Source organism: Nonomuraea candida (genome assembly GCF_000725485.1).
Classification (GTDB): Bacteria; Actinomycetota; Actinomycetes; order Streptosporangiales; family Streptosporangiaceae; genus Nonomuraea; species Nonomuraea candida.
In genome coordinates this window covers 56,490-111,980 of sequence record NZ_KL647033.1, presented here as the reverse complement: position 1 = coordinate 111,980, position 55,491 = coordinate 56,490, and the positions used below count along the sequence as shown (strand labels likewise).

The following is a 55,491-nucleotide window of genomic DNA, read 5'->3' as shown; positions in this document are numbered from 1 at the left end:
CGAGGAAGCTCTCGTGCCGTCCGGCCGCCGACTCCTGGGCGGTGTCCTCGTTCGCCGCCGACGATCTCACCGCCACGGGCGGGTCGCCGAGGGCGGCGAGCGCGCGTTCCAGCTCGTCCACGAGGGTGGCGTGGAGCGGGCGGCCCTCGATCGCCCGCCGCGCCGCCGCCGGCCCGCCCCCGGTCCGCCCGAGATCGAGGTCGCGGACGGCGGCCAGGTAGGCGGCGTACGGGACGACGAAACCATCAGGAATCGGCAGGCCCGCGCGGAGCAGCGCCCCGAGCGCGCCGGCCTTGCCCCCGCAGGTGCCGGCGGCGGCCTGCATGAGAGGTACGAGCATCCATCCCCATCTCTTCAACAAGAGATTGACAACTTTTTGTTGATTCTGGATCATGGAGGGCATGGAACGCAAGCACGACGCCGCTCACCAAGCGTCCCCCGCTCCCCCGCAGCCCGGCCCCACCCAAGCCGACCCCGCACAGGCCGACGCCGCACAGGCCGGACACGCCCAAGCCGATCGCGCTCAGGATGACCATGCGCAGGCCGGCCGTGAGCGGGCCGCGCGGGAGCGGCTCCTGCGCCTGGGCGCGGACCAGATCGAGGCCCGCCCGTGGCGCCCCGCGCCCGCCCCCCTGTCGGCGGTCGACCTCGCGCAGTTCGCCGTCTGGCGCTGGGCCGACCTGGGCCCGGAGGACATCCTGAGCGCGCTCACCCTGCTGCCCGCCGCCCGCGCCGAGGTCGAAGGGCTCGAAGCCGCCCTGCTGTTCACGGCCAGGAGCGCGGGGCTGACCTGGGCGCAGATGGCGGAGGCGATGGGCTTCAACTCCCCCCAGGCGTGCCAGCAGCGCTACACCCGCCTGACCGCACGTCAGGACTCCGGCTCATGACCCACGCCTCCCCGCACTCCCCGCCCGACCTGCTGGCCCTGCACGCCGTACGCATCCGCGGGTTCGCCGGCACGTCCGAACTTGCGCACCGCTACGGGCTCGACCCGGCCGAGACGAAGGAGCTTCTGCACGACGCCGAGGCGTACGGCTGGGTGCAGCACACCGCCTTCGCCGACACCGAGGGCTGGTCGCTGACCGAGCGGGGCCGCGCCGAGAACGAACGCCGGCTCGCGGCCGAACTGGCCGGCGTCGGCGGGGCCGAGGAGGTCCGCGCCGTCTATCGCGAGTTCCTGCCGCTGAACGCCCTCCTGCTGCGAGCCTGCACCGACTGGCAGCTCCGCCCCACGGCCGGCGACCGGCTCGCCACCAACGACCACTCCGACCCCGCCTGGGACGCCCGGATCCTCGCCGACCTCACCGGCCTCGCTCACGCCCTCACGCCGCTGACGGACCGGCTCGGCCGCGTCCTCACCCGGTTCCGCGGCTACGACACCCGTTTCGGCGCAGCTCTGACCCGGGCCCGGGACGGGGAGGGCGGCTGGGTGGACCGTACGGACGTGGATTCGTGCCATCGGGTCTGGTTCGAGCTCCACGAAGACCTCATCGCCACCCTCGGCCTCGCCCGCCACGCAGAACCCTGATCCACACCCAGCCGGGAGCATCTCGCACCACACGGAGCCGCCCACCACCCGCGACCCCCTGGCACCACGTTGGCGACCGGTTCGGAGCCGCCTGCCACCCGGAGCCGGAGACGCCTCGCATCAGGTAGACAGACGGCCCAGAGGCGACCAGCCCAGAAGCGACCGGCCCAGAGGCGATGGCGCTTTGTCCACAACCTTTCCCGCCTGCCCGCCACTATCCCCAGAACGTCGCTCGGTGCCGCCCCAACACCCACCCGGGCCGTACCTTCGCTGCCGTGCGAACCCCCGATCCCACGGCAGAGCGCGCCATAGCCGAGTCCCGGCTACGGTCCATCACCGCCCCTGCCCGCCGCCCTCGCCGTGTCCCCGGTCGCCCACGCTGGGGCACGCCCAGAACGGCCGGCTCTCGGGAAGCCCACCCCACCCTCTCCCAACCCTCATCCCACCCCGCCCCGCCCCACCACGCCACCCCGCCAGCTCATCCCCGCCTCGCATCGCCACACGAAGACCCCTCACCGGCTCATCACAACGTCTCACCGGACCACCACGACGCTGCACCGGCCTATCTCGACGTTTCGCCGGGCCACCGCGACGCTGCACCGGCCTATCACGACGTTTCAGTGGATCATCGCGATGACGCCCGTCACGATGGTCCATCGGGCCACGGCGGCACCGCACGGGTCCACCGCGATGGCACAGCGGGCCACCACGACATCCCACTCGCAGTCCATGACGCCCCGGCACCACCAGTGGCACCACCAGCGGCACCACCGGTGGCGCCACCGCTGGCGCCGATCCCGGGAGGGGCGGCCCTCCTGCCACCCTCTCTTCAGAGGCTCCGCAAGGTCATCTCCTCCGAGAGCCCGGCGGCGGCGACCCTGGACCCCGGGAAGCCCGGCCTGCGAGTCCTGCTCGCCATCGCCGTACTCGCCACCGCCGTGGCGATCTTCTTCGTCTGGCGATCGCAGCCCGCACCGGAGCCTCTTCCGGCGTCCGCCCCCATGTCCCCGCTGACCCCCACACCGTCATCGGCCACCGCCAAGGTGACCGTCCACGTCGCCGGCAAGATCCGCAAACCAGGCGTCTACCGGCTTCCCGCGGGCGCTCGGGTGACGGATGCGGTAGCGGCAGCGGGAGGAGTGTCGCGCGGCGCCTCCACGGACTCGCTCAACCTGGCCAGACGCGTCATAGACGGCGAGCAGATAGTCGTCGGCGCCCCCTCTGGCCAGGCCCTTCCCGGCTACCCAGCGGCAGACCCGGCCGCCGCCGTCCTGGACCTGAACTCCGCCACCCCCGACCAACTGGAGCAGCTCCCCGGTGTGGGGGAGGTCCTGGCGGCACGCATCGCCGAGTTCCGCACCAGCCGTGGCGGCTTCACCACCGTGGAACAGCTCCGCGAAGTCAGCGGCATCGGCCCGAGGAAGTTCGAGGAGATCAAGCCAAAGGTCCGGGTGTGACATGTCGTACCCACATCCCGAGAACACCCGCGCCGCCGCCCACCCCGCCCCCGATGCCGCCCTCGACACCGACGCGAACACCGACGCGAACACCGACGCCAGTGGCGATGGTGATGGCGACGCATATGGCGGCGGCGACGCATATGGCGGCGGCGACGCGGGCGATGGCGACGCGGGCGATGGCGACGCGGGCGATGGCGACGCGGGTGGCGATCAGAGCAGCGAAGCGGAGAAAGCCGCTGAGGCCGGAGCGGATCAAGACCTCCACAAGCGTGAACACGCCTGGCCCCTCGCCCTCCCCGCCGTAGCGGCCTGGGCCACCGCCCTGGTCCTCCTCGCCTGCTCACCCCTCACCGGCATGCTGACCGCCGCATTCGCAGCCCTCGGCGCTGTGGCGACGACCTGGCTCACCCGCCGAGGCCCGAAAGAGGTCGGCAGGCAGGCCGACGGGGGCACCCGTACCGGGTGGCGGAACGTCGTGATAGCCACGCTCATCTGTACGGCGGCGGCTGCCGCCTCCGTCGCCTTGCGCATCCACGCCCTCACGACCGGCCCAGCAGCGGAACTGGCCGGCAAGAACGCGTTCGTCACCGCCGAGATCGCCCTGACCGACGACCCGAAACGCCGGCCCAGAACCAGCGGACGCTTCCCTCAGGAGAGCTACGTCGTGGCCGCCGACCTCAAGATCGTCGAGTCCTCCGGAGCCAGGCAGGCCGTTGACGTCCCCATCACGGTCTTCGCGACAGGCCAGGTCTGGAGCACACTCCTCCCGAGCCGGCACGTCCAGGTCACCGGCCGGTTGGCCAAGCCGACCCCCGGCACCCTGGACGCGGCCATCCTGCTGGTCCGCGGCCCGCCCCGGATCCTGACGCCCGCGTCCGGCATCCAGACGGCGGCAGGCGCCCTCAGGTCCGGGCTCCGGTCCGCGGCCGACGTCCTTCCGCCTGACCAGCGCGGCCTCCTCCCCGGCCTGGTCGTCGGGGATGTCTCGCGCATGGACCCGCAGGTGACCGCCGACCTGAGGGAAGCCGGCCTGAGCCACCTCAACGCCGTCTCCGGCGCCAACCTCGCCATCGTGGCCGGTGCCGCGCTCGCGCTCTCCCGCCTGGTCGGCCTCCCGCTTCCCGCGAGGGCGATCTTCGCCGCTGTCGCGATGATCGCGTTCGCCGTGGTCGCCCGGCCTTCCCCGAGCGTGCTCCGCGCCCTCCTGATGGGCCTGGCAGCGGCCGTCGCGATGGGCACGGGCCGCTCGAAGGACGGCCTCGCCGCCCTCTCGGCGACGGTCCTCTTCCTGGTGCTGTTCGCCCCTGAGCTCGCCCGTTCGTACGGCTTCGCCCTCTCGGTCACCGCCACCGCCGGCATCCTCATCTTCGCCCCACGCTGGCGGGACAAACTCTCGGGAACGGAGCAGGAACCCGACCCGTCCGAAGCAACCGCAGCGCAAGACCAGGGTCCGCATGGATGCCAGGCGCAGGGCCGCCAAGGTCCCGAAGCACAGGGTCCCGAAGCACAGGGTCCCGAAGCACAGGGTCCCGAAGCGCAGGGTCCCGAAGCACAGGGTCCCGAAGCACAGGGTTCGCGGGACCTCAAGGGACAAGGTCTTCAGGGGCTCACGAAACAGGGCATCCAGCGACATGAGGAACAGGTTTCCCGGGCTGAGGGGCAGGCTTGCGGAACGGGGGAACGGCAGGGGCGCGCCCGACCTCCAGGGGCGCCGGGAGAAGCTCCCGCGTCGCCGTACCGGCTGCCGCGTTGGGTGGCTGAGGCCGTGGCCGTGCCGGCGGCCGCGCAGGTGGCCGTGACGCCTGTGCTGATCTTGATGTCGGGGCAGCTGACGCCCGTCGCGGTGGTCGCCAACCTGCTCGTGGCGCCGGCCGTGGCCCCCGCGACCCTCCTCGGCTTCGGCGCCGCGCTGGTGGCCCCCGTCTGGCCTGACGGGGCGCGGCTGCTGGTGATCCCGGCCGGGTACGCGGTCGGCTGGATCATCACCGTCGCCCGATGGGCGGTGAGCCTGCCGTTCGCCACCGTGCCGTGGCCGGCGGGTCTCGCCGGGGTCGGCCTGCTCCTGCTCGCGGTGGCCGTGGCGATCCCGATCCTGCGCCGCCGGGCCTGGCGGGTGATGGCGCTGACGGCGGCCGTCGCCGTCCTCGTCGTGGTGCTGCTGATCCGCCCCATCGCCAGTCCATGGCCGCCGAAGGGCTGGCTGATGGTGATGTGCGACGTGGGCCAGGGCGACGGTCTGGTCATCTCGGCCGGCGCGGGCCGGGGCGTCGTGGTGGACACGGGCCCGGACCCGGTCATCATGGACCGCTGCCTGCGCAGGCTCGGTATTGAGGACGTGCCGCTGCTCGTCCTCACCCACCCGCACGCCGACCACGTGGACGGCCTGCCCGGCGTACTCAGGAACCGCCGCGTCGGAGCGGCGCTCGTCAGCCCGCAGCGCCCCGGCGAACGGGCCGGCACGCGCATCTCGGCCACCCTGGCCCAGCGCCGGATCCCCGAATGGACGGCTCCGCCGGGCACCCGCTGGCGCTTCGGGCCGTCCGAGCTGACGGTGCTGTCCCCCGACCCCGCCCGGGGCGAGATGAACGGACAGGGGGAGGGCAGCGTGATCAACAACTCGAGCGTGGTCCTCCACGTACGCTGGCGGTCCGGCTCGATCCTGCTCAGCGGTGACCTGGAGACGGAGGCGCAGGAGGAGCTGCTGCACCGGTTCCCCGTACGCGCGGACATCCTCAAAACCCCGCACCACGGCTCGAACCGGCAGTCCCCGGACTTCCTGGCGTCCCTCGGCGCACGCGCCGCGCTGATCAGCGTCGGGGCGGACAACGACTACGGCCACCCCGCCACGCACACCCTCGGCCTGCTGAGACGGCTCGGGCTCACGGTCTACCGAACGGACCGGTCGGGAGACGTCGCCGTGGTCGAACACGAAGGGGGAGGGATGGCGATCGTGCCACGCGGCCCTTGACCAGCTTTACGGGCTCGGGCGGCACCCTTGACCAGATTCACGGGCTCGGGCGGCTCTTGACCAAGTCCGCGGGGCCGGGCGGTCCTTGATCAGGCGCTCGGGGGCCCGGGGCGGTTTCTTGGCCGGCTTCCGGGTTCGGCAGATGGGGAGAAGTGGCGTCGAGTACCGGGTTGTCCGTGGCGCATGGCATGCTGCCTGACATGGCGGGAACCGATCCAGCACCTGTGACCTTGGTTGTCGGCGACGAGGAGTTGCTGGCCGAGCGGGCCGTGAGCGGTGTCGTGGCGGCGGCGCGGGCCGCCGACCCCACTGCCGAGGTGCACGACCTGGTGGGCGGCAAGGTCACGACCGGTGAGCTGGCGCAGCTCACCTCGCCGTCGCTCTTCGGGGATCGTTCCGTGGTGGTGATCCGTTCGGCGCAGGACCTGGCGAAGGAGGTCATCGCCGAGATCGTGGCCTACACCAAGCAGCCCTCCGAGGACACGGTGATCGTCCTGGCGCACCCGGGCGGGGTGAAGGGCAAGGCGCTGGTCGACGGGGTGAAGAAGGCCGGGGCCAAGACGATCACGATCAGCAAGGTCACCAAGGCCGGGGAACGGATGGAGTTCATCAAGGGGGAGTTCAAGCGGGCCGGGCGCAACATCTCAGGCGACGCGGCCCAGGCGCTGCTAGACGCCGTGGGCAACGACCTGCGAGAGCTGGCCGCCGCGTGCAGTCAGCTGATGTTCGACACCGAGGACAAGACGATCAGCGCGGCGGCGGTGGCCCGCTACCACAAGGGGCGGGCCGAGGTCACCGGGTTCAACGTCGCCGACTCGGCCATCGAGGGGCGGCTGGCGGAGGCCCTGGAGCAGTTGCGGTGGGCGCTCGGCACCGGGGTCGCGCCCGTGCTGCTGGTGAGCGCGCTGGCCGGCGGCCTGCGGTCGCTGGCCAAGGTCGGCAGCGCCCCGCGCAACCTCCGGGGCGGGCAACTGGCCGGCCATCTCGGCATGCCGCCGTGGAAGGTGGACCGCGTGAAGCGGCAGCTCAACGGGTGGGGGCCGGAAGGGCTGTCGAGGGCGATCCAGGCTGTGGCCGCCGCCGACGAGCAGGTCAAGGGCGGGGGAGCGGACCCGGCCTACGCCCTGGAGCACACGGTGCAGGTCATCGTCGCCAGCCGCACCGGCCGGTAGCCGGCTGACAGCCCGGTAGCCGACCCGGCAACCATGTAGCCGACCGGCAACCCTGTAGCCGACCGGCAACCTTGTAGCCGACCGGCAACCCTGTAACCAGCTGACAGCCTGAGGCTGGCTGACGACCTCTTAGCCGGTCGATGGCGCGGTCGTCGGTCGACGGCTCTGGGAGTGCCCCGAGCGACTCCGAGCCGGTCTCCTGCAGGCCGAGGTACAGGGGAAAGTCCTCGATGTTGCGGTTTCGGTGGAACTCCGCAGGTCGGGGCATCGGCAGGGTCTCCGGGGTCGGTGCTGGCAGGGCGCGGAGGTTGGTGTTGACAAGATCCCAGATTGGGCGTTGCTACAAGCTGGTTCGCTGCCGCAGCGTGTCTGTGTGCTGTCCAACGTCCAGTCCTTTTCCGGCGGCCCACCCGTCGTCGTGGTAGGTCGCCAGATGCCGGTCGGCCGCGTCGCCGATCAGGGACACCACCGTGCCGGTCTCGCCCTTGGCCCGCATGCGCTCGACCAGCTCCAGCGCCGCCCACAACGCGGTACCCGACGAGGCACCGACCGGCAGCCCGGTGACCTCGCGGATCCGCCGGGCCGCCGCGACACCGGCTGCGTCGGGCACGGGGATGATCAGGTCCACGAGGTGGGGCCGGAAGGCCGGCTCGATGCGCGGGCGGCCGATGCCCTCGATCCGCGAGGGCATCCCGGTGCTGTAGTCGGGCACATCCAGGGTCCAACCCGGGAAATAGGCTGAATTCTCGGGATCTGCCACCGCGACCCGGCACCTCTCATCGCGGGCCCGGATCCACTGGCCGAGGGTGGCCGAGGTCGCTCCCGTGCTCGCGCCCGTCACCACCCAGTCCGGCCGCACCTGCCCGAACAGCTCCTCTGCCAGGTCGTGGGGCGCGGCCCGCCCGAACTGGTCCAGGAAGTGCCCGTCGATCTGCCGTGCGGCGTTGTAGATCGCCAGCGGCGGCGTCACGAATCGGCACTCCCCGCCCAGTTCCTCCACCGGCCGCGCCCGCGCCTGGCTGCGTTCGCCCGGCATGACGACGATGTACGGCAGCCCGAGCCGCCGCGCGAACCACGCCTGGGACACGGCCGCGTTGCCGCCGGTCGCCTCTACCACGGTCATGCCCTCGGCGATCGCCCCATCGAGCACGGCCTGGCGGAACAGCGCCCTGGCGTGCCGGTGCCGTAGGCTCCCGGTCGGCTGAGCGGACTCGTCCTTCAGCAGCAGCCTGATCCCGGGCGCCGCCACCGGGAAGTCGATCAGCGCGGTCGGCTCGCCCGCCATCAGCACGTCGAGCGCTCGCGTGTTCCAGTTCACCGTCCCACCATGTCAGGCGCGGCTCCAAGGACCGCGCCTGTTCGCCATGAGCGAGCCGGGAGAAGAACCCGCCCGGGCTCTTTCCCGAGATGTCCGTCGCGGTCGCCGGATCGCGCCAGGTGCAGACGCGTACGGGGGTGAGAAGGGTGTTGAGGAGGGCGTTCGTGACGGATGACTCCTCGACGCCCTTCGTCGTTCCCGCTTCCCGAGCGAATCGGGCTCACCCCTCCATGAAGGGTCGTCGAGGTGACACCGGGGACGCCGTACTGATGACCGGGAGGGGAAGCGGCTGGGGTCAGTTCTCGGAGGTTTCCTGCCATGACGGGTCGTCGACCAGGGTGCACGGCGCGACCGGGCCGGTGATCAGCTGGCCGGTCAGCCGCCACAGCAGCCGGCGGTTCTTCGTGTCGGCCGTCTCCTGGCCGTCTCCGGCGAACTCCAGCACGAGAGTCTGGTCCTCGCCGATCTGCCGGGGGTCGATGTCCACTCCGCCGTCGCTCATCCAGGCGGCCCCGCCGCCTGGCCCGCCCGCCAGCGCCTGGCCGCCCGCCTGTCCTCTGCCCACCTTGCACTGCTTGCCGACCGGGACGTAGCTGATGTCGGCCCGTACGCCTGCTTCGACCAGGTCACGTTCGAGCTGGTCGGCGTCCTTGAATTCGTTGATCTCCACCCTGACCGTGCCGTCGGCCTTCTTGCTCACGGCGTACGCGGGTTCGTCCGTTCCCGTGAGCAGGGGAACGGCGATCGCGGCCGTCGCGGCGACGAGAGCCACCGCGCCTCCCGTCCACAGCCGGCGGGTGACGCGGCGGCGCCGCTCGACACGATCGGTGATCTCAGCCTTGAGTTCCATCAGGAGTTGCTCCTTGTAGTTCACTTTGGTGCTCCATCCATGACGAAGGGCAGGTTGCGAAGCTTCTGCCGGGCGCGGTGCAGGCGTACCTTGGCGGCGCCCTGCCGGATGCCGAGGGCGAGTGCGGCCTCCGTGACCGTGAGCTGATCGATGACGACCAGCTCCAGTACCGCGCGCTCCCCCTCCGGCAGCCCGGCCATGGCCGTGAACGCCTGCCTGGCCTGCCGCTCCGCGTCCACGCGTTCCACCAGCTCGGCGATGTCGTCGCCGTCCAGCGTGCGCCGCCCGCTCACCCGGCCCGTCAACTGGTACTGCTTGTACGCCCTGCGCCGCTCGGCCGAGAGCGTCTTACGGGCCACGCCGTACAGCCAGGCGATCTCGGAGCCCTGTTCGGCCCGGTAGGTGTGCGCCGAGTCGAGCACCGCCACGAACACCTCGGCCACCACGTCGGCCACGGTGTGCGGGTCGTCGATCCGGCGGGCGAGGAAACGGGTGACCGCATCGATATGCCGCCGGTAGAAGGCCTCGAAGGCCACAGGATCTGTGGCGATCTTCGCCTGTTTGCGACGCACCGGTCATGCTCCCTTCGTCGATTCGCCCTCTCTTGGTGTGAATCGGCAAAAGGGTTACGTCAGCGGATGGACCACACTCTTCGTGGCGGGGTGGCGGGGTGGCGGGGCGCCGGTCTTCGCCCTGGCGCTGATCGCCGTTAGCGGGTGGATTCCGCTCTCAGGAGGAGTCGTTTGAGGAGGGTGTCGAGGAGGGTCTGATCGGCGGGGGTCAGGGCGCCGATGATGGAGGCCTCCGCCTCCGCGTGGACGGTCATCGCCGCCATCCACAGGTCCTGCCCCTTGGTGGTGAGCTCGACGTCCACCCGGCGGCGATCCTGCGTGCTGCGTACGCGCCGGACGAGCTCCGCGCGCTCCAGCGTGTCCAGCCGGCCGGTCATCCCGGCGGGGGAGAGCAGCAGGTCCGCCGCCAGCTCGGACGGCGTCGCCGTCCCGCCGCGCGCCACCAGCCGGTGCAGCGTCTCGAACTCGTAGTCCTGCGCCCCCACCTCCGCCAGCGCCGTCTCCTTCGTGTGGGCCAGGTGCTTCACGAGGAACCGCATGCGCGTCACGATCGCCTCCACCCGCTCGTCGAAGGGAGCCTTGCCGCGCCAGCGGGCCAGGTGTCGATCGACCGAGTCCTCCATGCCAGCGATCATATGCAGGCCGGTACGGCCCGACCCGCCGGCGACCGCACGAACCCCGACCCGCCGGCGACCGCACGAACCCCGACCCGCCGGCGACCGCACGAACCCCGACCCGCCGGCGAGAGGGTGGGGGTGCGCGCGTGTCAGGTGAGGGCGGACTCGTGGACGGCGCCGTCGCTGATCTCCAGGACCCGGTCCGCCAGCGTGATCAGGCTCGGATCGTGGGTGGCCACCAGCGCCGTGACCCCTTCACTGCGTACGAGCGCCCGCAACAACTCCATGATCTGCCGCCCCGTCTGCGAGTCCAGCTGCCCCGTCGGCTCGTCCGCCACCAGCAGCCGGGGCCGGTTGGCCAGGGACCTGGCGATCGCCACCCGCTGCCGCTGCCCGCCGGACAGCTCGTACGGCCGCTGGTTGACGTGCTGTTCCAGCCCCACCAGGGACAGCAGCATGCGTACGCGCGCCTCCCGCTCCGCCGACGGCATCCGCACCAGCCGCATGGGCACCCCCACGTTCTCGGCCGCCGACAGCACGGGGATCAGCCCGAAGGACTGGAAGACGAAGCCCACCACGTCACGCCGTACGGCCAGCAGCTCGTCCTCGGACATGGCGGTGATCTCGTGCCCGTCCACCACCACCCGCCCGGCGTCCGGTTTGTCCAGGCCGCCGATCTGGTTGAGCAGGGTGGTCTTGCCCGAGCCCGACCGTCCCCGGACCGCGACCAGCTCCCCGGGGTACACGGAGAACGACACGTCCCGCAGCGCCTCGACCTCCTTGGGGCCGGTGCGGTAGACCTTGCGCAGCCCCTCCACCACGACCAGGGGTGAGTCAGTCATCTGAGGGCTCCTCTCGGGCGGGCCACACGCCGATGTGGTCGGATTCGAGCTCAAGACGTACGCGCCGCTCCATCTCGAGGGCGTTCATGAAGTCGCGGGGCAGCTGCAGCCGTCCGACCCGGTCGAGGACGGCGTACTCCTCGGCGATGATCTGGCCCTCCGCGCCCTCGCGCCGCAGCGTCTCGCTGCTGGTGCGCCCGTCGCGGATGCCCACCGTGCGGTCCACCTGCTCGGAGACCAGCGGGTCGTGCGTCACGATGACCACGGACACGCCCAGCTCCCTGTTGGCCTTGCGCAGCGCGTCGAAGACCTGCTCCGACGTCTCGCTGTCCAGCTCGCCGGTGGGCTCGTCGGCCAGGATGAGCTGCGGGGAGTTGGCCAGGGCGACCGCGATGGCCACCCGCTGCTGCTGGCCGCCCGACATCTCGGGAGTCTTGCGGTCGGCGCAGGATGCGACGCCGAGGAGCTCCAGCAGCTCCTCCGCCCGCTCCCGCCGCCCCCGGCGGCTCCCGGCCAGCTTCATGGGCAGCTCGACGTTCTCCCGGGCCGTCAGGTACGGCAGCAGGTTCCGGGCCGTCTGCTGCCAGATGAACCCGACCACCGACCGCCGGTACCGCAGCCGGTCCTTGGCGTTCATCGACAGCAGGTCCATCCCCGCCACCCTGGCCACCCCGGCGGTCGGCACGTCCAGCCCCGACAGCACGTTGAGCAGGGTCGACTTGCCCGACCCGGACGCGCCGACGATGGCCACCAGCTCGCCCTTGTCGATCACCAGGTCGAGCCCCTGCAACGCCACGACCTCGACGCCCTCGGTCTTGTAGATGCGCACGAGGTTGTCGCACACGATGTGCGCGTCGCCGCCGAACGCGGCCTTCTCCCGCGTGGCGTCGGCTTCCAGCTCGGACAGGGTCGGGTTCATACGAGGTCCCCCACTCGAAGGACGGCGCCGAGACTGCGGCGCCGGCTGATGGCGGTGTGCGCGTACGCGCCGAGCACGGCCACCACGGCCAGCCCGGCCGCCAGCGCGCTCGGCAGGAACAGGTCGGGAGAGTAGTCGCCCACGGGCAGGTCGCCGGCGTAGGACGACAGGTCCACGGCGGGGCCGAGCGCGGCCGGCAGGCCCAGGCCGAGGCCCAGCCCGACCAGCGCGGTGACGAGGATCATGGGCAGGATCTCCAGCACGGTCAGCCGCTGCGCCTGCCGCTCGGACAGGCCCAGCGTGCGCAGGAACGACACCGCCCGGCCCCGCTCCGCGGCCCCGATCACCAGCGACAGGACGACGGCGAGCAGCGCGTACACCGCCAGGGCCACCGTCACCACCACCAGCGCCCAGCGGACGGTGCCGGTCAGCGGGTCATCCTGGATGGCCGCCAGGGCCTCCTTCTGGGAGGTGACGGAGCCGGTGGGGACGAGCCGCGCCAGCTCGGAGATGGCGACGTCCCCCTGGACGAGCAGCGTGTTCACGGCCGGCCGCACCTGCACGCTCAGCGGCACGATCATGAACTTGCCCCTGGTGAAGAAGCCGGGCACGGAGTCGATCACGCCGCGCGTGTCCACCTTCGCCCGCTTCTGCCAGCCGATCTCGAACGTGCCCCGCCCCCGCAGCTCCGGCGAGACCAGCGCCCCGCCGTCCGGCAGAGGGGGCAGGTCGAAGGGCGCGTCGTCCAGGAGCCGCCGCCACTGGGCGACGTCCACGGCGATCGCCTCGGCCCGTTCGGCGCCGAACCCGACCTGCACCCGGCCCGTCTGCGCGGGCACCACCCGCTCCACGCCGGGCAGCGCGCGCACCCGCTCGATCGCCTCGGCGGGGATCTCCAGGCCGGAGGTGATCCGGATCGGCGCGCCCACCTGCTGCCACGACGCCACCCGCTGCGTGGTCGCGATCCCGTCGGACACGACCGCCGCGAACACGGCCACGGCCAGCGCGGGCAGCAGGATCAGCACGGGCAGCACGCTGGCGGCGCGCGCCCTGGCGGCCCGGGTGAGCCCCAGGAACGGCACGGCGGCCCGGCCCCGCGCGGCCAGCCGCGCGAACAGCCGCAGCGGGTACGGATAGCACCGCAACGTGATCAGCGCCGCCGCCACGGTCAGCGCGACCGGCACCACCAGCAGGAACGGATCCTGCCCCGCCGACGCGTCCAGCCCGCGCGCCCGCAGCAGGTACGCCCCCACCAGCGCCAGCGCCACGACCAGCACCTCGAAGGTGAGGCGCTTGGCGGTGGGCCGGGCGGCGGCCACGTCGTCGCGCCGCTCGTGCAGCGGCGTGCGGTGCACGAGCGCCAGCCGCACCGCGGCGAACCCGACGGCCACCAGCACCACGACCAGCGGCCCCGCGTGCACGACGGGCAGCACGGGCCCCGGCACGAGGTACGACAGCGCGTACCCGATCACGGCCCCCGGCACGACCGCCAGCGCGGTCAGCCCCGCCGCCGTGCCCGCCACCTGCCGCAGCGCGCCGCCGCGCGCCCGGGCCAGGGTCAGCGCGTGGTCCAGCCGGTCGGCCAGGAGCTGCGCGGCCAGCAGGATCACGCCGAGCGCGACGGCCAGCAGCCCGCCGAGCACCAGGTAGACCACGGTCTGGGCGGTGGACAGCGCGGCCAGGAAGTCGCCGAGCAGCTTGGGCAGCCCGGTCACCACCCGGTAGGGGCTGCCGGTGGTCTGGAGCCCGACGACCCGGTCGAACTCGGCGACCGCCGCCTGGAGGTCGGGCACGGCCAGCGCGTCGGCGGCCCGCGCGTCGATCGGCAGGACCCAGCGGTAGGTCAGGTTGCGTCCCTCGCCGCTGAGCGCCCGCAGCCCGGCGTCGGACAGCAGCGCGGTGACGTGCTTCTCGAAGTCCAGCGAGCCCGGCGGTTGTATCTTGGTGACGTTCAGGAGGTCGTCGTCGTGGGACCAGGAGCGGTCGCCGGGGGAGACGGCCTCGAAGACGCCGACGAGCTTCACGGCCGCGTAGTCGTTCTCGCCGATCATGACCGTCTGGCCGATGCGCAGGTTCAGCTCGCGCAGGGCCTCCGCGACGACGCCGGCCTCGAACACGGGGATGGTCCTGCCCTCGTACCGCATCGTGGCGGGCGCGCCGGGCTCGCGCCCCTGCACCCACTTCACGCGCCGGTCGGCGTCGGACAGCCAGCCCAGGTTGAGGTACGTCCCGCCGCCGGTGCCGGTGATCGGCGTGAGCGTGGTCTTGGCGCTCATGTGGCCGCCGGCGGCCGTCAGCGGGCGCAGGTGCGGGGGCAGCAGCTCGCGCCAGAGGCGTTCGCGGGAGTCGAACTGGGCGCGCTCCAGGAAGTCCTCGCCGCGCCCGCGCGACTCCACGGCCACGGTCAGGTCGGCCTGCACGGCGGGCGCGTCGGACAGGGAGCGGCGCAGCGCCTCGTCGTACGACGACTGCGTCGCCCTGGGCAGCCCCGCCACCAGCAGGCAGGCGCTCAGCGTCAGCACGAAGAGCACGGCCACCGTGCCCAGGTGCTCCCGGGCGAGCAGCCAGATCCTCACTGTTCCTCCCGAAGGCCGAGCCCTTGCCTGCGCAGGTTGCGTGCCAGCCCGGCGACGATCGCGAACAGCACCCCGGCCACCAGCGCCAGCATCGCGCCGGTGGCCGCCCACGGAATGTCGAGTATCACGTCCGGCGTGACGGCCGCCGCCTGGCCGGTCAGCACGATGTGCGGCACGACCAGCACGCCGACGACCACCGCGAGCCCGGTGCCGGCCGCCAGCGACAGCCCGACCACGAACGCCTGCTCCATCGCCAGCATGCCGAACACCTGGCGGGAGCTGACGCCCAGCGCCCGCAGGATCGCGAACTCGGCCGTCCGCTCCCGCGCCGCGACGGCCGCGTTGACCAGGAAGCCGAGCGCCGCGAACACCAGCGCCGCCAGGAAGCCCAGCATCAGCGCCCCCTGCAGCCCGCTGGCCAGCGGGTCGTCGCGCAGCGTGGCGGCCAGCGCGCGCTCGTCGAGCGCGGTGACGTCCCATTCGGGCCGGCCGTCGAGCGCCTTGACCGCCGCCGAGGTGTCCCCGGCGGCCAGCCACCACTCCGTGGCGGGCCGGGGGAGCTGCGCGGCGGCCAGCTCGTGCGCCTGCATCGTCTGCCAGTCGACGAGCACGGCCCGCTGCCCGGCGTCGGTGGTCGGCATCGTCTCGACCACGCCCACGACCTTGACCGGCATGACCCGGCGGTCGATGGCGGCCTTGCCGGACTGCCCGACGCCCAGCTTGAGCGAGGCGGCCAGGTCGGCGGTGAGGACGACGGGCAGGGGCCCCGGCTCGGGCCGGCGGACGAAGGGGGTTGTGACCGGGGCGTGCCCGCCGGCGCTCATCGTCAGCGCGGGCGCGGCCACGTCCGCGCCGTCGGCGCGCACGCCGGTCAGCTTCAGGCTCGCGGTGCTCTCCTGCGGGCCGGCGACCAGGCCGAGCAGCGACACGGGGTACGTGATCGCGCCGCTGCGTCCCGCCAGCTCCCGCAGGTCCACCTCGACCTGGTTCGTCCCCGGCTTGAGCACGCCGAGCGACACGTCACGCCACACGCCGAGCCCGTCGGAGAGCACCAGCCGCAGCGGCAGGTCCGCGCTCGCCTCGGCCTCCAGGGTCACCTTGGCGGGGCGGCCCGGTAGCGCCAGTCCTTCGGCGCGGTCGCCGGGCAGCGCGCGCGACAACTCGCCGACGCTCTGCGCCGACAGGTCCGGGCGCAGGTGGAACAGCTCGCCGAGCTTGCCCGCGTCCAGCGCGAGCAGCAGCGCGTTCTCGCCGCTCACCTCGGTCTGCCCGCGGAAGCCCGGGGAGGCGGCGGTGACGCCGGGCAGCGCGGCGAACGCCGTCCCGCGCCCGAACGCCCCCAGCTCGGGCCCGTCCGGCGGCCCGGACAGCCGCAGGTCGGCCCCCGCCTGGTGGCGGGCCTGATCGGTCTGCGAGGAGCGCCAGGTGGCGGCGGTGGCCAGGGAGACGATGCCGATCGCGATCGCCATGGTCAGCAGCAGCGCGGGCCCGGCGTACTTCAGCGGCCGCCTGCTCACCTGCCACGCCCCGAGCGCGGGGGCCAGCGTGGGCCGCCGGGAGGTCACCCGTTCGGCCAGCCGCGAGATGCGCGGCACCAGCCGCAGCCCGAGCATGCCGCCCGTCAGCAGGGCCAGCGCGGGGCCGGAGATGATCAGCGGGTCGATGCCCAGGCCGCCCGCCGCCGTCGCGGTGACGGGCGCGCCGTAGCGCTGGAGCTGCCAGATCGCCAGCCCGGCCACGACCAGCAGCGCGAGGTCCGCGCCCGCCCGCTCGATCAGCCCGCGGCCGCCGCCGCGCCCGCGCGCCGACTGCTCCTCCACGTACGTGCGCCGCGCGCCCGCCAGCGCCGGCAGCATCAGCAGCACGGCCGCCGCCAGCGCCACCCCGGACGACACCAGGAACGTGCCCAGATCCGCCACCGGCGCCAGCCGCACCCCGGAGGCCCTGATCCAGGGCAGCAGATTGATCAGCGCCAGCAGCGGCGGCCCCAGGAACGGCGCCACGATCGCGCACGGCAGCGCCACCAGCAGCGCCTCGCCGCCCGCCAGCACGGCCAGCCGCGCGGTGCCCGCCCCGCGCGAGCGCAGCAGCGCCACCTCCATGCGCCGGTGGTCGGCCAGCAGCCGCGCGGTCAGCATCAGCGCGTACGCGGCCAGCAGCAGCAGTTGCAGCACCGGGATCAGCATGGTGGAGCGTGCCACCAGCGAGGCGGTGTCGAGCTGGGTGAGCATCTCGGGCAGCCGGCTGGAGGCCACGCAGCTGGGGCAGCCGCCCTCCTTCAGCCGCTGCCCCACCTCGGCGACCGCGCCGGCCAGCGGGCGCAGCTGCTCCGGGGTGAGCGCGCGCAGGTCGGGCACGGCGGTCCAGGTCGCGTTGACGCTGGTGGCGAAGCGGGCGATGAACGTCTCGCGGTCCACCATCAGCGGCCCGTACGTGGTGAACTCGCCGCGCTCCACGCCCCGGCTGAGCAGTTGCTCACCGGCCCACCGCTCGCCGAACGGGTCGTTGAGCTGGAAGACGCCGACCACCCGGACCTCGACCGGGCGCGGGTCGAGCCGGCCGCGCGTGGTGAACCGCTGCCCGACCTCGAACCCGGTGGCCGAGGCCGCCGACAGCGAGATCGCCGCCTCCACCGGCGTGTCGCCGGAGCCGGGCGTGGCGGCGGGACGGGGCCAGGCGCCGGAGACGAGCCTGGCGTGCCGGTCGAGCCCGTCGTAGCTGCCGAACCGCAGCAGCTCGGGCCGCTGCCGCCGCTCCTGGCCCGGCATGGCGTAGGAGTCGGAGCGGAAGCTGGTGGTGATCGCGGGCGGGCGCGTGTAGGCCCTGCCCAGCTCCGCGCGGACCGCCGCGTCGAACCTCGGGAACGTCTCGGCGGTGACCGGCGCGCTGATCGTGGCGGCGGTCTGCTGGTACGTCGCCGTCTCCATGGTCCTGCGCACCCCGGCGTCGGCGATGGAGGAGGCGTACATGGTCAGCGCCACCAGCGTGGTGGTCGCCAGCAGGATCGAACCGAACGCGGCCAGGAGCAGAAGCGGTTCGCTGAACGCCCTCTTGACGACCAACGGCCCCCGCATGTGTCCCCCTTCGCCCGTTTAGTGCACCTTCGAGCAGGTGGGGGAGCCGAGGCAAGGGATCTTCGTAACGGTGACGCACCCGATATGCCGGTGTGATATCGAAACCGTGACAAATCCGCGACGAAAACAAGAACGCCGCATCCCGAGGTGGGATGCGGCGTTTCGGCGCGAGCCGGTGAGCGCCGGCGTCGGCCCGGCGGCGGCGCCTGCGTGGTTACTCGGCAGCGTTACTCGGCAGCGCTCACCGGCGGTGGCGCATGCCTTTGGCGGCGCTTTGCCGGATCGGAACGCTTACTTGGCGGCGGCCAGGGCCGCGGCCTGCTTGGCGATCGCGGACTTGCGGTTGGCGGCCTGGTTCTTGTGGATGACGCCCTTGCTGACGGCCTTGTCGAGCTGGCGGGCGGCGACTCGCTGCAGGGCCACGGCCTGCTCGACGTCGCCCTGCTCGGCGGCCTCGCGGAACTTGCGGACAGCCGTCTTCAGCGAGGACTTGACTGCCTTGTTGCGCAGACGAGCCTTCTCGTTCTGCTTGTTGCGCTTGATCTGGGACTTGATGTTCGCCACGAAGAAGCCTCGGTGAAAGTCTGAAGTGATGGATGGGGCGCGCGGGCTCGAGAGAGGGCGCGCCACACGCAGTTGCCCAGGCTACCAATAACTCAGGCGGCTGCTCAAATCAACGCCATCGCGTCATGTACTCGCGCCAATCCTCCTCGGTGGCCGCGAAGTCCACATAGAGGGCCAGGCCGAAGCGCTCGCGGCGGCCGTGCTCCGACAGCGCCAGCCGGGCGCCCTCGGCGGCCATCGCCACGCTCTCGGCGTGGTCCCCCCATGGTAGGCCGTGGTCGTGGTCGTGGTAGGCCGGGGCGCCGATGTACAGGGCCTTGGCCGCCGGCACCAGGTCCAGGGCGAGGGCGGCCTGGCGGGCCACGTGGCCGCCGTAGAGGGACTGTGACGGGGTGAAGGAGTCGTACGTCATGACCGCCACCTGGTCCACGCGCGCGACGACCTGCCGGAAGTAGCCGGGGGACCAGTATTTGTCGTGACCCAGCACGGCCCTGGCGGTCAGGCGCAGGCCGGGGTACGGCTCGATCTGCGGGGTGGCGGTGGACAGCAGGGCGGTGTGCCGGCGCGTCTGCTCCAGCAGGCCGAGGAACTCGGTGTCGCCGTCGCCGATCGGCTCGAAGTTGTAGTGGATGCCGTCGTAGCCCTGCTCCATGACGGCGGCCACGCCCGCCAGGACGTTCGCGCGGGACCGGGGGTCGTCGAGGTCGAGGCCGTTCTTGACGGACTGGCCGAGCCAGGCGGAGACGCGGACGGCAGGGAGGTGCTCGCGCATCCATTGGATGAAATTTCGGGCGTTGGGGTATTTGGCGGGGTCGAGGCGGCCGTCCCACTCGAAAGGGCCGGAGTGCACGTACACGTCCTTGACGCCCGTGGCCCGCAGCCGCGCCGCCAGCCGCTCCACGTCGCCCTCCGTGCGGCGGCCGTCCACCCAGGCGTGCCCGAGCCACAGGGCGTCGTTGCCGGTGCTCTTGGCCCATGTCTCCGGGGCACCGGTAAACTGGAGGCGGAGCGCGGCGGCGAGGAGGGCGGCCAGCGCGACCACGACGACCAAGGCAAGCGCGAGCAGGCGCAGGCCGCGGCGGATGACGGTTCGGGCAATCACCCGGGCATGTCACCATGGAAGACTGCTTGACCTCAACCCTGTCGAAACGGACTTCGGTGCGCACTCAGCCTGGCCAGACCGACCCCGCGTTGATCCGCAACTTCTGCATCATCGCGCACATCGACCATGGCAAGTCGACCCTTGCCGACCGGATGCTCCAGATCACCGGTGTGGTCGACGATCGATCCATGCGTGCCCAATACCTCGACAGGATGGACATCGAGCGCGAGCGGGGCATCACGATCAAGTCGCAGGCCGTCCGGCTGCCGTGGGACGGCCACGTGCTCAACATGATCGACACCCCGGGCCACGTCGACTTCACCTACGAGGTGTCCCGGTCGCTGCAGGCGTGCGAGGGCGCGATCCTGCTGGTCGACGCGGCGCAGGGCATCGAGGCGCAGACGCTGGCCAACCTCTACCTGGCCATGAACGCCGACCTGCACATCATCCCGGTCCTCAACAAGATCGACCTGCCGGCGGCGCAGCCGGAGAAGTTCGCCGAGGAGCTGGCGGGGCTGATCGGCTGCGACCCGTCCGACGTGCTCAAGGTGTCGGGCAAGACCGGCGAGGGCGTGCGCGAGCTGCTCGACCACGTGGTGGCCTCGGTGCCCGCCCCGGTCGGCGCGGCCGACAAGGCCGCCCGGGCGCTGATCTTCGACTCCGTCTACGACACCTACCGCGGCGTGGTGACCTACGTCCGGGTCGTGGACGGCCACCTGGGCAAGCGCGAGCGCATCCTGATGATGTCGACCAACGCCACCCACGAGACGCTGGAGATCGGCGTCATCTCGCCCGAGCCCAAGCCCGCCGACCTCGGGCTCGGCGTGGGCGAGGTGGGCTACCTCATCACCGGCGTGAAGGACGTGCGCCAGTCGCGGGTCGGCGACACCGTCACCTCGGCCGGCAAGCCCGCCAAGGAGATGCTGGCCGGCTACGAGCACCCCAAGCCGATGGTGTTCTCCGGCCTCTATCCGATCGACGGCGACGAATACCCCGAGCTGCGCGAGGCGCTCGACAAGCTGCAGCTCAACGACGCCGCGCTGGTCTACGAGCCCGAGACCTCGGCCGCGCTCGGCTTCGGCTTCCGGGTCGGCTTCCTCGGGCTGCTGCACATGGAGATCGTGCGCGAGCGGCTGGAGCGCGAGTTCGGGCTGTCGCTGATCTCCACGGCGCCCAACGTGGTCTACCGCGTGGTCATGGAGGACGGCAAGGAGCTGACGGTCACCAACCCGTCCGAGTTCCCCACCGGCGGCAAGATCGCGCAGGTCTTCGAGCCGGTCACCAAGTCCACGATCCTGGCGCCCGCCGAGTTCATCGGCGCGATCATGGAGATCTGCCAGGGGCGGCGCGGCCAGCTCCTCGGCATGGACTACCTGTCCGAAGACCGCGTCGAGATCCGCTACACGCTGCCGCTCGGCGAGATCATCTTCGACTTCTTCGACCAGCTCAAGTCGCGCACCCGGGGCTACGCCTCGCTCGACTACGAGCCGGCCGGCGAGCAGGAGGCCGACCTGGTCAAGGTCGACATCCTGCTGCAGGGCGAGGCGGTCGACGCCTTCAGCGCCATCGTGCACAAGGACAAGGCCTACGCCTATGGCGTCGACATGGCCAAGAAGCTGCGCGAGCTGATCCCGCGGCAGCAGTTCGAGGTGCCGATCCAGGCCGCCATCGGGGCCCGGGTCATCGCCCGCGAGAACATCCGCGCCATCCGCAAGGACGTGCTGGCCAAGTGCTACGGCGGTGACATCAGCCGTAAGCGCAAGCTGCTGGAGAAGCAGAAGGAAGGCAAGAAGCGGATGAAGATGGTCGGCCGCGTCGAGGTGCCGCAGGAGGCCTTCGTCGCCGCGCTGTCCACCGACTCCGGCGGCGACAAGACCACCAAGAAGTAGCCGCGCTTTCAGGGGGCCCGGGTGTGCCCGGGCCCGCGCTGAATACCCTGAAAGCATGGAAGTGGTGCAGACGGCGCGAATGGTCCTATCTCGGGTCACAGCCGACGACCTCGACGCGGTCCACGAGATCCATTCCGACCCGCGCACGAGCGAATACCACCCCAGCGGCCCGGTCACCGACCTGGAGGCCAGCCGCGCCATGCTCGACCTGTGGCTGGCCGACTGGGACGAACGCGGCATCGGCTACTGGGCGGCACGGCTGCCCGGGAAGACCCGCGTGCTCGGCTTCGGCGGGCTGCGCCGCGCCGTCGTGGACGGCGACGAGGTGCTCAACCTCTACTACCGCTTCCGCCCGTCGGCCTGGGGCCACGGGTACGCCGTCGAGCTGGCCCAGGCCGCCCTGCGGATCGGCAAGGACCTGGGCGGCACCGTGGTCGCCGTCATCAGGGACGTCAACGCGCCGTCGCGGCGGGTGGCCGAGCGGGCCGGCATGCACAAGGACCGCACGATCCCGTACGGCGGGCTGCCGAGCGACGTCTACGTCGCCTGACGTCCGTCCCGGCAGCCCTCCACCTGTCACCGGGCCTTGCCGCCGCCCGCTCGCGCCCGCCACAGGTAACCCGCGAGCACCAGGACGCTCGCCACCCCCTGCGCCACCAGGAACGAGGTCAGGTCGGCCGGCGCGGAGGCCAGCGCCGCCGCGGCGGGGAGGGTGCCCAGCAGGGCCAGGTCCGGCCCGGTCGCGGCCCAGAAGAGCGGCCCCGTCGGGATGGCGCCGCCCGGCGTGTCGAGGACCGGCATGGAGTGGTCGATCGGGTCGCGCCTGGCCATCCGCAGGGCGCCGGCGGCCAGCGCGGGCGCGGCCAGCGGCCCGAACAACCACCACGCCGAGCCGCCCGCCAGGAGCCCGCCCGCGGCCAAGGAGTGCCCCGCGCCCGCCCAGGGCGCCGTGGCGGTCAGGGTCACGCCCGCCAGCGCCAGGGCGGCCCACGTCCCGCTCAGCAGCGCCGGCAGTGCCGCGCGGGCCGCGAGCGCCGGCCGCAGGCCCACGCCGGCGAGCCGGGACAGGGCCGGGTTGTCGGCGTCCCTGCGTGTGCCGGACGTGCTCATGGCCGCCACGGCCAGCGCGCCCGCCAGCACGGCGACCCCGAGGGCCGCCGGCGAGCCGCCCGCCTGCGCCAGGACCGCGGGGAGCGCGGCGGTCGCGGCCATCGCCGCCAGCCGCCCGGGCCTGCGGCCCAGCCGCCGCCAGTCCTGCCAGGCCAGCGCGAACGGCGCCGGCAACGACGGCCAGCGCCGCGAGCCCAGCTTCCTGGCCCGCCAGTGGTTGTCCTCGGCGATCCAGGTCAGCGCGCCGGGGTCGAGCGACACGGCCGCGCCCGCCACGTGTCCCGCCCGGGTGGAGGCGGCCATCAGGGCGCGGGTGGGGATGCGGTCGAGTGACGTCCACGCCTGGCGTACCAGCAGGCCAGAGAGCAGGGCCGCGCCCGCCGCGGCGGCGGTGACGGCCGGCAGGGGAGCGCTCGCCGCGATCGCCAGCACCGTGCGCAGCCGGCCGGTCACCGCCACGACCGCCAGCACCAGCAGCACGGCCACCGCGCCGGTCAGCCAGAACCGCCACGACTGCGACGCCTGCCCGAGCACGGCCAGCGCCATCCCGCCCACGGCCGCGGACACGCCCACGACCAGCGCGCCCAGCACCCGCCACACGTGCTGGTCCGGCGCGCCCAGCACGGCCAGCAGCCCGATCCCGAGCAGCGCGCCCGCCACCACCGCGACGCCGAGCAGCACCCGCGCCGTACGGCCGAGCAGGTGCCGCCGGTTCAGCGGGGACAGCAGCAGCCAGGAGGCGTCGGCGCCCGGCAGCAGGACGGGCCCCGCCGCCCGGGCCGCCGCCAGGAAGCCGGCCAGGGTGAGCGCGAGCAGCGCCACGCCCGCGCCCATGCGGGCGGGATCGGCGGGCACGGCCAGGCCGGCGAACATCCCGGACAGGGGCTGCCCGGCCACGGCGATCAGCATGAGCAGGGAGAAGACCGAGACGTACCGGTCCATCAGGGAGGCGGGGAGGCGGCCACGCGAACGCAGATACGCCCGCACCGTCCGCACGCTGGTCTCACTCACGCGGCCACCCCCGGCCGCGCGCTCGCGTCCGCGCAGGTCATGCGCTCACCCCTGACGGGGAGACCTGGCGGCCGATGGCGGCCAGGTCCTGGTCGTGGGTGGCCATGAGGACGGTGCCGCCCTCGCCGGCGTACTCGTCGAGCAGGCCGGCGAGCGCGGCGCGGAAGGCGGTGTCGAGGCCGCGCTCCGGCTCGTCGAGGAGCAGCAGCGTGCTGGGCCGCAGCAGCGTGGCTGCCAGGGAGAGGCGCTGGCGCTGGCCGGTGGACAGGTTGAGCGGCGGGGCGTCGGCCCGCTCCTCCAGCGCGAACAGCTCCAGCGCCGCGTCCACCGTCATCCGGGCCTGCGCGTGTACGGCTCCCATCAGCTCCAGGTGCTCGCGCGCCGTCAGGCCCGGATACCAGGCAGGCTCGTCGCCCAGCAGGGCCACGCTGCCCCAGAAACGCGCGTCGTCGGCAGGCGGCCGTCCGAACACGCGGACGTCGCCGGAGGTGGGCGGCTGGAGTCCGGCCACGCAGCGCAGCAGGGTGGACTTGCCGGAGCCGTTCGGGCCGACGACGGCCACGATCTCACCGGGCGCCACCGTCAGGTCCAGGTCGCGGAGCACGGGATTGCCGCCGAGCTCCACGCTGAGGGCGTCAACACTGACGATCGAGTCGTACACCGTCCGAGCGTATCCATCCCGGACGCCAGCCGCGAAGCCCTCCCATCCCGGACGTCGCCCGCGAAGCCCCTCCAACCAGGACGTCGTCGTGAAGTCTTCCCAGCCCGGACGTTGCTTGGGAAGCCCCCGACCCGCGTGGTCCCGTCCTGGACCTCCGAACCCCACCGCGGCATGCGCCTGGGACGTTCGGGCGGTGGGATGAGCGGGATCCTCGGCTGCGTAGGGATTTTGTCGGTGCCGGCGTCTACCTTCTACTACCGAACACCTGTGCGACTGGAGGGTGACGTGATTGCTTCTGAGCGATTCGAGCGTGCCGCGGTGCTGGGGGTGGCTGTGGCGGAGGAGGCCAGGCGGCTGCTGAGGCTGCATCTGACCGCCGGCGAGGCGGACCCCGACGGCACGGTCCTCGTCGACGTGCCCTATCCCGACGCGGCCGTGGTGGCGGCGCTGCTCGACGTGGCGGCCGAGTGTTTCGGCGAGCGGGGTGACTCGGTGGAGGAGACGCGGCAGGCGGCGCTGGAGACGTTGTTACAGCTCGCCGACTTCGACGAGGAGTCCCAGCTCAACGGGGGCGCGCCGAGTGGCGGCGAGCGGCGGGGGTGACGGCCGGAGGCGCGGGTGAGGGTGGTGGGCGGGAAATGTGGTGCCTGGGGGGATATGTCTCGGATACCGTCCGTTCATGCGCATTCTCTCCGTGAACGTGGGCACGTCGATCGACGCCGAATGGGCGGGAGACCTGGGGCGGACGGCGATCGACAAGCGCGCGGTCGCGCACCGGGTCGCGGTGCTGGCCAACGGGCTGGCCGGGGACGAGCGGGCCGACCAGAAGCACCACGGCGGGCTCGACCACGCGATCTACGCCTACGCCAGGGAAGACTACGACTGGTGGGAGGGCCGGCTGGGGAGGGAGCTGCGTGACGGGCGGTTCGGCGAAAACCTCACCACGTCCGGCGTCGACGTCAACGGCGCCCTGTCGGGCGAGCGGTGGCGGGTCGGCACCGCCGTGCTGGAGGTGACCCGGCCGAGGACGCCGTGCGTGGTGTTCCGCAACTGGATGGACGAGCCCGGCTGGCTCAAGCGGTTCACGGCGGCGGGGCGGCCGGGAGCCTACCTGCGGGTGGTCGAGCCGGGAGAGCTGGGGCCGGGCGACGAGGTGGAGGTCGTCTCGCGGCCCGAGGCGGGCGTGAGCGTGGCCGACTGGTTCCTGGCCCGCCACGGCGACCGGGACGCCCTGCGCCGTATCCTGGCCGTTCCGGGCCATGACGCCACCTGGGACGAACTGGCCGAACGCGCCCTCGCCTGAGTCCGTCTCGATCGGGCGCGCCTTGCGGAGGTCCGAGCCGGAAGCCCGGAGAAGGCGTGGAGCGGGGCATTGACGGGGTGGCCGGGCGGGCGGGCAGGAGACGCGGCGCCCGGCCACGTCGGGTGTCAGCGCAGCACCGCGTACAACGCCGAGGTGAGTGAGGCGCGGGAGTCGTCCTGGTCGATCGACCACATCATCGCCCCGCCGAGCCCCTTGGCCCGGATGTAGGCGGCCTTCTGCAGGAGCACCGCCGGATCGTCGTAGGACCAGAACTCGTTGCCGTCATAGAGCCACATGGCGCCGGTGCGCAGGTCGCGGTAGCGCTTGCCGGGCTTGTTGACCAGGTCCTTGTAGTCCTCGGTGCCGGGCCCCCACTTGCCGGGCGCGGGTCCGGTGGCGGGCTTGTAGAGGCCGTCGCCGCCGCCGGTGACGCCCGTCCAGCCCTGGCCGTACGCGGGCACGCCCACGACCAGCTTGCGGGCCGGGGCCCCGCGCGTGAGGTAGTCGCGCACGGTCTGGTCCACGCTGTACTTCACCGGGTTCGGGTCCCGCCGGTCGGTGAACAGGTTGCCGTTGTGTCCGGTCTGCGGCTCCCAGGTGCCGTGCAGGTCATATCCCTGCACGGTGGCGAAGTCGAGCTGCCTGAACACCTGGCGTACCTCGAAGCCGGCGTCGATCTTGGCGGCGGCGGCCGGCAGGAAGGCCGAGAGCTGCGCGTCCCGCGAGAACTCCCTGAGCTGCCTGCGCAGCTCCGCCACGAACAGCGTGAAGTTGCGCTTGTCCTCGGGCCTGATCACGTTGCCCTCGGCGCCCGACGAGCCCGGCCACTCCCAGTCCAGGTCGATGCCGTCGAAGACGCCGGCGCCCGCGCCGGGTTCGAGGCCGGGCAGGTTGCCGCGCAGCCAGAGGTCGATGCAGGAGGAGGCGAGCGCGGCGCGGGACTCGGGGGTGAGCACGGCGTCGGAGAAGTGCTTGGAGCCGGTCCAGCCCCCGAGCGAGATCATCACCTTGAGCCGGGGGTGCTTGGCCTTGAGCTTGCGCAGCTGGTTCAGGTTGCCGTTGAGCGCCTGGCCGGGCGCGTCCGCGACCCCGTCCACGCTCTGCTCGGCGGGCACCGGCCGCTGCCAGTCCGCCCAAGGGTCGGACGAGTAGCAGGCCGCTTCGGCGCTCACGAAGCCGAACGCGTAGTTCAGGTGCGTGAGCTTGGCCGCGGCGCCGGAGGCGTCGACGTCCTTGACGTGGTAGTCGCGCCCGTAGACGCCCCACTGGATGAAGTACGCGACGCGTTTGAGGCCGGCGCGGGCCTCGGCGGGCACGGAGACCGCCGAGAGGCCGAGTAAGAGCGACAGTGCGATCAGGATCTTCTTCTTCACGAGCTTGCTCCCGGACTGCGCACTTATATAGGAAACTTTCCTATAAGTTGAACGCGATCGTAGAGCGGCCGCCCGCCATCGTCAACGATCGGCGCGATCTCCGACGTCCGGGACGGTCGCGGAGGGAGCGCTCGTGGCGGGGACGGTTGTGGCGGGGACGGTTGTGGCGGGGACGGTTGTGGCGGGGAGGGCGGTTGCGGAGGGGGGCGGTCCTGCCTCCGTGCCGCTCGCGGCCGTTCATGAACGCCGGAGACCGGGCGCGCCGAGAGGTGGATCGGAGCACTCGCGGAGGCGGGCAAACTGGAGGCGTGCCATCCACCCTGCCTGACGGCGATCCCGCGCCCACCTCGGGCGAGCTGCCCGACAGCGCCCTGAGGGGCCTCGGCGAGCGCCCGTTCGGCTTCTACGTCCACGTGCCGTTCTGCGTGACGCGCTGCGGCTACTGCGACTTCAACACCTACACCGCCGCCGAGCTGGGGCCGGGCGCCTCGCACCGCGACTACGCCGACACGGTGGTCGCGGAGGTCCGCCTGGCGCGCCGCGTCCTCGGCGCCGCCGAGCTGCCGGTGGAGACGGTGTTCTTCGGCGGTGGCACGCCCACCCTGCTCCCCCCTGAAGACCTGGCCAGGATCCTGGCCGCGATCGAGTCCGAGTTCGGGCTCGCGCCCGGGGCCGAGGTCACCACGGAGGCCAACCCCGAGTCCGTCGACCCGTCCTCGCTGGAGAAGCTGCGTCACGGCGGGTTCAACCGGATCAGCTTCGGCATGCAGAGCGTGCGCGAGCACGTCCTCCAGGTGCTCGACCGGCGGCACACGCCCGGCCGGGCCGCCGCCGCCGTGCGCGAGGCCAGGCAGGCCGGGTTCGACCACGTCAACCTCGACCTGATCTACAGCACGCCGGGCGAGTCCGACGACGACTGGCGGGCCTCGCTGACCGCGGCGATCGAGGCCGGGCCCGACCACGTGTCGGCATACTCGCTGATCGTCGAGGAGGGCACCCGGCTGGCGGCCCGGATCCGGCGCGGCGAGCTGCCCCTGCCCGACGACGACGTGGCCGCCGACCGCTACCTCATCGCCGACGAGCTGCTGGCCGAGGCCGGGTTCCGCTGGTACGAAGTGTCCAACTGGGCCGTCTCCGACCAGGCCCGCTGCCGGCACAACCTGCTCTACTGGACCGGCGGCGACTGGTGGGCGGCCGGCCCCGGCGCGCACAGCCACGTCGGCGGCACCCGCTGGTGGAACGTCAAACACCCCGCCGCCTACGCCCAGCGGCTGGCCGCGGGCGCCTCGCCCGCCCACGCGCGCGAGGTGCTCGGTCAGGAGGACCGCGACGCCGAGCGGCTCATGCTGGAGCTGCGGCTCGACTCCGGCTACCCGCTGGCCGAGGTGGCGCCGGGCGCGCGCCCGGCCGTGGCCGGCGCTCTGGCCCGCGGGCTGCTGGAGCCCGAGGCGTTCAAGGCGGGCCGGATGGTGCTGACCCTGAAGGGACGGCTGCTGGCCGACGCCCTCATCAGGGACCTGCTGGTCTAGGTGATCAGGCGGATGGCGAACGGGTAGCGGTAGTTCTGGCCCTTGTTGCTGGCCATGGCCGCCTGGATGTGGAAGACCAGGGACAGGATCCAGACGATCGGCAGCAGGATGAGGCCGATGAAGATGACCGTCAGGATGCCGGCGACGAGGTAGCCGACGAACATCGTGATCTGGAAGTTCAGCGCCTCCGCCGCCTGGTCCCTGACATATGCGGACTCGTCCTTCTTCATCAGGTAGATGACCAGCGGGCCGACCCAGGAGACCAGCAGGCCCAGCAGGTGCGACAACATCGCCATCGTGGTGTCGTCGGTGCCGGGGCGGGGGCCGTACCTGCCCGGGATGTACGGCTCTCCCGGCGCCTGGGCGTACCCGTGACCGTAGCTGTAGCCGTAGCCGGGCTGGTGGTTCGGCGGGGGAGCGTAGCCGGGCGGCGGCTGGCCGTATCCGCCTGGCTGCCCGTATCCGCCTGGCTGCCCGTATCCGCCTGACTGGCCGTATCCGCCTGACTGGCCGTATCCGCCGGGTTGGCCAGGGCCGCCGGGTGGCTGGCCGTAGCCACCGGGTTGCCCGTAACCACCGGGTTGTCCGTAGGCGCCGGATTGCCCGTATCCGCCGGGCTGTCCGTAGCTTCCGGGCTGGGCGTACCCGCCGGGCTGGTCGTAGCCGGGGAGCGGTGGCTGCCCGTAGTCCGGGGCCGAGCCCGGCTGCTGGCCGTAAGGAGTGTGACCGCCGTAGCCCGGCTGGGAGCCGGGCTGCTGACTGTAGCCCGGCTGGGAGCCGGGTTGCTGACCGTAGTCGGGTTGCCGACCATGACCGGGCTGGGAGCCGGGCTGCGCGGCGTGGCCCGGGTGTTGGTGCTGGGGACCGGAGGCGAGGTTCGGCGGGAGGTCCGAGGGGGAGACCCGGCGGGTGGCGTCGTCGTCCGGTGGCGGCTGCGGGTCCTGGTTCTGGGACGGGTCCTGGCTCATGGTGCCTCCGTAACGAAGTCGATCAGTTCCTCGACCCGGCCGAGCAGCTCCGGCTCCAGGTCCGTGTACGTGGATACGGCGCCGAGAATCCGCCGCCACGCCTGCGCGGGCTCCATGCGCCAGCCGAGCGCCGCGATGACGCCCTCCTTCCACGGCACCCCGCGCGGCACGTCGGGCCAGGCCGGGATGCGCAGCACGGACGGTTTGACCGCCTGCCAGATGTCGATGTACGGATGCCCCACCACGAGCACGTCCGGCGAGGTGATCTCGGCGGCGATCCTGCTCTCCTTGGAACCGGGCACCAGGTGGTCGACCAGCACGCCGAGCCGGCGGCCCGGCTCGGGGGCGAACTCCGCGACGATGGCGGGCAGGTCGTCCACACCCTCCAGGTATTCGACGACGACGCCCTCGACCCGCAGATCGTGGCCCCAGATCTTCTCCACGAGCGCGGCGTCGTGCACGCCCTCCACGTAGATCCGGCTCTGCCTGGCCACCCTGGCGCGCAGCCCCTCCACGGCGATCGAGCCCGAGGCGCTGCGCCGGGGGCCGGCGGAGGCGGGGGCGGCCGTGGGGCGCACCAGGGTCACGGGCTTGCCGTCCAGGAGGAAGGCGGCGGGCGCGAGCGGGAACAGGCGGCGCTTGCCGAACCGGTCCTCCAGCGTGACGGCCTCCTTGTCACAGGCCACCACGGCCCCGCAGAAGCCGCTGTCGGCGTCCTCCACGACCAGGTCCGGCTCGGCGGGCACCTTCGGGATCTTGCCCTTGCCCGGCCGCCGCCAATTTCCCGCCAGCACATCGCCCTCGTACACACGGGGACCGTAGCAAATCACCCGCCGACCGCAAGGCGCCTGCGCGCGCTCCTGCGGCGCACCAGGACGGCTATGGTGCCGCCGATCGCGGCGAGCAGCCCGGCGCCGGGGATGAGGATCAGCCCGGCGAGCCCGCCCGCGATGCCGTCCGCGGCGGAGAAGGCGTCGCGGCCCACGCCGTACCGTACGGTGGCCTGCTCCTGGTTGGTGCAGGTGAGCAGGTAGTCACCCTTGGCCGGCGCGTTGATCACGAGGAACTGCTCCCACACGGCGTCGCCCGTCGTGACCGTCCGGCTGCCCGTGGTCCTGGCGAGCCTCGCCTGGCCGGGGCCGCCGGAGATGGAGCAGTCGTAGGTGACGCGGGTGTCACTCGCGATGTAGACGCCGGGCTTGTCGGCCGGGTCGATCGGCACGGTGACGCTTTCGCCGGACGCGAACGTCTTGGTCGGGGCCAGGTCCGCCAGGTCCGTCAGGCCCCCCGCGAACACGAACGCGCCGGCCGCCACGCACGCCAGGAATATCCCCCAGGGCACCGCGAGCCACCACAGGCGGGGCTTGACGGCTTCGGCGTCGATCCGTTGCGGGATCGGGGCCTGCTGGCCGCCGTATGGGCCGTATGGGCCGTATTGGGGTGGCGGGCCGAACTGCGTGGGCTGCCCGTACGGCGCCGCCGGCTGCTGGTACGGCCGTTCCCCGGCCGGCGAAGGCCAGTGCGGCGCCGTCTGCCCCGGCCCGGACGGCGGCCCCGGCTGCGACCCGGGCTGCGGGCCATAACCGGGCTGGGAACCCGGCTGGGGGCCATAGCCCGGCTGGGAACCCGGTTGGGGGCCGTAACCCGGCTGGGAACCCGGCTGGGGCCCGTAACCGGGTTGGGAGCCGGGCTGGGGGCCGTACTGAGGAAGTCGTGGCTGACCGGGGTGAGGCTCCTGTCCAGGCGGAGGGCCGTACGACGGGGGCTGTGAATTGTCGGTCATGTGGGCAAGTGTGAAGCCTGTCGCTTCGAAGATGCTAGAAGCAGGATGAGGGACGCGGTGTTATCGCACCTTGTGGGCGAGAGCCGTACACTTGGCACTCGGGAACACAGAGTGCTAGACACCACGTTTCTTCTAGAGGCGCGTTCCTGATAGAGACAGAGGCAGGAGGTGAGCACGTGCTCGACGATCGGAAATTGGCGGTGCTCCGCGCCATTGTCGAAGACTACGTGTCCACCAACGAACCGGTGGGCTCCAAGGCGCTTGCCGAGCGCCACAATCTGAAGGTCTCCCCCGCGACGGTCAGGAATGACATGGCCGCGCTGGAGGAGGAGGGCTACATCACCCAGCCGCACACCAGCGCCGGCCGGGTGCCGACCGACAAGGGCTATCGCCTGTTCGTCGATCGGCTGTCGCAGGTCAAACCCCTGTCGGCGGCCGAGCGCAGGGCGATCGAGACGTTCCTCGCCGGCGCGGTCGACCTCGACGACGTGGTCTTCCGCACGGTGCGGCTGCTCGCGCAGCTGACCAGGCAGGTGGCGGTCGTGCAATACCCCACGCTGACCCGCTCGACCGTCCGGCACGTCGAGCTGGTCCCGCTGAACGACCGTCGGGTCATGCTCGTGCTGATCACCAACACCGGCCGCGTCGAGCAGCGCGTGGTCGAGCTGCCCGAGGTGGTGGACGAGACGCGCGTCGCCCATCTGCGCGCCGTGCTCAACTCCTGCCTCGACGGCTGCGGCCTGAGCAGCGTGCCCGAGCTGGTCGCCGACCTGCCCGAACGGCTGGCTCCGGAAGACCGGCCCGCGGCGGCGACGATCCTGTCGGTGCTGCTCGAAACGCTGGTCGAGCGGCACGACGAGAAGATCGTGTTCGCCGGTGCGGCCAACCTCGCGGGCGCCGACTTCACCACCGGCCTGCGCGACGTGCTGGAGGCGCTGGAGGAGCAGGTCGTCCTCATGCGGCTGCTCGGCGAGACTTCCACAGACACCCCGTCCGCGCTCACCGTGCGCATCGGCTCGGAAAACCCCTATCTGCGGGGGACATCCATCGTCGCCACCGGATACGGTTCTGGCGACAACCAACTGGCCCGGCTCGGCGTGCTGGGGCCGACCAGGATGGACTATCCCGTGACGATGGGCGCCGTACGCGCGGTGGCACGCTACGTCAGCCAGATCCTGGCTGCATCATAAGAGGTCGATAAGTGGCAAACAGCGACTACTACGCCACCCTCGGGGTGCGCCGTGACGCAAGTCAGGACGAGATCAAGAAGGCCTACCGCCGCCTCGCCCGCGAGCTGCACCCCGACGTGAACCCCGATCCTGAGACCCAGGAGCGGTTCAAGGAGATCACGCAGGCCTACGAGGTGCTGTCCGACCCGAACAAGCGCCAGATGTACGACCTGGGTGGCGACCCCTTCGGCGGCGCGGGAGCGGGAGCCGGCGCCGGAGGCTTCGGGGCGGGCTTCCCGTTCAGCGACATCATGGACGCCTTCTTCGGCACGGCCACCGGCGCCCGCGGCCCGCGCTCGCGCGCCCGCAGGGGCCGCAACGCCACCATCCGGGTCGAGCTCGACCTGCGCGAGACGGCGTTCGGCACCACCCGCGAGCTGGTCGTCGACACGGCCGTGCTCTGCGAGGTGTGTCACGGCGCCGGGGCCGCGCCCGGCACCCACCCCGACACCTGCGACATGTGCAACGGCCGCGGCGAGATCTCCCAGGTCACCCGGTCGTTCCTGGGCCAGGTCATGACCTCCCGCCCGTGCCCGCAGTGCGGCGGCTTCGGCACGATCATCCGCCACCCCTGCCAGGAGTGCTCGGGCGACGGCCGCGTGCGCACCCGCCGCACGATCAAGGTGCGCATCCCCGCCGGCGTCGAGGACGGCACCCACATCCAGCTCGCCGGCGAGGGCGAGGTCGGCCCCGGCGGCGGCCCGCCCGGAGACCTGTTCCTGGAGATCGTCGAGCGCGCCCACGAGATCTTCGAGCGGCGCGGCGACGACCTCCACTGCACGGTGCAGATCCCGATGACGGCCGCCGCGCTCGGCACCATCCTCGCGGTGGAGACCCTCGACGGCACGGAAGAGATCGACGTGCGACCCGGCACGCAGTCCGGCCAGGTCATCACCATGTACGGGCGGGGCGTGCAGCGGCTCAACGAGTCCGGCAGGGGCGACCTGCTCATCCACGTCAACGTCGAGACCCCCACCCGGCTCGACGCCGCGCAGGAGGAGCTGCTGCGCGAGCTGGCCAAGCAGCGGGGCGAGGAGCGGCCGCCGGGCAAGTTCGCGCCGGGGCAGCAGAGCTTCTTCTCCCGCCTGCGTGACGCCTTCAACGGCCGGTGACCGCGCCCGTCTTCCTGGCTCAGGACCTCGACGGTCCTGAGCTGACCCTCACCGGCCCCGAGGGACGCCACGCGGCCTCCGTGCGCCGCCTGCGGGCCGGCGAGCGGGTCGACCTCACCGACGGCGCCGGCACGGTCGCCGAGTGCGTCGTGCGCGAGGCGCTGAAGGACGCGCTCCGGCTCGACGTGCTGCGCCGCTACGAGGTCGAGGCGCCCCGGCCCCGCCTCGTCGTCGTCCAGGGGCTGCCCAAGGGCGACAGGGGCGAGCTGGCCGTGGAGATGATGACCGAGGCCGGTGTCGACGTGATCGTGCCCTGGTCGGCCGGGCGCAGCATCACCCAGTGGAAGGGCGACAAGGTCGCCAAGGCGCTGGGCCGCTGGCGCGCCACCGCGCGCGAGGCCGGCAAGCAGGCCCGCCGTTTCCACCTCCCCGAGGTGGCCGACCTGGCCACCACCGCGCAGGTCGAACGGTTGCTGTCGGAGGCGGCGCTCGGGCTGGTGCTGCACGAGGAGGCGGCCGAGCCGCTGTCCGCCGTGGCGCTGCCCGCCGGCGGCGACATCGTGATGGTCGTGGGGCCGGAAGGGGGCGTCTCGGAGGAGGAGCTGGCCGCGTTCACGGCCGCCAAGGCCACTCCGGTGCTGCTCGGCCCGACGGTCCTGCGGACGTCCACGGCGGGCGTGGCCGCGGCAGCGGTCCTGCTCACCCGCACGGGACGCTGGTGACCCAGGCCGCGAGGACGCGCGCGTAGAGAGAGCGGGCGTGCGGGTGAAGGTGCACGGTCAGAGAGAGCGCGTGCGGGTGAAGGCGCACGGTCAGAGAGAACGGGCGTGCGGGTGAAGGCGCGCGGGCAGAGAGCGCGGGCGTGTGCGGACGTCCGAATCAGAGGACGCGCGGGCCGGGGGACGGGCAGGTCAGAGGGCGCGGGTCAGGGCGCGGGTCAGGGCGTCGTCCGGGAGTGGTCCAGCAGCGGGCTCTCCCCGTCGGTCGGGGTCTCGGTCACCTCGTCGGGCGCCGGGCACTCCTCGGGCGGGCACTCCGTGGGCGGCGCGCCGGTCTCTTCCATGGTCGGCGCCGGCGTCGGCGTGGGGGAGGCCGAGGGGCAGTCGGCGGGCGGCGTCGCCTCCTCCACCTGCGGGGAGGGGCACTCGGTCGCGGCCGGCGTGGGCGAGGGGGACGGTCTGCTGGTGGACTCGGACTTCGGGGTCGTACGCGGCGAGGGCGGCTCAGGGGTGTCGGGGATCACCACCGGTTGGGAGTGCACCGGGAGCGGGTCGCGCGACGGCGGCTGGTGCGAGCGGGTGGTGGAGGAGTTGGACGGGACCTTGGTGGACTCGTCGTCGATGACCTGCACCGGCCTCGGGTCGATGACCTGCGAGCGCAGCCCCGGCACCGCCATCACGATCGCGCCCGCCACCAGCACCGCGCTCGCGGCGGCGGCGCCCGCCCGCCACCAGAACAGGTTGCGCGCGCCGCGCCGCTCGATCCGGGCGCGGATGACCTCCAGTCCGTCCGGCGAGGGCACGACCGCGTCCGCCTCCGCGCGGAGCGCACGGCGCAGCAGATCGCCGTACTCGTCGGGGGGCTGGGTCATGACATCTTCTCCAGGACCGATCGCAAGGCGGCCATGCCACGCGCAGTGTGGCTCTTGACCGCGCCCTTGCTGATGCCCATGGCGTGGGCGATCTCAGCTTCGGACAAGTCACCGTAGTAGCGTAGGACCAATGCCTCTCTCTGCCGGGTCGGCAGTGCGCGTAACGCGTCGATGACGGCGGAGCGCTCCAATTCGCCGATCGCGCCGTTCTCGGCGCTCGGCGCGTCGGGCAGACCTTTCGGGGCATATTTCTCGACGACCGCGCGGTGCCGCAGCACGGACCTGGACCGGTTGACGACGGACTGACGCAGGTAGGCGAGCGCCTTGTCGGGATCGCGCAACCGGCGCCAGGCGCCATGAATGGCGACGAACGCGTCCTGCACGACTTCCTCGGCTGTTGCCATGTCGCGCACCAGCAACACAGCGAGACGCACCAATGACCGAAAGTGCGCGCTGTAGAGCGCGGTCACGGCCATGTCGGCATCCCATCCGACCGGCACCGCCCCCATCGACCTGTCGGCCAGAAGGGTTTCGGTGGTCACATCAGTGGGACGCGCGGCCTTCCCGATGGGTTTACGCTCTTCCGGTTCTTGAGGTTTCCCCGGTTCGTTAGGGTGCATTACCCAGTCGTGTCCTCGCCAGGTGGCGCTCGCCCGACCCTGAATCGTCTTTTCCGCTTGAAGTCTCGCCCTCTCACCCTAACCTCGTTGATCTTCCCGCGCACGACACAGGTGATTACCGATTCGCAACGGACTTGCCGGCCGCGCGTGCTCGATAGGGTGATCGCGTGAACGATTGTCTCTTCTGCAAAATCGTCGCCAAGGAGTTCCCCGCCGAGATCGTTTATGAGACCGGCAGGACCCTGGCCTTCCGCGACATCAAGCCGCAGGCGCCCACCCACGTGCTGGTCATCCCCAAGGCGCACCACGCCGACGCGGCCGCCCTCGCGCAGGCCGACGACGGGCTGGCCGACGAGGTGCTCAAGTCCGCCCACGAGGTGGCCGTCATCGACGGCGTGGCGGAGGAGGGCTACCGCATCGTCTTCAACACCGGGCCGGCCGCCGGGCAGACCGTCTTCCACGTGCACGCCCACGTCCTCGGCGGGCGCGACCTGACCTGGCCGCCCGGATGACCCGGACGCGGTGATATTGGCGCGAGCAATCGGCCTGGCCCCGGATACGATGGGCGGAGAAGAACTCCGAAAGAGACCGGGAGGCATCAGGCCGCTGGCCTGCCCATGTCCGAACTACACGAATCCCGACGCACGGCACCTCCTTCGCGGACTCAGGCGAAGGTGCTGATACCGGACGAATACCCGATGGTCAGCCTCCTGGGCTCCCGAGACGAGCTGCTCCGCGTCATCGAGGGCGCCTTCAGGGCCGACATCCACGTGCGCGGAAACGAGATCACCGTCACCGGCAGCCCCGACGAGAGCGGCACCGTGGTGCGCCTCTTCGAGGAGCTCGTCGAGGTCCTGCGCAGCGGCGGTGAGCTCACCCCCGACGCGGTCGAGCGCAGCATCGCCATGCTCCGCATGACCTCCGACCGGCCGGCCGAGGTGCTGTCGCTCGACATCCTCTCCTCGCGCGGCCGCACCATCAGGCCCAAGACCGTCAACCAGAAGCGTTACGTCGACGCGATCGACAAGCACACGGTCGTGTTCGGCATCGGGCCCGCGGGCACCGGCAAGACCTACCTCGCGATGGCCAAGGCCGTGCGGGCGCTGCAGGAGAAGCGGGTCAACCGCATCATCCTGACCCGGCCGGCGGTCGAGGCGGGCGAGCGGCTCGGCTTCCTGCCCGGCACCCTCTACGAGAAGATCGACCCCTACCTGCGGCCGCTCTACGACGCGCTGCACGACATGGTCGACCCCGACTCGATCCCCAAGCTCATGGCCGCGGGCACGATCGAGGTCGCGCCCCTGGCGTACATGCGCGGCCGGGCGCAGCCGGTGAGCACGGGTGTGCTGACCCCGGACGGGTGGCGCCCGATCGGGGAGTTGCAGGTCGGTGACCTCGTCATCGGTTCCAACGGCGAGCCCACTCCCGTGCTGGGGGTCTATCCCCAGGGCGAGAAGAAGATCTATCGGCTCCACAGCCAGGACGGCGCCTCGGTGCTGGCCTGCGAGAACCACCTCTGGACGGTCCGCACCCGCGACGACGCCAACCGGGGCAAGCCGTGGCGCGTGCTGGAGACCAAGGACATGATCGGCGACCTGCGGACCGCCCACTACCGCAAGTGGGAGTTGCCGACGCTCACCGCACCGGTGCACTTCCCCGAGCGTGACGTCCCGATGGACGCGTACGCGCTGGGCCTGCTCCTGGGCGACGGGTGCATCACCGGCACGACGACCCCGAGTTTCGCCACGAACGACCCAGAGCTCGCCGAGGCGCTCGAGCGCGCTCTTCCCGGCGTGCGGATGCGCTGGAGGGGCGGACCGGATTACGTGATCAACCGGGTGAGGCGGCCCGGGGACAGCATGACGATCGCCAATCCGGTCACCGAAGTGATGCGGGAGCTGGGCCTGGCGGGCTGCCGATCGTCGACGAAATTCGTGCCCGAGGTCTATCTCCGCAACACGCCGGAGATCAGGCTCGCGGTGCTGCAGGGGCTGCTCGACGCGGACGGCGGCCCGGTCACGCAGCAGGGCCGGACGTGCCGCGTGCACTTCGCCACCGTCTCGTCCCGGCTCCGTGACGACGTGGTCTTCCTCGTCCGGTCACTCGGGGGTGTCGCCTACTGGCGCACGCGCCCGGCGAAGGATCGCCAGCCGGGGCTCGCGAGAGGCCGGCAGGTCCATCACCGCCACGACGCGCACATCCTCGACATCCGGCTCCCCGAAGGCATCGAGCCCTTCCGCCTGACGCGGAAGGCGGAGGTCTACAGAGCGCACGGCGGCGGTCGCCCCATGCGCTACGTGGACCGCATCGAGCCGCGCGGCACGGCGGAGTGCGTGTGCATCCAGGTGGCGGCGGAAGACTCGTTGTACGTCACCGAGGACTTCCTCCTGACCCACAACACGCTCAACGACGCCTTCATCATCCTCGACGAGGCGCAGAACTCCTCGGCCGAGCAGATGAAGATGTTCCTGACCCGGCTGGGGTTCAACTCCAAGATCGTGGTGACCGGTGACGTCACGCAGGTCGACCTGCCGTCCGGCACGGTGAGCGGGCTGCGGGTGGTGCAGGAGATCCTCGACGGCATCCCCGACATCCACTTCGCCCGGCTGACCAGCTCCGACGTCGTGCGTCACAAGCTGGTCAGCGAGATCGTCGACGCCTACGGGCGCTACGACGCTTCGCAGCAGGCGCAGGAGCCGAAGGCCATTCAGCAGCGGGGGAAGCGGCGGCCATGAGCATCGAGATCAACAACGAGTCCGGCGTGGGGGTCGACGAGGAGAGCCTCGTCGCCCTGGCCAGTCACGTGCTCGGCGAGATGGGCATCAACCCGCTCGCCGAGCTGTCCATCGTGGTGGTCGACGAGGACGCCATGGCCGAGCTGCACGAGAAGTGGATGGGCGAGCCGGGGCCGACCGACGTGCTGGCGTTCCCGATGGACGAGCTGCGTCCCGGCGGCGGCGCGCGCGGCGAGTCCGAGGGGCCCGCCGACCCGGCGCTGCTCGGCGACGTCGTGCTCTGCCCGCAGGTGGCCGCCCGGCAGGCGGAGGAGGCGGGTCACAGCACGGCCGACGAGCTTGAGCTGCTGTGCACCCACGGCATCCTCCACCTGCTCGGTTATGATCACGCCGAGCCTGAGGAGCACAAGGAGATGTTCGGACTGCAGTCCCGGCTCCTCGAGTCGTGGCAGGAGGTGCGCAACCCGCGGTGAACGCCTGGTTGTTGTCGGCCATCGCCCTCGTGGTCATTGGTGGCCTGATCGCCAGTGCGGAAACGGCACTGACGCGCATCTCCAGGGTGCGCGCGGAGGAGTACACCCGCGAGGGCAGGCGAGGGGCGGCGCGGCTGCAGGCGATCGTGACCGATCCGCCGCGCTACCTCAACCTGCTCCTGCTGCTGCGGCTGAGCTGCGAGCTGGTCGCGACCGTGATCGCGACGCTGCTGTTCATCGATCTCATGCACGACCAGGGCTGGGCCTACGTCTGGGCCGCGGTCGTGATGATCGTGATCAGCTACGTGGTGGTCGGGGTGATGCCCCGCACGCTGGGGCGTCAGCACGCCGAGCCGGTGGCGCTGGCCAGCGCCCCCATCGTGTACGGCCTGACCCGTATCTTCGGCCCCCTGCCCAAGCTGCTCATCCTGCTGGGCAACGCGCTCACGCCCGGCAAGGGCTTCCGCGACGGCCCGTTCACCTCCGAGGCCGAGCTGCGTGACCTGGTCGACCTGGCCGAGGAGCGCCGGGTGATCGAGCCGGACGAGCGCGAGATGATCCACTCGGTGTTCGAGCTGGGTGACACGCTGGTGCGCGAGGTCATGGTGCCCCGCACCGACATGGTGTTCATCGAGCGCGGCAAGACCATCAGCCAGGCGCTGTCGCTGGCGCTGCGCAGCGGGTTCTCCCGCATCCCGGTGCTGGGGGAGAACGAAGACGACGTCATCGGCATCGCCTACCTCAAGGACATCGCCCGCAAGATCCACGAGGCGGGCGAGGGCGGCGGCAAGGACACGGTCGAGTCGATCATGCGGACGGCCGCCTACGTGCCGGAGAGCAAGCCGATCGACCAGCTCATGCGGGAGATGCAGGCGCGGCAGATCCACATGGCGATCGTCATCGACGAGTACGGCGGCACCGCCGGCCTGGTCACGATCGAGGACGTCCTGGAGGAGATCGTCGGGGAGATCACCGACGAGTACGACCAGGAGGCGCCCCGCGTGGAGGCCATGCCCGACGGCGGGATGCGGGTGACGGCGCGCATGCCGGTGGACGAGCTGGCCGAGCTGTTCGACACCGAGATCGAGGTCGACGACGTGGAGACGGTGGGCGGGCTGCTGGCCCACGCGCTGGGCCGGGTGCCGATCGCGGGGTCGCAGGCGGAGGTGGCCGGGTTGTCGCTGACCGCCGAGACGCTGGCGGGGCGGCGCAACCGCATCAGCACGGTGGTGGTGCGGCGGGTCACGCCACCGCAGGACGCGGTCGTGTCCGCCACCGCCGAACGCGACTGAGCCGCGCGCATCTCCCGGGTGCGGCAAAGGTGGCGGAAGCCGCAAGTGTTCTACAAGCGGTCTGCAACCGGCGTCCGGCACTCTTTTCTCACGACATCCAGTGCGGTGGGTGTCACAAGGGGAAACAGTCCGAAGGCCGGGTGGGGTTCGCGGCCGGAGGACGATCCTGGGGGGACGACAGCGTCCCGGCCTGCTAGCCCGGTCGGACGCTGCTCGGCGTAAAGGGTGTTCTCGTCCGGAAAACCGGAGGGGAACACCCTTTTTGCGTGTTGGTAGACACTCCGGTGGATTGCCGCATTCGTCTCTTGGGGAGGCAACACTCCAAGGGGGGATCATGAAACGAAAACCTGGGATCATCTCTTGTGCGCTGGTGGCCGGCCTCCTGGCGGGATGCGGAGGAGGGGGCGCGGAGAGCTTCCTCGACGCCCGGGCCATGGCCCAGTTGCGCGAGGCGCTCAGCAAGGAGCCGCCCCTGCCGGACGGCTTCACGGCGCGCCCGGAGCAGGCGTGGCGGATGCCGTTCGGGCAGGCGGACAAGGACTGCAGGGCCGTGCTGGAGCCGGCCGGCGGGCGGGCGCCCGGGCAGGCGCTGACCGCGCAGGCGGCCGTCAGCTATCAGGGCGACGGGCTGGGGGAGCAGGCCGGGGTGGGGCTGGCCAGGTATGCGAACGAGGAGGCCGCGGGGCACCTCGCCGACCTGGCGGAGGCGATGGGGGCCTGCCGCGCCGTGCGCACCTCCAGCGGCACCGACCTGCGGCTGCGCCCCCTCACGGTACGCGGCGCCGGCGACGAGTCCGTGGCCGGGCGGTTGAGCGGACGGCTGAACGGTTACCCGTACGCGATGGACGTCGTCCTGTCCCGTGTCGGGGACACGCTGGTGTCCGTGGTGCACACAGGGATGAACGACGTGGACGCCGCGCGTACCAGGAAGGTGGTCGAGGCGGCGATCTCCATGGCCACCGCCTAACCTGTAGTGCGTGAATCCTGAAGACAGCAAGATCATCACACTGGCCCGTGCCGCGCGGGCGCGCAACGGCTCCGCCGAGGGAGCGGCCGTGCGCGACGAGACCGGCCGCACCTACTCGGCGACCAACGTGGCCCTGTCCGCGCTGACGCTGTCGGCGGTGCAGGTGGCGGTGGCCATGGCGATCTCCAGCGGCGCGCGCTCCCTGGAGGCCGTGGCGCTGGTGAGCGAGGGCGATCCCGCCCCCGGCGACGAGGCCGTGGCGGCCGAGCTGGGCGTCGCCAAGCTGCTCGTGGCCGGCCCCGACGGCACTCTGCGAGGCTGACCATGCCGATGTCGCCGTTCCTGGCGAGGCTCCGGGAGAAGGTCGGGGGCGACCTGATCATGCTGCCTTCGGTGGCCGGGTTCGTGTTCGACGACACCGGCCGGCTGCTGCTGGCCCGGCACGGCGACGTCGGGCTCTGGGGCGCCCCCGGCGGGGGCGTCGACCCCGACGAGCGGCCGCAGGACGCGGTGGTCAGGGAGCTGCGGGAGGAGCTCGGCGTCCGGATCGAGGTGCGGGGCCTGATCGGCGTGTACGGCGGGCCCGAGTTCCGCACCCTCTATCCCAACGGGCACGAGGTCGGCTACGTCATCGCCGCCTACGCCTGCGTGCTCGCGCCCGGCTCGCCCGCGCCGCAGCCCGACGGCGTGGAGATCAACGACTTCCGCTGGGTGCCGGAGCATGAGGTGGCCGGGCTGAGCACGACCGCCTGGACGCCCGGCGTGGCTCCCCGGGCGTTCGCGTGGTGGCGTGAACACGCTCGATGATGGGACACAATGCAGAGGTGACTTCGCCAGACAACCATCGCGCCGGATTCGCCTGTTTCGTGGGGAGGCCGAACGTCGGCAAGTCCACGTTGATGAACGCCCTGGTCGGCACGAAGGTGGCGATCACCTCGTCCAAGCCGCAGACGACCAGGCGCGTCATCAGGGGCATCGTGCACCGGCCCGACGCCCAGCTCATCATCGTCGACACCCCCGGCCTGCACCGGCCGCGCACGCTGCTCGGCGAGCGGCTCGACAGCCTGGTGCTGTCCACGCTGACCGAGGTCGACGCGATCGGCTTCTGCGTCCCGGCCAACGAGCCCATCGGCAAGGGCGACCGGTTCATCGCCGACAAGCTGGCCGCGGTGAAGAAGACGCCGGTCATCGCCGTGGTGACCAAGTGCGACCTGGCGACCAAGGAGCAGGTCGCCGAGCAGCTGCTGGCGGTGTCGCAGGTGGCGGAGTTCGCGGCGATCGTGCCGGTGTCGGCGCAGTCGGGCGAGCGGCTCGACACGCTGGCCGACGTGCTGATCGAGCACCTGCCGGAGTCGCCGCCGCTCTACGAGGACGGCCGGCTCACCGACGAGCCCGAGCAGGTGCTGGTGGGCGAGCTGATCCGGGAGGCCGCGCTGGAGGGCGTGCGCGACGAGCTGCCCCACTCCATCGCCGTGGTCGTCGACGAGATGTTGCCCCGGGAGGGGCGCGACGACCTGCTCGACATCTACGCCCACCTGTTCGTCGAGCGGCCCTCGCAGAAGGCGATCGTCATCGGGCACAAGGGCGAGCGGCTGCGCGAGGTGGGCACCAAGGCCCGCAAGCAGATCGAGGCGCTGATGGGCACGCGGGTCTATCTCGACCTGCGGATCAGCGTGGCCAAGGACTGGCAGCGCGATCCCAAGCAGCTGCGCCGGCTGGGCTTCTACGACTGATCCCGCCGGCCCCGCGCCCTGCTGGCGGAGGGGGTCAGGAGCGGCGGGACATCGCCGGCAGGGTGATCCCGCCGGTCCCGCGCCCGGTCGCGGACGGGGGTCAGGAGCGGCGGAACAACGCCAGCAGCGACAGCAGGACGATCGCCGTCGCGCACGCCAGCGCGGCGAACCAGCCGGCCCTGATGACCGGCTCGATCGACAGCAGGTCGCCCAGGTCGACGGAGATCCGGTCGCGCATCCCGCCGCTCTCGGTCACGAACATCAGCAGCACCGCCAGCGCCGCGCCGCCCGGCACCACGGCCAGCGCGGCGAGCCTGGGACGCGACATCGCCCCGGCCAGGCCGCAGCCCAGCGCCGCCAGCCCGGCCACCAGCGCGTAGACGCCGAACACGTCGTCCACGCCGCGCACGTCACTGGCCACCCCGCCGCCGATGAGGCTGCTCGTCGCCTGCAGCCCCGCCCACGGCAGGACGGCGCAGACCGCGAGGAGCGCTCCGGCGGCGGCGACGGCCAGGGCATATCCACGGCGGGCTCTCGGGCGGGCGGGCGTGGGCATGAGGTCGTCGGCCACCCGATCACTGTATGCCGGGCGGGGCGGCCCCACCACCGTACGCAACGGAGTCGTCACCTAAGCCGCGGCAACGTGCGAGCTTACGGCGCCGCGCTGCCGGGTCGCCGGCCTGTCGCGAGGGTTTCGCCCCATTCCAGGCGGGAGCGGAGCTGGACCGCGTCGGACGCCAGCGCCGAGACCAGGGTGCCGGGGGCGGCCAGGGGCAGGACCGCGACGCCCTCGGCGACGGCCGCCTCCTTGGCGGGGGTGGTCAGGAAGGTGGTGCCGACGCAGCGGGCCCCGCCGTACATGGCCGGGGAGGCGCCGAGGTCCGGGTCGCCGGCCGTGAACTCCTGCCGCAGCACCGGCAGGCCGTCGCGGGTGGCGTCGAAGCGGGCGTGGCAGCGTCCGGACGCCTCGCCGTGGCGGCCGAAGACGATCTCCTCGCGCCACAGCACGTCCGCGTCCGCGGCCAGGTCGAGGCGTACCAGGAGGCGGTGGTCGCAGCCGGCGGCCAGCACCGTGGGCTCCGGCGCGAAGCGCAGCGTGGCGCCCGCGCCCACCCGGGCGGTGACCAGCAGCTCGGACCGGCCCGTGCCGGGCAGGACCAGGGTGGCCGCGACCGAGGCCAGCTCCAGCGTGGTGTGCGGGGCGACGTCCAGGTCCAGGGCCAGGCGGTCGCCGCCGAGCGGGCCCGCCGCGGTGGAGACGAGGTGGACGGTGTGCGGGCCCGTCTGGCGCAGCGTCAGCGGGGGCGCGGAGGCCAGCCGGCTCACCACCGTACGGCCGTCCGCGGCCCGCGCGGTCGCCACGGCGGCCTCGGCCCGTATCCCGCCGCCCGCGGTCGGGGACGCGGCCCGCGCGGTCGTCACGGCGGCCGCGGCTCGTATCCCGCCGCCCGCGTGAGGAGGCCGGTGGGGTGTCACGCGACGGGGGAGGCGTGGGTGTGGGGCCAGGCGCGGACCTGTTCGGTGACCCAGGCGGCGACCGTGGCCGCGGTGGGCTCCTGGCGGATCGAGGTGAACAGGACCGGCCGGTCTCCGCGTACGGCCGCCGCGTCGCGCGCCATCACCCCCAGGTCCGCGCCCACCATCGGCGCCAGGTCGGTCTTGTTGACCACCAGCAGGTCCGCCGTCGTGACGCCCGGGCCGCCCTTGCGCGGCACCTTGTCGCCGCCCGACACGTCCAGCACGAAGATCTGCCGGTCGGCCAGCCCCCGGCTGAACGTGGCCGTCAGGTTGTCGCCGCCGCTCTCGACGATCACCAGGTCCAGGGGGCCGAACCGGTGCTCCAGGGTCTCCACGGCGTCGAGGTTGGCGGCGATGTCGTCGCGGATGGCGGTGTGCGGGCAGCAGCCGGTCTCCACGGCCAGGATCCGCTCCTGGTCGAGCACGCCCGCCCGGCGCAGGAAGTCGGCGTCCTCGGTGGTGTAGATGTCGTTGGTCACCACGCCCAGCGAGAGCGACGGGCCCAGGGTGCGGCACAGGGCCGCCACCAGGGCCGTCTTGCCGCTGCCCACCGGGCCGCCCACGCCGAGGCGCAGCGCCCGGCCGCGGCCGTCGGGGGCGTGGTGGTGGTCGTCGTGGTTGGCGCCCATGCGGGAGTCCTTCCTGTCAGGAGATGAAGAGCCGGACCTCGGCCTGCGCGTGCTGCTCGGCGAGGAGGTCCAGGGCCGGAGCCGAGTGCGCGGGCAGCGCCGCCCAGCCCTGGAGGGCGGGGGCCGGGCTGCCCGCCGGGCAGTCCGGGGCGGTGCCGCAGGTGGCGGCGCCGCAGGTGGCGGCGGTGCCGGAGGTGGCGGCGGTGCCAAAGGTGTCGGTGGCGGTCACTGTGGTGACGGCGGTGAGGTCGGGGGTGAGGTCGGCCAGCAGGGCGTGCACGGCCACCGGGTCGAGGCCCAGGAGGCGGACGGCGGCCGTGGCGGGGCCGGTGACGGAGTGGTAGGCCGCCGCCAGCGCCGCCTCCTCCGGGGTGGCGCCCGCGACGTGCGCGGCGGCCCCGAGGGCGATCGGGTGGTGCGGGCTGGCGACGGCGGCGGCCAGGTCGTCCAGGAGCGCCGCCGGCCAGATCCGGCGGGCGACCCTGAGCAGCAGCCTGCCCTGGGTACGCGAGGCGTCCCGCTGGGCGGGCGCGGCCGTCCTGGCGTCCACTTCGGCGTCCAGCGCCTGCCACGCGTCCCGTCCGGCGCGCGGGGCCTGCGCGCAGGCGGCGGCCGTCAGGGCGGCGGCCAGGGCGCCGGCCGTGTGCAGGCGGCCCCGGAGGAAGGACGCCAGCGAGGGCACGTCGTGCACCGCCCCCGTGGTGACGGCGCGTTCCACGCCGCCCGAGTGGGCGTGGCCGCCGGCCGGGAGGCGGGAGTCGGTGAGGAGCAGCAGGGACGGGTGCATCAGAACAGGAAGTACCGCTGGGCCATGGGCAGGGTGACGGCGGGGGCGGGCTCGATGAGGTCCCCGTCGACGCGGACCTCGAAGGTGTCGGGCGCGACCTCGATCCGGGGCAGCGCGTCGTTGAGGGGCATGTCCGACTTGCCGCGACGGCGGACGTCCGCCACGGGCGCCAGCCGCCGCCGTACCGCCAGGGTGTCCGCCAGCCCCGACTCCAGCGCGAGGGGAGAGACGAAGTGGAGGGACGTGGCGGCGGCGGTGACCGGCGAGGCGCCGAACATCGGGCGGGGCAGCACCGGCTGCGGCGTCGGGATGGAGGCGTTGGCGTCGCCCATCTGCGCCCAGGCCACCACGCCGCCCTTGAGCACGAGGTCGGGCTTGACCCCGAAGAAGGCCGGGTCCCACAGGACGAGGTCGGCGAGCTTGCCGCGCTCGACGGAGCCGACCTCGGCGTCCAGGCCGTGGGCGACGGCGGGGCAGATCGTGTACTTGGCGATGTACCGGCGGGCGCGCAGGTTGTCGGCCGGGCCCTCGCCCAGCGGGCCGCGGCGGCCCTTCATGACGTGCGCCGTCTGCCACGTACGGATGATCGTCTCGCCGATCCGGCCCATCGCCTGCGAGTCGGAGCCGATCATCGAGATCGCGCCCAGGTCGTGCAGCACGTCCTCGGCGGCCATCGTCGTCGGCCGGATGCGCGACTCGGCGAAGGCCAGGTCCTCGGGGATCGACGGGTTGAGGTGGTGGCAGACCATCAGCATGTCGAGGTGCTCGTCGAGCGTGTTGACGGTGTGCGGCCGGGTGGGGTTGGTGGAGGAGGGCAGCACGTTGGGGTAGGAGGCGACGCGGATGATGTCGGGCGCGTGCCCGCCCCCGGCCCCCTCGGTGTGGTACGCGTGGATCATCCGGTCGCCGATCGCCTTGAGCGTCGACTCGACGAAGCCGGCCTCGTTGAGCGTGTCGGTGTGGATGGTGACCTGCACGCCGGTGGCGTCGGCCACGGTCAGGCAGGCGTCGATGGCGGCGGGCGTGGTGCCCCAGTCCTCGTGCAGCTTGAAGCCCGAGGCGCCGGCGCGCAGCTGTTCGAGCAGGCCCTCGGCCGAGACGGTGTTGCCCTTGCCGAGCAGCGCGACGTTCAGGGGGTAGGCGTCGAGCGACTCCAGCATGCGGCTCAGGTACCAGGTGCCCGTGACGGTCGTGGCCTTGGTGCCCTCGACCGGGCCGGTGCCGCCGCCGACGATCGTGGTGACGCCGGAGGCGATGGCCTCGTCGAGGAGTTGCGGGCAGATGAGGTGGACGTGCGAGTCGACGGCCCCGGCGGTGAGGATCTTGCCGTTGCCGGCGAGGATCTCCGTGGACGGGCCGATGACGATGTCCACGCCGTCCATGGTGTCGGGGTTGCCGGCCTTGCCGATGGCGTCGATGCGGCCGTCGCGCAGGCCGACGTCGGCCTTGACCACGCCCCAGTGGTCGAGGATCACCGCGCCGGTGATGACCAGGTCGGCGGCGCCCTGCGCGCGGGTGGTCCTGGCCTGGCCCATGGACTCGCGGATGACCTTGCCGCCGCCGAAGACGGCCTCGTCGCCGGGGCCGGCCGGGCCCATGGACAGGTCCTCGGTGACCTCCACGAACAGGTCGGTGTCGGCCAGGCGGATCCGGTCGCCGGTGGTGGGGCCGTACAGGGCGGCGTAGCGGGCGCGGGAGATCTCAGCCATCCAGCGGCCCCGCCCACTCCGGCCGCAGGCCGGGCACCACGCGGGCGCCGGCCAGCGGCACCAGCGTCACGTCGCGCTCGACGCCGGGCTCGAACCTGACGGCGGTCCCGGCGGGCACGTCGAGCCGCATTCCCCAGGCCGCCTCCCGGTCGAAGTCCAGCCCCGGGTTGGCGGCGGCGAAGTGGTAGTGGGAGCCCACCTGCACGGGCCGGTCGGCGGTGTTGACCACGCGCACGGTGACCCGCTCGCGCCCGGGGTTGAGCGTGATCGTCCCCTCGGGGTGGACGTACTCGCCGGGGATCACGGGATCGGCCGGTGGACGGTGACCAGTTTCGTGCCGTCGGGGAACGTGGCCTCGATCTGCACGCTCTCCAGCAGTTCCGGCACGCCCTCCATGACGTCGGCCCGGCCGAGCACCGACCGTCCGGCCTCCATCAGGTCGGCCACGCTGCGCCCGTCCCTGGCGCCCTCCATGAGGAACGAGGCGATGATGGCGGTAGCCTCGGGGTGGTTGAGCCGCAGGCCCCTGGCCCGCCGCTCGCGCGCCACCCCGGCGGCGACGTGGATGAGCAGCCGCTCCTGCTCGTGTGAGGTAAGCCGCATGGCCGGACCCTAGAAACCGGCCGTTTCGGAGCTGTTGCCATGACATGTCGGATGAGTTTCGCGCCGTGCCGATGAACGCTCGGTGAACACGTGCGCGTTCGGCAATGGCCAATTAACACCCGGGATCTTCCGGCGAAATGTCACGGAGTCACCTTTCTCGCAGAACCGGTCGGCAGGAAAGGAACTCCTGTGCGCATCCCCCGTCCGCTTGTTTCCGCGATGCTCCTCCTGGCCCTGACGGCCTGCGGAACCGACGCCGAATCCGCCGCCCAGTCGAACGAGATCAAGGTCGGCCTCCTGCACTCGCTCAGCGGCACGATGGCCATCAGCGAGGTCACCGTGCGCGACGCCGAACTGCTCGCCATCGACGAGATCAACAAGGCCGGCGGCGTGCTCGGCAAGAAGCTGGTGCCCGTCGTGGAGGACGGCGCCTCCGACTGGCCCACGTTCGCCGAGAAGGCCACCAAGCTGATCAGGCAGGACAAGGTGGCCGCCGTCTTCGGCGGCTGGACCTCGGCCAGCAGGAAGGCGATGCTGCCGGTCTTCGAACGCCACAAGGCGCTGTTGTGGTATCCGGTGCAGTACGAAGGGCTGGAGAGCTCGCCGTACATCTTCTACACCGGCGCCACCACCAACCAGCAGATCATCCCCGGCCTCGACTACCTGCGGGAGCAGGGCAAGAAGCGCCTGTTCCTGGTGGGCAGCGACTACGTCTTCCCGAGGACCGCCAACAAGATCATCAAGGCGTACGCGGCCGCGAACGGCATGGAGATCCTCGGCGAGGAGTACACCCCGCTGGGCCACACCGAATACTCCACCCTGGTCAACAAGGTCACCCAGGCCAGGCCGGACGCGGTGTTCAACACGCTCAACGGCGACAGCAACGTGGCCTTCTTCAAGCAGCTCAAGAGCGCCGGCGCCACCGCCGAGAGCATGCCGGTGCTGTCGGTGAGCATCGCCGAGGAGGAGGTCACCGGCATCGGCGTGGACAACATCGCCGGCCATCCGGTCGCGTGGAACTACTACCAGACCACCGAGACGCCGGCCAACGAGGCGTTCGTGCAGGCGTACAAGGCCAAGTACGGCCAGGACAAGGTCACCTCCGACCCCATGGAGGCCGGCTACAACGCCGTGTACCTGTGGGCCGAGGCGGTCAGGAAGGCGGGCACGACCGAGGTCGAGGCGGTCAGGAAGGCCGCGCCGGGCATCGCGCTCGAACGCCCCGAGGGCCTGGTCACCATCGACGGCGAGAACCAGCACCTGTACAAGACCGCCCGCATCGGCGTCATCCAGCCGGACGGGCTGATCAAGCAGGTGTGGGACTCGGGCGAGCCGATCAAGCCGGACCCGTACCTCAAGGGTTACCCGTGGGCGGCCGGCCTGGCGGGGGCGAAGTGATGCCGGCCTTCGTCAACCAGCTCCCCATCGGGCTGTCGATCGGGGCGGTGCTGCTGCTGATCGCGCTCGGCCTGACGTTCACGTTCGGGCAGATGGGTGTGATCAACATGGCGCACGGGTCGTTCATCATGGCCGGGGCCTACACCGCGTACCTGATCGGGGACCTGCTCCTGGCGCTGCCGGCGGCGTTCCTGGTCGCCGGGCTCATGGGGCTGGTGCTGGAGCGGGCCGCGATCCGGCACCTGTACGCCCGGCCGCTGGACACGCTGCTGCTCGCCTGGGGCGTCAGCCTGGTGCTGCAGCAGCTCGCCCGCGACCTGTTCGGCGCGCCCAACGTGCAGGTGCCCGCCCCGGCGTGGCTGGCGGGCGGGATCGGCATCCTGCCCTACAACCGGCTGTTCATCATGGCGCTGGCGGTGGCCGGCGTGGTGGCGGTGTGGGCGTACCTGACGCGTACCGGGCTGGGCCGCAGGACGCAGGCCGTGGTGCAGAACCGGCGGCTGGCCGCCACCAGCGGGATCGACACCGGCCGGGTGGACATGCTGACGTTCTTCATCGGCTCGGGGCTGGCCGGCGTGGCGGGCGTGGCGGTCACGCTCATCGGCCCCGTCGGGCCGGCGCTGGGCGAGGTCTACATCGTGGACGCCTTCCTCGTCGTCGTCGCGGGCGGGCTGGGGCAGCTGCGCGGGGCGGTGCTCGCGGCCGTCGGGCTGGGGCTGCTGAACTCCTACGCCGAGTTCTGGTCGGACGCCTCGCTGGCCAAGGTGATCGTCTTCGCCGTCATCATCGCCTTCCTGCAGATCCGGCCGCAGGGCATGTTCGTGCTGCGTTCGCGGGTGCTCACATGATCCGGCCGCGGGGGACGTCCATGCTGCGCTCGCGGGTGCTCACATGAACCGGCCGCGGGGGATGCCCGTGTTGCGCTCGCGGGTGCTCACATCGATCCGGCGTCACGTGCCCTTCGCCGCCGTGGCCGTCGTCGCGCTGGTGGCCGCGCCGCTGCTGCTGGAGCCGTTCCGGCTGGGGCTGCTGGCGAAATACCTGTGCTACGCGATCGTCGCGCTCGGGATCGGGCTGGCCTGGGGCAAGGGCGGCATGCTCACCCTCGGCCAGGGCGTCTTCTTCGGGCTCGGCGGCTACTCCATGGCGATGTACCTCAAGCTCACCGAGGCCGAGGGCGGGCTGCCCGACTTCATGGGCTGGAGCGGGGTGGAGGAGCTGCCCGCCCTGTGGGCGCCCTTCGCCAACCCGGTCTTCGCGCTCGGCATGGCCGTGCTCGGGCCCGTGCTGCTCGCGGTGGTCCTCGGCACGCTGGTGTTCAGGCAGCGCGTACGCGGGGCGTACTTCGCCATCCTCACCCAGGCGCTGGCCGCGGCCATGGTCATCCTGCTGGTCGGCCAGCAGGGCCTGACCGGCGGCACCAACGGCATGACCAACTTCTTCGAGCTGTTCGGGCAGGACCTCGCCGACGACTCCACCCAGCGCGGGCTCTACCTCGTCGTGGCGAGCGTGCTCGGCCTGCTCTACCTGGGCACCCGGCAGCTCGTCGAGAGCCGGTACGGCCGCCTGCTCGTCGCCGTGCGCGACGGCGAGGACCGGGTGCGCTTCCTCGGCTACGACCCCGCCCTGGTCAAGACCGTCACCTTCGCCCTGTCGGCGGGCATGGCCGGGCTGGCGGGCGCGCTGTTCGTGCCCGTCGTCGGCATCATCTCGCCCGCGCTGCTCGGCATCGTGCCCTCGCTGGAGCTGGTCGTCGCCGTGGCGGTGGGCGGCCGGCACGCGCTGGCCGGGGCCGTGCTGGGCGCGGTCGTCATGGGCTACGCCAAGACGGCCTTCAGCGAGCAGTTCGCCGACGGCTGGCTCTACCTGCAGGGCGCCCTGTTCATCCTGGTCATGACCCTGGCCCCGAAGGGGATCGCGGGCCTGGTGGGGAGGCTGCGAAATGCTCGAGCTGCGTGACGTGACGGTGGAGTTCGACGGGTTCCGCGCGCTCGACGGCGTGGACCTGACCGTGCCCGAGGGCGAGCTGCGCTTCCTCATCGGGCCCAACGGCGCGGGCAAGACCACGCTCATCGACGTGATCACCGGTCTGACCAGGCCGGCGGCGGGCAGCGTGCGCTTCGGCGGCCACGACCTGGTCGGCAGGAAGGAGCACCAGATCGTCCGGCTCGGGGTCGGCCGCACGTTCCAGACGTCGGTGGTGTTCGAGGAGCTCACCGTGATCGAGAACCTCGACCTGGCCGCCGGCTTCCGCAGCCCGCTCTGGTCGCTGGCCAGGCGGCGCAAGGGCGTCAGCGAGGCCGTCGCGGAGGCCCTGGCCAGGACGGGGCTCGAAGAGCTCGCCGAGCGTTCAGCGGGCGTTCTCTCCCACGGCCAGCGCCAGTGGCTGGAGATCGGCATGCTGCTGGCGCAGCGGCCCCGGCTGCTGCTCCTGGACGAGCCGGTGGCCGGCATGTCCAAGGACGAGCGGGCGCGTACGGGCGAGCTGCTCACGGAGATCGCCCGCGACCACACCGTGGTCGTGGTGGAGCACGACATGGAGTTCCTGCGGCGGCACGCCTCGACGGTGACCGTGCTGCACGAGGGCAAGGTGCTCGTGGAGGGGTCGGTGGAGCAGGTCGGCGCCGACCCGCGCGTGCAGGAGGTCTACCTGGGGAGGAGGAAGGCTGAGGATGTTGTCGGTAACCGGCCTTGAGTCGGGGTACGGGCGGGCGCGCGTCCTGTTCGGGGTGTCACTGGAGGTCGGCCCCGGGCAGCTCGTGTGCGTCATGGGACGCAACGGCGTGGGCAAGACCACGCTGCTCAACACCGTGATGGGGGTGCTGCCCGCGACGGCGGGCACGGTGACCTTCGACGGCCGCGACGTCACCCGGCTCAAGCCGCACGAGCGGGTGCGGCTCGGCATGGGGTACGTCCCCCAGGGCCACCAGTGCTTCCCCCAGCTCTCGGTCCTGGGCAACCTGCTGGTCACCGCCGAGGCCGCCAAGCAGCCCCGGCAGGTCATCGACGAGGCCCTGGACGTCTTCCCCGCGCTCGGACCGCTGCTCAAGCGCAGCGCCGGGCACCTGTCGGGCGGCCAGCAGCAGCAGCTCGCGATGGCCCGCGCGCTGGTCACCAAGCCGAGGATGCTCATCCTCGACGAGCCGACCGAGGGCATCCAGCCGTCGATCATCCTGGAGATCGAGGCGGCCATCGAGCGCCTGCACGCGTCGGGGCTGGCGGTGCTGCTGGTGGAGCAGTACCTCGACATCGCGCTGCGGCTGGCCGACACGTTCGTCATCCTGGACGGCGGCCACGTGGTGCGCACCGGCGTCGCCGACGACCTCCAGCAGGAGGAGGTCCGCCGCCTCCTGGCCGTCTGACGCCTTCGCCGCGCCCGGCGGGTGCGTCGTTTGACGTCGTGACGCCCGGCGGATGCGCCGTCCGACGTCGTCATGCCCGGCGGGCGGTCTCGGCCGCCCGCCGGCTCAGGTCCATGAGCGGGCCGAACTTCCCGGCGATCAGCTTGAGCGGTCCTCTGATCTCGCCGTTCAGCATCTCGATGACGGGCTCCCGGGAATGGGGGTCGGTTTCTCCGGTGTCCATCCAGACGTCGCCTTGCCGATCGACCCACACGGGGATGACGGCTTTCATGCGGAAAGCCGAAACCACACGGCCTTGCCGTCCGGCGTCGGTCTCCACCCCCATGCATGGGCGAGACTCTGAACAATGGCGAGCCCTCTTCCGGCGGTGGCGGTCGAGGCCACTGCCGCGATTCTCGGAACGGCGTCACTCGAATCGTGCACTTCCACGGTCAGGAAGCGGTCTTCCCTGGTCGCGGTGATGCGGATGGTCTCCGTGGAAGTGTGAACGAGCGCATTGGTCACGAGCTCGGAAACGAGAAGTTCGGCGATCTCTGAAGCCGCTTGACCGGGGATCAGGTCGCGGACGAAACGCCGAACGGACGCTACGCATTTGACGTCACGGGCCATCCACCGCTCTCCCAGCATTGTTTCGGATTGCATATAGCCATGCTGTCGCGCCTCCGCTACGGTAAGTAAGAGAATCATTGCTAGGAGTGATTCTTGAAGTTCGTGCGGGCAACGTTGAACTCGGGGCGAGGGAGGGCAAGATGGTCGACCTCTATACACCCCAGGCGATCTGGGGCAGAGAGCTACGGCACTACCGCAAGGCCGCAGGCCTGACTCAGGGGCAACTTTCAGAGAGGATCCACTTCAGTGAGGGCCTGATCAGTGGCATCGAGACCGGCCGGCTTCCGGCGAGCTTCGAGTTCGCCCGGTCGTGCGACAGCGTCCTCAACACGGGCGGCGCGCTCTATCGCCTGCTCGACTGGCGAAAGGGCCCGCTCTTCCCGTCGTGGTTCGAACCGTGGGACGAGACCGAGAAGGCGGCCGTCGCTCTACGGTCCTACCAGCCGCTCCTGATTCCCGGCCTGCTCCAGACGGAGCGATACGCCCGCGCGCTGTTGCGTGGTGACGAAACCCTCGTGGCTGCCCGCATGGCGCGGCAGGCGCTCCTGACTCGCGAGGACCCGCCCCCACCGGCGTTGCGGTACATCATCGATGAGTCCGTGCTCTACCGGCCGGTCGAAACGGCCGGCCTGATGAGAGAGCAGCTTCAGCGTTTGCTGGATGCCGTCAACCCGCGGTTGAGCATTCAGCTTCTCCCGCACGGCATGCATGCGGGCCTGATGGGTGGGTTCGTGATCGCCACCATGAAGGACGACTTCGAAGTGGCCTACGTGGAAACCCTGGTGCGAGGCATCGCCACGAACGTGCGCGAGGACGTCGCGCTGGTTCTGGAACGTTACGAGACCATCCGAACCCAGGCATTGCCTCAGGCCATGTCTCTCGACCTGATCAAGAAGGCCATGGAGGAGAAATGGACCTGAGCCAGGCTCGCTGGCGGAAGTCAAGCTTCTCTGGCCCCGACGGTGGTAATTGCGTCGAGGTTGCTGAACTCTGGCAGAAGTCAAGCTTCTCCGGCGACAACGGTGGCAACTGCGTTGAGGTCGCTCACAAGAAGGGCGCCGACAGACTGATCGCCGTTCGCGACTCAAAGGACCCCGACGGCCCCAAGCTGTTCTTCACCCCCGCCGAATGGACCGCCTTCCTCAAGGGCGCCAAAGCCAACGAGTTCGACCTGCCCTGACATCGGCCGCAGGGCCGTTGTGACTATGTCGACGCGGTGCCGGCAATCGTTCCGGTCTCCAAGGCCGGAGGGTGCTTGATCACGGTTTGGTGTCGCGCGACCAGATGATCTTGACGTGGGAGCACTCATGAGACGTTATTAGAACATATGTTCCCACCCTGGCAGGAGACTCTCGTGTCCCCATCCCTGGTTCGCCGATTAGTCGCTTACTGCGGCGCCGCCGGCCTGATCACCGGCCTGCTCACCGTCACGGCCCCCGCCGCCTCGGCGGCCGGCGCCATCACCGACCTCGGGGTCGCCGACTCCTACACCGCCGACCTCGCCGTGGGCGGCGGCCGGGTGTTCGTTCCCGCCGGCGACCGCATCATCGTGGCCGACACTGACGGAAACGTCACCGGCGGCGTCGTCACCGGGCTGTCCGGTGTCCAGGAGCTGGCCGTGAACGCGGACGGCACCCGCCTGTACGCGGCTCTCACCGGCTCGAACGAGGTCGCCGAGATCGACACCGGCAGCCTCGCCGTCACCCGGCGCATCGACCTGTCGGCCCACCCCTGCCCGTCCACCCTGGCGTTGCTGGGCGAGCGGTTGTGGGTGGGGCACGGATGCGACAACGGCCCCGGCGGCGTCGTGGGCCTGGATCTCAGTGCGAGCGCCCCGGCGCCCGTGGCGGTCGGGGGCGAGCACCTGCGGCCTCCCGTGCTCGCGGCCGCCGGCGACACGCTCGTGGTCGGCCAGACCGCCCTGCACCACGCCGA

General features: G+C 71.8%; 57 protein-coding genes and 3 pseudogenes (2 of these 60 running past the window's edge). 31 read left to right on the top strand and 29 right to left on the bottom strand.

Features of this window, described 5'->3' with window-relative positions; genetic code table 11:
• Positions 1 to 340, bottom strand: partial view of a PEP/pyruvate-binding domain-containing protein gene (locus tag IO39_RS48505; RefSeq protein ID WP_043640612.1) — the 5' portion only. Its footprint begins 950 nt before the window's first position; the window shows 340 of its 1,290 coding nt (coding positions 1-340); its start codon is at positions 338 to 340; the stop codon falls past the left edge of the window.
• A 61-nt stretch (positions 341 to 401) separates the two neighbouring features.
• Here IO39_RS48505 and IO39_RS48500 point away from each other — a divergent pair, with 61 nt between their 5' ends.
• The 3 genes from IO39_RS48500 (at position 402) to IO39_RS58650 (ending at position 2,985) form a co-directional block, all read left to right on the top strand.
• Positions 402 to 887 (top strand): DNA-binding protein, encoded by a 486-nt coding sequence (locus IO39_RS48500; protein ID WP_245642696.1) that lies wholly within the window; start codon positions 402 to 404, stop codon positions 885 to 887.
• Positions 884 to 1,528 carry a hypothetical protein gene (locus IO39_RS48495; RefSeq protein WP_043640609.1) on the top strand — a complete coding sequence of 215 codons (645 nt, stop codon included), beginning with the start codon at positions 884 to 886 and terminating at the stop codon, positions 1,526 to 1,528. The genes IO39_RS48500 and IO39_RS48495 overlap by 4 nt, the downstream gene beginning before the upstream one ends.
• 938 nt (positions 1,529 to 2,466) lie before the next feature.
• Positions 2,467 to 2,985, top strand: coding sequence for a ComEA family DNA-binding protein (locus tag IO39_RS58650; RefSeq protein WP_245642695.1), 519 nt, complete (start codon positions 2,467 to 2,469; stop codon positions 2,983 to 2,985).
• Here the strand turns inward: IO39_RS58650 and IO39_RS55750 are convergent.
• Complete coding sequence (locus IO39_RS55750) at positions 2,963 to 3,265, bottom strand: hypothetical protein (protein ID WP_157549920.1); 303 nt, start codon at positions 3,263 to 3,265, stop codon at positions 2,963 to 2,965. The two genes, IO39_RS58650 and IO39_RS55750, sit on opposite strands and share 23 nt — an antisense overlap.
• Before the next feature lie 111 nt (positions 3,266 to 3,376).
• Here IO39_RS55750 and IO39_RS58645 point away from each other — a divergent pair, with 111 nt between their 5' ends.
• Positions 3,377 to 5,956 carry a ComEC/Rec2 family competence protein gene (locus tag IO39_RS58645; RefSeq protein ID WP_245642694.1) on the top strand — a complete coding sequence of 860 codons (2,580 nt, stop codon included), beginning with the start codon at positions 3,377 to 3,379 and terminating at the stop codon, positions 5,954 to 5,956.
• A gap of 188 nt (positions 5,957 to 6,144) precedes the next feature.
• Positions 6,145 to 7,128, top strand: a complete 984-nt coding sequence (gene holA, locus IO39_RS48475) for a DNA polymerase III subunit delta (protein WP_211267432.1) — start codon at positions 6,145 to 6,147, stop codon at positions 7,126 to 7,128.
• Positions 7,129 to 7,468: 340 nt separating this feature from the next.
• On the opposite strand, the gene IO39_RS48470 is transcribed toward holA, so the two are convergent.
• The 10 genes from IO39_RS48470 to IO39_RS48425 form a co-directional block, all read right to left on the bottom strand.
• Positions 7,469 to 8,446 carry a PLP-dependent cysteine synthase family protein gene (locus tag IO39_RS48470; protein WP_043640606.1) on the bottom strand — a complete coding sequence of 326 codons (978 nt, stop codon included), beginning with the start codon at positions 8,444 to 8,446 and terminating at the stop codon, positions 7,469 to 7,471.
• 295 nt (positions 8,447 to 8,741) lie between these two features.
• Entirely contained in the window at positions 8,742 to 9,296 is a 555-nt protein-coding gene (locus IO39_RS51755) for a hypothetical protein (protein ID WP_157549919.1), read from the bottom strand.
• Between the two features lie 20 nt (positions 9,297 to 9,316).
• Positions 9,317 to 9,868 carry an RNA polymerase sigma factor gene (locus IO39_RS48460; protein WP_043640604.1) on the bottom strand — a complete coding sequence of 184 codons (552 nt, stop codon included), beginning with the start codon at positions 9,866 to 9,868 and terminating at the stop codon, positions 9,317 to 9,319.
• 137 nt (positions 9,869 to 10,005) lie between these two features.
• Positions 10,006 to 10,491, bottom strand: coding sequence for a MarR family winged helix-turn-helix transcriptional regulator (locus IO39_RS48455; protein ID WP_043640602.1), 486 nt, complete (start codon positions 10,489 to 10,491; stop codon positions 10,006 to 10,008).
• Positions 10,492 to 10,634: 143 nt separating this feature from the next.
• Positions 10,635 to 11,327: an ABC transporter ATP-binding protein gene (locus tag IO39_RS48450; RefSeq protein ID WP_043640601.1), complete on the bottom strand. Its 693-nt coding sequence runs from the start codon at positions 11,325 to 11,327 to the stop codon at positions 10,635 to 10,637.
• Positions 11,320 to 12,246, bottom strand: a complete 927-nt coding sequence (locus IO39_RS48445) for an ABC transporter ATP-binding protein (protein WP_043640599.1) — start codon at positions 12,244 to 12,246, stop codon at positions 11,320 to 11,322. The genes IO39_RS48450 and IO39_RS48445 overlap by 8 nt, the downstream gene beginning before the upstream one ends.
• Positions 12,243 to 14,822 carry an FtsX-like permease family protein gene (locus IO39_RS48440; RefSeq protein WP_043640597.1) on the bottom strand — a complete coding sequence of 860 codons (2,580 nt, stop codon included), beginning with the start codon at positions 14,820 to 14,822 and terminating at the stop codon, positions 12,243 to 12,245. The genes IO39_RS48445 and IO39_RS48440 overlap by 4 nt, the downstream gene beginning before the upstream one ends.
• Positions 14,819 to 17,896, bottom strand: coding sequence for an FtsX-like permease family protein (locus IO39_RS48435; RefSeq protein ID WP_043640595.1), 3,078 nt, complete (start codon positions 17,894 to 17,896; stop codon positions 14,819 to 14,821). The genes IO39_RS48440 and IO39_RS48435 overlap by 4 nt, the downstream gene beginning before the upstream one ends.
• 291 nt (positions 17,897 to 18,187) lie before the next feature.
• A complete protein-coding gene (gene rpsT / locus IO39_RS48430) occupies positions 18,188 to 18,460 on the bottom strand; it encodes a 30S ribosomal protein S20 (protein ID WP_043640592.1) in 273 nt (90 codons plus the stop codon).
• Between the two features lie 109 nt (positions 18,461 to 18,569).
• A complete protein-coding gene (locus tag IO39_RS48425; protein WP_043640589.1) occupies positions 18,570 to 19,562 on the bottom strand; it encodes a glycoside hydrolase family 18 protein in 993 nt (330 codons plus the stop codon).
• A gap of 14 nt (positions 19,563 to 19,576) precedes the next feature.
• On the opposite strand from IO39_RS48425, the gene lepA reads away from it, so the two are divergent.
• Positions 19,577 to 21,451: a translation elongation factor 4 gene (gene lepA / locus IO39_RS48420; protein ID WP_052424328.1), complete on the top strand. Its 1,875-nt coding sequence runs from the start codon at positions 19,577 to 19,579 to the stop codon at positions 21,449 to 21,451.
• 55 nt (positions 21,452 to 21,506) lie between these two features.
• Positions 21,507 to 22,001 (top strand): GNAT family N-acetyltransferase, encoded by a 495-nt coding sequence (locus IO39_RS48415; RefSeq protein WP_043640583.1) that lies wholly within the window; start codon positions 21,507 to 21,509, stop codon positions 21,999 to 22,001.
• Positions 22,002 to 22,027: 26 nt separating this feature from the next.
• Here IO39_RS48415 and IO39_RS48410 read toward each other — a convergent pair whose 3' ends face one another.
• Both IO39_RS48410 and ccmA read right to left on the bottom strand, forming a co-directional pair.
• The gene (locus IO39_RS48410) at positions 22,028 to 23,572 is read right to left on the bottom strand and encodes a DUF6297 family protein (protein ID WP_043640581.1); all 1,545 of its coding nucleotides are present in this window, start codon (positions 23,570 to 23,572) and stop codon (positions 22,028 to 22,030) included.
• 37 nt (positions 23,573 to 23,609) lie between these two features.
• Positions 23,610 to 24,233, bottom strand: a complete 624-nt coding sequence (gene ccmA, locus IO39_RS58640; protein WP_043640578.1) for a heme ABC exporter ATP-binding protein CcmA — start codon at positions 24,231 to 24,233, stop codon at positions 23,610 to 23,612.
• Between the two features lie 285 nt (positions 24,234 to 24,518).
• Between ccmA and IO39_RS48400 the strand changes: the two genes are divergently transcribed.
• Complete coding sequence (locus IO39_RS48400; RefSeq protein WP_169789250.1) at positions 24,519 to 24,836, top strand: hypothetical protein; 318 nt, start codon at positions 24,519 to 24,521, stop codon at positions 24,834 to 24,836.
• A gap of 76 nt (positions 24,837 to 24,912) precedes the next feature.
• Complete coding sequence (locus tag IO39_RS48395) at positions 24,913 to 25,536, top strand: MOSC domain-containing protein (RefSeq protein WP_043640575.1); 624 nt, start codon at positions 24,913 to 24,915, stop codon at positions 25,534 to 25,536.
• 125 nt (positions 25,537 to 25,661) lie between these two features.
• On the opposite strand, the gene IO39_RS48390 is transcribed toward IO39_RS48395, so the two are convergent.
• Complete coding sequence (locus IO39_RS48390; RefSeq protein ID WP_043640573.1) at positions 25,662 to 26,909, bottom strand: glycoside hydrolase family 18 protein; 1,248 nt, start codon at positions 26,907 to 26,909, stop codon at positions 25,662 to 25,664.
• 308 nt (positions 26,910 to 27,217) lie between these two features.
• Here IO39_RS48390 and hemW point away from each other — a divergent pair, with 308 nt between their 5' ends.
• Positions 27,218 to 28,438 (top strand): radical SAM family heme chaperone HemW, encoded by a 1,221-nt coding sequence (hemW, locus tag IO39_RS48385; RefSeq protein ID WP_043640571.1) that lies wholly within the window; start codon positions 27,218 to 27,220, stop codon positions 28,436 to 28,438.
• Here hemW and IO39_RS53910 read toward each other — a convergent pair.
• Genes IO39_RS53910 through IO39_RS48370 form a run of 3 tightly spaced genes read right to left on the bottom strand, consistent with a single transcriptional unit; the run spans position 28,435 to position 30,748 of the window.
• Positions 28,435 to 29,406, bottom strand: coding sequence for a DUF4870 domain-containing protein (locus tag IO39_RS53910; protein WP_084774763.1), 972 nt, complete (start codon positions 29,404 to 29,406; stop codon positions 28,435 to 28,437). The genes hemW and IO39_RS53910 overlap by 4 nt on opposite strands.
• Entirely contained in the window at positions 29,403 to 30,215 is an 813-nt protein-coding gene (locus IO39_RS48375) for a DUF3097 domain-containing protein (protein ID WP_043640568.1), read from the bottom strand. Before IO39_RS48375 ends, IO39_RS53910 begins: the two co-directional genes overlap by 4 nt.
• 17 nt (positions 30,216 to 30,232) lie before the next feature.
• Positions 30,233 to 30,748 carry a hypothetical protein gene (locus IO39_RS48370; RefSeq protein WP_157549916.1) on the bottom strand — a complete coding sequence of 172 codons (516 nt, stop codon included), beginning with the start codon at positions 30,746 to 30,748 and terminating at the stop codon, positions 30,233 to 30,235.
• A 617-nt stretch (positions 30,749 to 31,365) separates the two neighbouring features.
• Here IO39_RS48370 and hrcA point away from each other — a divergent pair.
• Genes hrcA through IO39_RS48355 form a run of 3 tightly spaced genes read left to right on the top strand, consistent with a single transcriptional unit; the run spans position 31,366 to position 34,252 of the window.
• The gene (gene hrcA, locus IO39_RS48365) at positions 31,366 to 32,379 is read left to right on the top strand and encodes a heat-inducible transcriptional repressor HrcA (protein ID WP_043640565.1); all 1,014 of its coding nucleotides are present in this window, start codon (positions 31,366 to 31,368) and stop codon (positions 32,377 to 32,379) included.
• Positions 32,380 to 32,390: 11 nt separating this feature from the next.
• Positions 32,391 to 33,530, top strand: a complete 1,140-nt coding sequence (gene dnaJ / locus IO39_RS48360) for a molecular chaperone DnaJ (protein WP_043640562.1) — start codon at positions 32,391 to 32,393, stop codon at positions 33,528 to 33,530.
• Positions 33,527 to 34,252: a 16S rRNA (uracil(1498)-N(3))-methyltransferase gene (locus tag IO39_RS48355; protein ID WP_043640560.1), complete on the top strand. Its 726-nt coding sequence runs from the start codon at positions 33,527 to 33,529 to the stop codon at positions 34,250 to 34,252. The genes dnaJ and IO39_RS48355 overlap by 4 nt, the downstream gene beginning before the upstream one ends.
• A gap of 215 nt (positions 34,253 to 34,467) precedes the next feature.
• On the opposite strand, the gene IO39_RS51750 is transcribed toward IO39_RS48355, so the two are convergent.
• Both IO39_RS51750 and IO39_RS48345 read right to left on the bottom strand, forming a co-directional pair.
• A complete protein-coding gene (locus tag IO39_RS51750; protein WP_052424325.1) occupies positions 34,468 to 35,121 on the bottom strand; it encodes a hypothetical protein in 654 nt (217 codons plus the stop codon).
• A complete protein-coding gene (locus IO39_RS48345; protein ID WP_043640978.1) occupies positions 35,118 to 35,630 on the bottom strand; it encodes a SigE family RNA polymerase sigma factor in 513 nt (170 codons plus the stop codon). The genes IO39_RS51750 and IO39_RS48345 overlap by 4 nt, the downstream gene beginning before the upstream one ends.
• A gap of 278 nt (positions 35,631 to 35,908) precedes the next feature.
• On the opposite strand from IO39_RS48345, the gene IO39_RS48340 reads away from it, so the two are divergent.
• The 10 genes and pseudogenes from IO39_RS48340 (at position 35,909) to era (ending at position 42,941) form a co-directional block, all read left to right on the top strand.
• Positions 35,909 to 36,253, top strand: coding sequence for a histidine triad nucleotide-binding protein (locus IO39_RS48340; protein WP_043640558.1), 345 nt, complete (start codon positions 35,909 to 35,911; stop codon positions 36,251 to 36,253).
• 186 nt (positions 36,254 to 36,439) lie between these two features.
• A pseudogene (locus tag IO39_RS58635) lies at positions 36,440 to 37,063 on the top strand (PhoH family protein); the annotation flags it as partial.
• Positions 37,052 to 37,876 (top strand): annotated as a pseudogene (locus IO39_RS59555) (LAGLIDADG family homing endonuclease); the annotation flags it as partial. The pseudogenes IO39_RS58635 and IO39_RS59555, both read left to right, overlap by 12 nt.
• Positions 37,877 to 38,140: 264 nt before the next feature.
• A pseudogene (locus IO39_RS58625) lies at positions 38,141 to 38,476 on the top strand (PhoH family protein); the annotation flags it as partial.
• Entirely contained in the window at positions 38,473 to 38,949 is a 477-nt protein-coding gene (gene ybeY, locus IO39_RS48330) for an rRNA maturation RNase YbeY (RefSeq protein WP_043640553.1), read from the top strand. The pseudogene IO39_RS58625 and the gene ybeY, both read left to right, overlap by 4 nt.
• Positions 38,946 to 40,241, top strand: coding sequence for a hemolysin family protein (locus IO39_RS48325; protein ID WP_043640550.1), 1,296 nt, complete (start codon positions 38,946 to 38,948; stop codon positions 40,239 to 40,241). The genes ybeY and IO39_RS48325 overlap by 4 nt, the downstream gene beginning before the upstream one ends.
• A 334-nt stretch (positions 40,242 to 40,575) precedes the next feature.
• On the top strand, positions 40,576 to 41,208 hold the full coding sequence (locus tag IO39_RS48320) for a hypothetical protein (RefSeq protein WP_157549915.1): 633 nt from the start codon (positions 40,576 to 40,578) through the stop codon (positions 41,206 to 41,208).
• Between the two features lie 10 nt (positions 41,209 to 41,218).
• On the top strand, positions 41,219 to 41,530 hold the full coding sequence (locus tag IO39_RS48315) for a cytidine deaminase-like protein (protein WP_043640546.1): 312 nt from the start codon (positions 41,219 to 41,221) through the stop codon (positions 41,528 to 41,530).
• Positions 41,531 to 41,532: 2 nt separating this feature from the next.
• Entirely contained in the window at positions 41,533 to 42,015 is a 483-nt protein-coding gene (locus tag IO39_RS48310; RefSeq protein ID WP_043640543.1) for an NUDIX domain-containing protein, read from the top strand.
• Between the two features lie 17 nt (positions 42,016 to 42,032).
• Positions 42,033 to 42,941: a GTPase Era gene (gene era / locus IO39_RS48305; RefSeq protein WP_245642693.1), complete on the top strand. Its 909-nt coding sequence runs from the start codon at positions 42,033 to 42,035 to the stop codon at positions 42,939 to 42,941.
• A gap of 100 nt (positions 42,942 to 43,041) precedes the next feature.
• Here the strand turns inward: era and IO39_RS48300 are convergent, their stop codons facing one another.
• From IO39_RS48300 to IO39_RS48270, 7 genes are all read right to left on the bottom strand, one after another.
• The gene (locus IO39_RS48300) at positions 43,042 to 43,512 is read right to left on the bottom strand and encodes a hypothetical protein (protein WP_043640538.1); all 471 of its coding nucleotides are present in this window, start codon (positions 43,510 to 43,512) and stop codon (positions 43,042 to 43,044) included.
• A gap of 80 nt (positions 43,513 to 43,592) precedes the next feature.
• Positions 43,593 to 44,363 carry an urease accessory protein UreD gene (locus IO39_RS48295; protein ID WP_084774760.1) on the bottom strand — a complete coding sequence of 257 codons (771 nt, stop codon included), beginning with the start codon at positions 44,361 to 44,363 and terminating at the stop codon, positions 43,593 to 43,595.
• Positions 44,364 to 44,413: 50 nt separating this feature from the next.
• Positions 44,414 to 45,088 (bottom strand): urease accessory protein UreG, encoded by a 675-nt coding sequence (gene ureG, locus IO39_RS48290; protein ID WP_043640537.1) that lies wholly within the window; start codon positions 45,086 to 45,088, stop codon positions 44,414 to 44,416.
• A gap of 16 nt (positions 45,089 to 45,104) precedes the next feature.
• Positions 45,105 to 45,875: an urease accessory protein UreF gene (locus IO39_RS48285; RefSeq protein ID WP_043640534.1), complete on the bottom strand. Its 771-nt coding sequence runs from the start codon at positions 45,873 to 45,875 to the stop codon at positions 45,105 to 45,107.
• The gene (locus IO39_RS48280; RefSeq protein ID WP_043640532.1) at positions 45,875 to 47,584 is read right to left on the bottom strand and encodes an urease subunit alpha; all 1,710 of its coding nucleotides are present in this window, start codon (positions 47,582 to 47,584) and stop codon (positions 45,875 to 45,877) included. Before IO39_RS48280 ends, IO39_RS48285 begins: the two co-directional genes overlap by 1 nt.
• A complete protein-coding gene (locus IO39_RS48275; RefSeq protein ID WP_043640529.1) occupies positions 47,577 to 47,888 on the bottom strand; it encodes an urease subunit beta in 312 nt (103 codons plus the stop codon). The genes IO39_RS48280 and IO39_RS48275 overlap by 8 nt, the downstream gene beginning before the upstream one ends.
• Entirely contained in the window at positions 47,885 to 48,187 is a 303-nt protein-coding gene (locus tag IO39_RS48270; protein ID WP_043640526.1) for an urease subunit gamma, read from the bottom strand. The genes IO39_RS48275 and IO39_RS48270 overlap by 4 nt, the downstream gene beginning before the upstream one ends.
• A gap of 219 nt (positions 48,188 to 48,406) precedes the next feature.
• On the opposite strand from IO39_RS48270, the gene urtA reads away from it, so the two are divergent.
• The 5 genes from urtA to urtE are packed head-to-tail and all read left to right on the top strand — an operon-like array spanning position 48,407 to position 52,947.
• Positions 48,407 to 49,585, top strand: a complete 1,179-nt coding sequence (gene urtA / locus IO39_RS48265) for an urea ABC transporter substrate-binding protein (RefSeq protein ID WP_052424323.1) — start codon at positions 48,407 to 48,409, stop codon at positions 49,583 to 49,585.
• The gene (gene urtB / locus IO39_RS48260) at positions 49,585 to 50,433 is read left to right on the top strand and encodes an urea ABC transporter permease subunit UrtB (RefSeq protein WP_043640973.1); all 849 of its coding nucleotides are present in this window, start codon (positions 49,585 to 49,587) and stop codon (positions 50,431 to 50,433) included. Before urtA ends, urtB begins: the two co-directional genes overlap by 1 nt.
• A 43-nt stretch (positions 50,434 to 50,476) precedes the next feature.
• On the top strand, positions 50,477 to 51,544 hold the full coding sequence (gene urtC, locus IO39_RS48255; RefSeq protein ID WP_342671503.1) for an urea ABC transporter permease subunit UrtC: 1,068 nt from the start codon (positions 50,477 to 50,479) through the stop codon (positions 51,542 to 51,544).
• Positions 51,528 to 52,280 carry an urea ABC transporter ATP-binding protein UrtD gene (urtD, locus tag IO39_RS48250; RefSeq protein WP_043640516.1) on the top strand — a complete coding sequence of 251 codons (753 nt, stop codon included), beginning with the start codon at positions 51,528 to 51,530 and terminating at the stop codon, positions 52,278 to 52,280. The genes urtC and urtD overlap by 17 nt, the downstream gene beginning before the upstream one ends.
• On the top strand, positions 52,258 to 52,947 hold the full coding sequence (urtE, locus tag IO39_RS48245; RefSeq protein ID WP_043640514.1) for an urea ABC transporter ATP-binding subunit UrtE: 690 nt from the start codon (positions 52,258 to 52,260) through the stop codon (positions 52,945 to 52,947). The genes urtD and urtE overlap by 23 nt, the downstream gene beginning before the upstream one ends.
• A gap of 70 nt (positions 52,948 to 53,017) precedes the next feature.
• On the opposite strand, the gene IO39_RS48240 is transcribed toward urtE, so the two are convergent.
• Together IO39_RS48240 and IO39_RS48235 are read right to left on the bottom strand one after the other, a co-directional pair.
• The gene (locus IO39_RS48240) at positions 53,018 to 53,170 is read right to left on the bottom strand and encodes a hypothetical protein (protein WP_157549914.1); all 153 of its coding nucleotides are present in this window, start codon (positions 53,168 to 53,170) and stop codon (positions 53,018 to 53,020) included.
• A gap of 44 nt (positions 53,171 to 53,214) precedes the next feature.
• On the bottom strand, positions 53,215 to 53,556 hold the full coding sequence (locus IO39_RS48235; protein ID WP_211267430.1) for an ATP-binding protein: 342 nt from the start codon (positions 53,554 to 53,556) through the stop codon (positions 53,215 to 53,217).
• A 140-nt stretch (positions 53,557 to 53,696) separates the two neighbouring features.
• Between IO39_RS48235 and IO39_RS48230 the strand changes: the two genes are divergently transcribed.
• The 3 genes from IO39_RS48230 to IO39_RS48220 all read left to right on the top strand — a co-directional run.
• On the top strand, positions 53,697 to 54,476 hold the full coding sequence (locus IO39_RS48230; protein WP_052424322.1) for a helix-turn-helix domain-containing protein: 780 nt from the start codon (positions 53,697 to 53,699) through the stop codon (positions 54,474 to 54,476).
• Positions 54,467 to 54,736: a DUF397 domain-containing protein gene (locus tag IO39_RS48225; protein ID WP_043640508.1), complete on the top strand. Its 270-nt coding sequence runs from the start codon at positions 54,467 to 54,469 to the stop codon at positions 54,734 to 54,736. The genes IO39_RS48230 and IO39_RS48225 overlap by 10 nt, the downstream gene beginning before the upstream one ends.
• Positions 54,737 to 54,910: 174 nt before the next feature.
• Positions 54,911 to 55,491: the 5' portion of a hypothetical protein gene (locus tag IO39_RS48220; protein WP_043640505.1), read on the top strand. 1,069 nt of this gene lie beyond the right edge of the window; 581 of the gene's 1,650 nt are visible here — the first part of the coding sequence; its start codon is at positions 54,911 to 54,913; its stop codon lies off the right edge, out of view.

Bases quoted from the DNA above. Each gene is read 5' to 3' on its own strand.
- IO39_RS48235 (WP_211267430.1), bottom strand. From the start codon at position 53,556: ATGGCCCGTGACGTCAAATGCGTAGCGTCCGTTCGGCGTTTCGTCCGC.
- urtD (WP_043640516.1), top strand. From the start codon at position 51,528: ATGCTCGAGCTGCGTGACGTGACGGTGGAGTTCGACGGGTTCCGCGCG.
- IO39_RS48450 (WP_043640601.1), bottom strand. From the start codon at position 11,327: ATGACTGACTCACCCCTGGTCGTGGTGGAGGGGCTGCGCAAGGTCTAC.
- IO39_RS48320 (WP_157549915.1), top strand. From the start codon at position 40,576: ATGAAACGAAAACCTGGGATCATCTCTTGTGCGCTGGTGGCCGGCCTC.
- IO39_RS53910 (WP_084774763.1), bottom strand. From the start codon at position 29,406: ATGAGCCAGGACCCGTCCCAGAACCAGGACCCGCAGCCGCCACCGGAC.
- IO39_RS51755 (WP_157549919.1), bottom strand. From the start codon at position 9,296: ATGGAACTCAAGGCTGAGATCACCGATCGTGTCGAGCGGCGCCGCCGC.
- urtC (WP_342671503.1), top strand. From the start codon at position 50,477: ATGAACCGGCCGCGGGGGATGCCCGTGTTGCGCTCGCGGGTGCTCACA.
- holA (WP_211267432.1), top strand. From the start codon at position 6,145: ATGCTGCCTGACATGGCGGGAACCGATCCAGCACCTGTGACCTTGGTT.
- urtA (WP_052424323.1), top strand. From the start codon at position 48,407: ATGCTCCTCCTGGCCCTGACGGCCTGCGGAACCGACGCCGAATCCGCC.
- IO39_RS51750 (WP_052424325.1), bottom strand. From the start codon at position 35,121: ATGACCCAGCCCCCCGACGAGTACGGCGATCTGCTGCGCCGTGCGCTC.
- IO39_RS48445 (WP_043640599.1), bottom strand. From the start codon at position 12,246: ATGAACCCGACCCTGTCCGAGCTGGAAGCCGACGCCACGCGGGAGAAG.
- urtE (WP_043640514.1), top strand. From the start codon at position 52,258: ATGTTGTCGGTAACCGGCCTTGAGTCGGGGTACGGGCGGGCGCGCGTC.
- IO39_RS48230 (WP_052424322.1), top strand. From the start codon at position 53,697: ATGGTCGACCTCTATACACCCCAGGCGATCTGGGGCAGAGAGCTACGG.
- ureG (WP_043640537.1), bottom strand. From the start codon at position 45,088: ATGGGCGCCAACCACGACGACCACCACCACGCCCCCGACGGCCGCGGC.
- IO39_RS48455 (WP_043640602.1), bottom strand. From the start codon at position 10,491: ATGGAGGACTCGGTCGATCGACACCTGGCCCGCTGGCGCGGCAAGGCT.
- lepA (WP_052424328.1), top strand. From the start codon at position 19,577: ATGGAAGACTGCTTGACCTCAACCCTGTCGAAACGGACTTCGGTGCGC.
- IO39_RS48345 (WP_043640978.1), bottom strand. From the start codon at position 35,630: ATGGGGGCGGTGCCGGTCGGATGGGATGCCGACATGGCCGTGACCGCG.
- IO39_RS48270 (WP_043640526.1), bottom strand. From the start codon at position 48,187: ATGCGGCTTACCTCACACGAGCAGGAGCGGCTGCTCATCCACGTCGCC.
- IO39_RS48395 (WP_043640575.1), top strand. From the start codon at position 24,913: ATGCGCATTCTCTCCGTGAACGTGGGCACGTCGATCGACGCCGAATGG.
- IO39_RS48225 (WP_043640508.1), top strand. From the start codon at position 54,467: ATGGACCTGAGCCAGGCTCGCTGGCGGAAGTCAAGCTTCTCTGGCCCC.
- IO39_RS48415 (WP_043640583.1), top strand. From the start codon at position 21,507: ATGGAAGTGGTGCAGACGGCGCGAATGGTCCTATCTCGGGTCACAGCC.
- ybeY (WP_043640553.1), top strand. From the start codon at position 38,473: ATGAGCATCGAGATCAACAACGAGTCCGGCGTGGGGGTCGACGAGGAG.
- IO39_RS48310 (WP_043640543.1), top strand. From the start codon at position 41,533: ATGCCGATGTCGCCGTTCCTGGCGAGGCTCCGGGAGAAGGTCGGGGGC.
- IO39_RS48285 (WP_043640534.1), bottom strand. From the start codon at position 45,875: ATGCACCCGTCCCTGCTGCTCCTCACCGACTCCCGCCTCCCGGCCGGC.
- IO39_RS48240 (WP_157549914.1), bottom strand. From the start codon at position 53,170: ATGGACACCGGAGAAACCGACCCCCATTCCCGGGAGCCCGTCATCGAG.
- IO39_RS48435 (WP_043640595.1), bottom strand. From the start codon at position 17,896: ATGCGGGGGCCGTTGGTCGTCAAGAGGGCGTTCAGCGAACCGCTTCTG.
- urtB (WP_043640973.1), top strand. From the start codon at position 49,585: ATGCCGGCCTTCGTCAACCAGCTCCCCATCGGGCTGTCGATCGGGGCG.
- IO39_RS48280 (WP_043640532.1), bottom strand. From the start codon at position 47,584: ATGGCTGAGATCTCCCGCGCCCGCTACGCCGCCCTGTACGGCCCCACC.
- IO39_RS48500 (WP_245642696.1), top strand. From the start codon at position 402: ATGGAACGCAAGCACGACGCCGCTCACCAAGCGTCCCCCGCTCCCCCG.
- IO39_RS48495 (WP_043640609.1), top strand. From the start codon at position 884: ATGACCCACGCCTCCCCGCACTCCCCGCCCGACCTGCTGGCCCTGCAC.